This is a genomic window from Curtobacterium sp. MCLR17_054, from assembly GCF_003234335.2.
Lineage (GTDB): Bacteria > Actinomycetota > Actinomycetes > Actinomycetales > Microbacteriaceae > Curtobacterium > Curtobacterium flaccumfaciens.
The window spans coordinates 3,523,441-3,578,334 of record NZ_CP126263.1 but is presented as its reverse complement, the minus strand read 5'-3'; the positions used below and the strand labels follow the sequence as shown (position 1 = coordinate 3,578,334).

67 protein-coding genes (2 of these 67 cut by a window edge) are annotated in these 54,894 nt (G+C 69.4%); 60 read left to right on the top strand and 7 right to left on the bottom strand.

What is annotated here, in order from left to right:
* From fusA to rplE, 18 genes are all read left to right on the top strand, one after another.
* On the top strand, window positions 1-904 hold the final stretch of the coding sequence (gene fusA / locus DEJ08_RS17010) for an elongation factor G (RefSeq protein WP_027466735.1). The gene continues 1,214 nt to the left of window position 1, outside the view; the window shows 904 of its 2,118 coding nt (coding positions 1,215-2,118); the start codon falls outside the window, past its left edge; its stop codon occupies window positions 902-904.
* 147 nt (window positions 905-1,051) lie between these two features.
* On the top strand, window positions 1,052-2,239 hold the full coding sequence (tuf, locus tag DEJ08_RS17005; protein ID WP_027466734.1) for an elongation factor Tu: 1,188 nt from the start codon (window positions 1,052-1,054) through the stop codon (window positions 2,237-2,239).
* A 173-nt stretch (window positions 2,240-2,412) separates the two neighbouring features.
* Window positions 2,413-3,390 (top strand): DNA topoisomerase IB, encoded by a 978-nt coding sequence (locus tag DEJ08_RS17000; RefSeq protein WP_111053729.1) that lies wholly within the window; start codon window positions 2,413-2,415, stop codon window positions 3,388-3,390.
* An 80-nt stretch (window positions 3,391-3,470) separates the two neighbouring features.
* Window positions 3,471-4,298: a DarT ssDNA thymidine ADP-ribosyltransferase family protein gene (locus tag DEJ08_RS16995; protein WP_111053730.1), complete on the top strand. Its 828-nt coding sequence runs from the start codon at window positions 3,471-3,473 to the stop codon at window positions 4,296-4,298.
* A 521-nt stretch (window positions 4,299-4,819) separates the two neighbouring features.
* Entirely contained in the window at window positions 4,820-5,128 is a 309-nt protein-coding gene (rpsJ, locus tag DEJ08_RS16990; RefSeq protein ID WP_017885534.1) for a 30S ribosomal protein S10, read from the top strand.
* Window positions 5,129-5,140: 12 nt separating this feature from the next.
* Window positions 5,141-5,797, top strand: coding sequence for a 50S ribosomal protein L3 (gene rplC / locus DEJ08_RS16985; RefSeq protein ID WP_027466731.1), 657 nt, complete (start codon window positions 5,141-5,143; stop codon window positions 5,795-5,797).
* 2 nt (window positions 5,798-5,799) lie between these two features.
* The gene (gene rplD, locus DEJ08_RS16980) at window positions 5,800-6,459 is read left to right on the top strand and encodes a 50S ribosomal protein L4 (protein ID WP_027466730.1); all 660 of its coding nucleotides are present in this window, start codon (window positions 5,800-5,802) and stop codon (window positions 6,457-6,459) included.
* Window positions 6,456-6,755 carry a 50S ribosomal protein L23 gene (gene rplW, locus DEJ08_RS16975; protein WP_027466729.1) on the top strand — a complete coding sequence of 100 codons (300 nt, stop codon included), beginning with the start codon at window positions 6,456-6,458 and terminating at the stop codon, window positions 6,753-6,755. Before rplD ends, rplW begins: the two co-directional genes overlap by 4 nt.
* Before the next feature lie 18 nt (window positions 6,756-6,773).
* Window positions 6,774-7,613, top strand: coding sequence for a 50S ribosomal protein L2 (gene rplB / locus DEJ08_RS16970; protein WP_027466728.1), 840 nt, complete (start codon window positions 6,774-6,776; stop codon window positions 7,611-7,613).
* A gap of 11 nt (window positions 7,614-7,624) precedes the next feature.
* Complete coding sequence (gene rpsS, locus DEJ08_RS16965; protein WP_017885529.1) at window positions 7,625-7,906, top strand: 30S ribosomal protein S19; 282 nt, start codon at window positions 7,625-7,627, stop codon at window positions 7,904-7,906.
* 25 nt (window positions 7,907-7,931) lie between these two features.
* Complete coding sequence (gene rplV, locus DEJ08_RS16960) at window positions 7,932-8,324, top strand: 50S ribosomal protein L22 (protein WP_035809257.1); 393 nt, start codon at window positions 7,932-7,934, stop codon at window positions 8,322-8,324.
* Entirely contained in the window at window positions 8,324-9,136 is an 813-nt protein-coding gene (rpsC, locus tag DEJ08_RS16955) for a 30S ribosomal protein S3 (RefSeq protein WP_017885527.1), read from the top strand. Before rplV ends, rpsC begins: the two co-directional genes overlap by 1 nt.
* Before the next feature lie 2 nt (window positions 9,137-9,138).
* Window positions 9,139-9,558 (top strand): 50S ribosomal protein L16, encoded by a 420-nt coding sequence (gene rplP / locus DEJ08_RS16950; RefSeq protein ID WP_017885526.1) that lies wholly within the window; start codon window positions 9,139-9,141, stop codon window positions 9,556-9,558.
* Window positions 9,558-9,878 carry a 50S ribosomal protein L29 gene (gene rpmC, locus DEJ08_RS16945; protein WP_017885525.1) on the top strand — a complete coding sequence of 107 codons (321 nt, stop codon included), beginning with the start codon at window positions 9,558-9,560 and terminating at the stop codon, window positions 9,876-9,878. Before rplP ends, rpmC begins: the two co-directional genes overlap by 1 nt.
* Window positions 9,878-10,162: a 30S ribosomal protein S17 gene (gene rpsQ, locus DEJ08_RS16940; RefSeq protein WP_017885524.1), complete on the top strand. Its 285-nt coding sequence runs from the start codon at window positions 9,878-9,880 to the stop codon at window positions 10,160-10,162. The genes rpmC and rpsQ overlap by 1 nt, the downstream gene beginning before the upstream one ends.
* Window positions 10,163-10,193: 31 nt before the next feature.
* Complete coding sequence (gene rplN, locus DEJ08_RS16935; protein WP_017885523.1) at window positions 10,194-10,562, top strand: 50S ribosomal protein L14; 369 nt, start codon at window positions 10,194-10,196, stop codon at window positions 10,560-10,562.
* Window positions 10,563-10,565: 3 nt separating this feature from the next.
* Window positions 10,566-10,925 (top strand): 50S ribosomal protein L24, encoded by a 360-nt coding sequence (gene rplX / locus DEJ08_RS16930; protein ID WP_017885522.1) that lies wholly within the window; start codon window positions 10,566-10,568, stop codon window positions 10,923-10,925.
* A complete protein-coding gene (gene rplE, locus DEJ08_RS16925) occupies window positions 10,925-11,515 on the top strand; it encodes a 50S ribosomal protein L5 (RefSeq protein ID WP_042537502.1) in 591 nt (196 codons plus the stop codon). The genes rplX and rplE overlap by 1 nt, the downstream gene beginning before the upstream one ends.
* 29 nt (window positions 11,516-11,544) lie before the next feature.
* Here the strand turns inward: rplE and DEJ08_RS16920 are convergent, their stop codons facing one another.
* Window positions 11,545-11,697 carry a hypothetical protein gene (locus DEJ08_RS16920; RefSeq protein ID WP_194622743.1) on the bottom strand — a complete coding sequence of 51 codons (153 nt, stop codon included), beginning with the start codon at window positions 11,695-11,697 and terminating at the stop codon, window positions 11,545-11,547.
* Between DEJ08_RS16920 and rpsH the strand changes: the two genes are divergently transcribed.
* From rpsH to map, 9 genes are all read left to right on the top strand, one after another.
* Window positions 11,669-12,067, top strand: coding sequence for a 30S ribosomal protein S8 (gene rpsH / locus DEJ08_RS16915; protein ID WP_017885519.1), 399 nt, complete (start codon window positions 11,669-11,671; stop codon window positions 12,065-12,067). The genes DEJ08_RS16920 and rpsH overlap by 29 nt on opposite strands.
* Window positions 12,068-12,073: 6 nt before the next feature.
* The gene (gene rplF, locus DEJ08_RS16910; RefSeq protein ID WP_017885518.1) at window positions 12,074-12,610 is read left to right on the top strand and encodes a 50S ribosomal protein L6; all 537 of its coding nucleotides are present in this window, start codon (window positions 12,074-12,076) and stop codon (window positions 12,608-12,610) included.
* A 2-nt stretch (window positions 12,611-12,612) separates the two neighbouring features.
* Entirely contained in the window at window positions 12,613-12,987 is a 375-nt protein-coding gene (gene rplR / locus DEJ08_RS16905) for a 50S ribosomal protein L18 (protein WP_027466725.1), read from the top strand.
* Window positions 12,984-13,832: a 30S ribosomal protein S5 gene (rpsE, locus tag DEJ08_RS16900; RefSeq protein WP_071406161.1), complete on the top strand. Its 849-nt coding sequence runs from the start codon at window positions 12,984-12,986 to the stop codon at window positions 13,830-13,832. The genes rplR and rpsE overlap by 4 nt, the downstream gene beginning before the upstream one ends.
* The gene (gene rpmD / locus DEJ08_RS16895; protein ID WP_017885515.1) at window positions 13,832-14,017 is read left to right on the top strand and encodes a 50S ribosomal protein L30; all 186 of its coding nucleotides are present in this window, start codon (window positions 13,832-13,834) and stop codon (window positions 14,015-14,017) included. Before rpsE ends, rpmD begins: the two co-directional genes overlap by 1 nt.
* Window positions 14,014-14,478, top strand: a complete 465-nt coding sequence (gene rplO / locus DEJ08_RS16890) for a 50S ribosomal protein L15 (protein WP_027466723.1) — start codon at window positions 14,014-14,016, stop codon at window positions 14,476-14,478. Before rpmD ends, rplO begins: the two co-directional genes overlap by 4 nt.
* A 147-nt stretch (window positions 14,479-14,625) precedes the next feature.
* Window positions 14,626-15,948, top strand: a complete 1,323-nt coding sequence (secY, locus tag DEJ08_RS16885) for a preprotein translocase subunit SecY (protein ID WP_027466722.1) — start codon at window positions 14,626-14,628, stop codon at window positions 15,946-15,948.
* Window positions 15,945-16,535: an adenylate kinase gene (locus DEJ08_RS16880; protein ID WP_110863215.1), complete on the top strand. Its 591-nt coding sequence runs from the start codon at window positions 15,945-15,947 to the stop codon at window positions 16,533-16,535. The genes secY and DEJ08_RS16880 overlap by 4 nt, the downstream gene beginning before the upstream one ends.
* 59 nt (window positions 16,536-16,594) lie before the next feature.
* Entirely contained in the window at window positions 16,595-17,374 is a 780-nt protein-coding gene (map, locus tag DEJ08_RS16875; protein WP_375342374.1) for a type I methionyl aminopeptidase, read from the top strand.
* Window positions 17,375-17,519: 145 nt separating this feature from the next.
* On the opposite strand, the gene DEJ08_RS16870 is transcribed toward map, so the two are convergent.
* Entirely contained in the window at window positions 17,520-18,815 is a 1,296-nt protein-coding gene (locus DEJ08_RS16870) for an LCP family protein (protein WP_111053731.1), read from the bottom strand.
* Window positions 18,816-19,109: 294 nt separating this feature from the next.
* On the opposite strand from DEJ08_RS16870, the gene infA reads away from it, so the two are divergent.
* From infA to glmM, 13 genes are all read left to right on the top strand, one after another.
* Window positions 19,110-19,331: a translation initiation factor IF-1 gene (gene infA / locus DEJ08_RS16865; protein WP_017885509.1), complete on the top strand. Its 222-nt coding sequence runs from the start codon at window positions 19,110-19,112 to the stop codon at window positions 19,329-19,331.
* 70 nt (window positions 19,332-19,401) lie between these two features.
* Complete coding sequence (gene rpmJ, locus DEJ08_RS16860) at window positions 19,402-19,518, top strand: 50S ribosomal protein L36 (protein ID WP_022903266.1); 117 nt, start codon at window positions 19,402-19,404, stop codon at window positions 19,516-19,518.
* 186 nt (window positions 19,519-19,704) lie between these two features.
* Window positions 19,705-20,079 (top strand): 30S ribosomal protein S13, encoded by a 375-nt coding sequence (gene rpsM / locus DEJ08_RS16855; RefSeq protein WP_017885508.1) that lies wholly within the window; start codon window positions 19,705-19,707, stop codon window positions 20,077-20,079.
* Window positions 20,080-20,088: 9 nt separating this feature from the next.
* Window positions 20,089-20,487, top strand: coding sequence for a 30S ribosomal protein S11 (rpsK, locus tag DEJ08_RS16850; RefSeq protein ID WP_017885507.1), 399 nt, complete (start codon window positions 20,089-20,091; stop codon window positions 20,485-20,487).
* Window positions 20,488-20,692: 205 nt separating this feature from the next.
* On the top strand, window positions 20,693-21,688 hold the full coding sequence (locus DEJ08_RS16845; protein ID WP_017885506.1) for a DNA-directed RNA polymerase subunit alpha: 996 nt from the start codon (window positions 20,693-20,695) through the stop codon (window positions 21,686-21,688).
* A gap of 63 nt (window positions 21,689-21,751) precedes the next feature.
* Window positions 21,752-22,330 carry a 50S ribosomal protein L17 gene (rplQ, locus tag DEJ08_RS16840; protein ID WP_071245471.1) on the top strand — a complete coding sequence of 193 codons (579 nt, stop codon included), beginning with the start codon at window positions 21,752-21,754 and terminating at the stop codon, window positions 22,328-22,330.
* A 122-nt stretch (window positions 22,331-22,452) separates the two neighbouring features.
* Window positions 22,453-23,589 carry an FUSC family protein gene (locus DEJ08_RS16835; RefSeq protein ID WP_139196613.1) on the top strand — a complete coding sequence of 379 codons (1,137 nt, stop codon included), beginning with the start codon at window positions 22,453-22,455 and terminating at the stop codon, window positions 23,587-23,589.
* Window positions 23,590-23,665: 76 nt separating this feature from the next.
* Window positions 23,666-24,574 (top strand): tRNA pseudouridine(38-40) synthase TruA, encoded by a 909-nt coding sequence (gene truA, locus DEJ08_RS16830; RefSeq protein WP_258366979.1) that lies wholly within the window; start codon window positions 23,666-23,668, stop codon window positions 24,572-24,574.
* Window positions 24,571-25,314 carry an MBL fold metallo-hydrolase gene (locus DEJ08_RS16825; protein WP_111053732.1) on the top strand — a complete coding sequence of 248 codons (744 nt, stop codon included), beginning with the start codon at window positions 24,571-24,573 and terminating at the stop codon, window positions 25,312-25,314. Before truA ends, DEJ08_RS16825 begins: the two co-directional genes overlap by 4 nt.
* A gap of 84 nt (window positions 25,315-25,398) precedes the next feature.
* On the top strand, window positions 25,399-28,500 hold the full coding sequence (locus DEJ08_RS16820; protein ID WP_111053733.1) for an ExeM/NucH family extracellular endonuclease: 3,102 nt from the start codon (window positions 25,399-25,401) through the stop codon (window positions 28,498-28,500).
* Between the two features lie 330 nt (window positions 28,501-28,830).
* On the top strand, window positions 28,831-29,277 hold the full coding sequence (rplM, locus tag DEJ08_RS16815; protein WP_027466717.1) for a 50S ribosomal protein L13: 447 nt from the start codon (window positions 28,831-28,833) through the stop codon (window positions 29,275-29,277).
* Between the two features lie 36 nt (window positions 29,278-29,313).
* Window positions 29,314-29,799 carry a 30S ribosomal protein S9 gene (rpsI, locus tag DEJ08_RS16810; RefSeq protein ID WP_017885499.1) on the top strand — a complete coding sequence of 162 codons (486 nt, stop codon included), beginning with the start codon at window positions 29,314-29,316 and terminating at the stop codon, window positions 29,797-29,799.
* A 22-nt stretch (window positions 29,800-29,821) separates the two neighbouring features.
* Window positions 29,822-31,195 carry a phosphoglucosamine mutase gene (glmM, locus tag DEJ08_RS16805; RefSeq protein WP_071406153.1) on the top strand — a complete coding sequence of 458 codons (1,374 nt, stop codon included), beginning with the start codon at window positions 29,822-29,824 and terminating at the stop codon, window positions 31,193-31,195.
* Window positions 31,196-31,305: 110 nt separating this feature from the next.
* Here the strand turns inward: glmM and coaA are convergent, their stop codons facing one another.
* Window positions 31,306-32,250, bottom strand: coding sequence for a type I pantothenate kinase (gene coaA, locus DEJ08_RS16800; protein WP_111053734.1), 945 nt, complete (start codon window positions 32,248-32,250; stop codon window positions 31,306-31,308).
* Between the two features lie 105 nt (window positions 32,251-32,355).
* Window positions 32,356-32,841 (bottom strand): glutathione peroxidase, encoded by a 486-nt coding sequence (locus tag DEJ08_RS16795; protein WP_071245463.1) that lies wholly within the window; start codon window positions 32,839-32,841, stop codon window positions 32,356-32,358.
* 70 nt (window positions 32,842-32,911) lie between these two features.
* On the opposite strand from DEJ08_RS16795, the gene glmS reads away from it, so the two are divergent.
* The 13 genes from glmS (at window position 32,912) to DEJ08_RS16730 (ending at window position 44,047) form a co-directional block, all read left to right on the top strand.
* Window positions 32,912-34,759, top strand: a complete 1,848-nt coding sequence (gene glmS, locus DEJ08_RS16790; protein ID WP_111028979.1) for a glutamine--fructose-6-phosphate transaminase (isomerizing) — start codon at window positions 32,912-32,914, stop codon at window positions 34,757-34,759.
* An 8-nt stretch (window positions 34,760-34,767) separates the two neighbouring features.
* Window positions 34,768-35,163, top strand: coding sequence for a holo-ACP synthase (locus DEJ08_RS16785; protein ID WP_111038494.1), 396 nt, complete (start codon window positions 34,768-34,770; stop codon window positions 35,161-35,163).
* The gene (alr, locus tag DEJ08_RS16780) at window positions 35,160-36,263 is read left to right on the top strand and encodes an alanine racemase (RefSeq protein ID WP_071406148.1); all 1,104 of its coding nucleotides are present in this window, start codon (window positions 35,160-35,162) and stop codon (window positions 36,261-36,263) included. The genes DEJ08_RS16785 and alr (DEJ08_RS16780) overlap by 4 nt, the downstream gene beginning before the upstream one ends.
* The gene (gene alr, locus DEJ08_RS16775; RefSeq protein WP_181438903.1) at window positions 36,260-37,426 is read left to right on the top strand and encodes an alanine racemase; all 1,167 of its coding nucleotides are present in this window, start codon (window positions 36,260-36,262) and stop codon (window positions 37,424-37,426) included. The genes alr (DEJ08_RS16780) and alr (DEJ08_RS16775) overlap by 4 nt, the downstream gene beginning before the upstream one ends.
* Entirely contained in the window at window positions 37,423-37,941 is a 519-nt protein-coding gene (tsaE, locus tag DEJ08_RS16770) for a tRNA (adenosine(37)-N6)-threonylcarbamoyltransferase complex ATPase subunit type 1 TsaE (protein WP_181438904.1), read from the top strand. Before alr (DEJ08_RS16775) ends, tsaE begins: the two co-directional genes overlap by 4 nt.
* 11 nt (window positions 37,942-37,952) lie before the next feature.
* A complete protein-coding gene (locus DEJ08_RS16765; protein ID WP_111032258.1) occupies window positions 37,953-38,423 on the top strand; it encodes a GNAT family N-acetyltransferase in 471 nt (156 codons plus the stop codon).
* A 64-nt stretch (window positions 38,424-38,487) separates the two neighbouring features.
* Window positions 38,488-39,096, top strand: a complete 609-nt coding sequence (locus tag DEJ08_RS16760; RefSeq protein ID WP_071406146.1) for an NAD(P)H-dependent oxidoreductase — start codon at window positions 38,488-38,490, stop codon at window positions 39,094-39,096.
* A 37-nt stretch (window positions 39,097-39,133) separates the two neighbouring features.
* Window positions 39,134-39,628 (top strand): hypothetical protein, encoded by a 495-nt coding sequence (locus DEJ08_RS16755; RefSeq protein ID WP_111053736.1) that lies wholly within the window; start codon window positions 39,134-39,136, stop codon window positions 39,626-39,628.
* Window positions 39,629-39,742: 114 nt separating this feature from the next.
* Window positions 39,743-40,909 carry a Fic family protein gene (locus DEJ08_RS16750; protein WP_111053737.1) on the top strand — a complete coding sequence of 389 codons (1,167 nt, stop codon included), beginning with the start codon at window positions 39,743-39,745 and terminating at the stop codon, window positions 40,907-40,909.
* Between the two features lie 31 nt (window positions 40,910-40,940).
* Complete coding sequence (gene tsaB / locus DEJ08_RS16745) at window positions 40,941-41,576, top strand: tRNA (adenosine(37)-N6)-threonylcarbamoyltransferase complex dimerization subunit type 1 TsaB (protein WP_111053738.1); 636 nt, start codon at window positions 40,941-40,943, stop codon at window positions 41,574-41,576.
* On the top strand, window positions 41,573-42,118 hold the full coding sequence (rimI, locus tag DEJ08_RS16740; RefSeq protein ID WP_111046480.1) for a ribosomal protein S18-alanine N-acetyltransferase: 546 nt from the start codon (window positions 41,573-41,575) through the stop codon (window positions 42,116-42,118). The genes tsaB and rimI overlap by 4 nt, the downstream gene beginning before the upstream one ends.
* Window positions 42,105-43,160 (top strand): tRNA (adenosine(37)-N6)-threonylcarbamoyltransferase complex transferase subunit TsaD, encoded by a 1,056-nt coding sequence (gene tsaD / locus DEJ08_RS16735; protein WP_111053739.1) that lies wholly within the window; start codon window positions 42,105-42,107, stop codon window positions 43,158-43,160. Before rimI ends, tsaD begins: the two co-directional genes overlap by 14 nt.
* An 86-nt stretch (window positions 43,161-43,246) precedes the next feature.
* Window positions 43,247-44,047: a DUF4190 domain-containing protein gene (locus DEJ08_RS16730; protein ID WP_181438905.1), complete on the top strand. Its 801-nt coding sequence runs from the start codon at window positions 43,247-43,249 to the stop codon at window positions 44,045-44,047.
* A gap of 63 nt (window positions 44,048-44,110) precedes the next feature.
* Here the strand turns inward: DEJ08_RS16730 and DEJ08_RS16725 are convergent, their stop codons facing one another.
* Window positions 44,111-45,313: a class I SAM-dependent methyltransferase gene (locus DEJ08_RS16725; protein ID WP_111053741.1), complete on the bottom strand. Its 1,203-nt coding sequence runs from the start codon at window positions 45,311-45,313 to the stop codon at window positions 44,111-44,113.
* A 160-nt stretch (window positions 45,314-45,473) separates the two neighbouring features.
* Between DEJ08_RS16725 and groES the strand changes: the two genes are divergently transcribed.
* The gene (groES, locus tag DEJ08_RS16720; RefSeq protein WP_017885484.1) at window positions 45,474-45,770 is read left to right on the top strand and encodes a co-chaperone GroES; all 297 of its coding nucleotides are present in this window, start codon (window positions 45,474-45,476) and stop codon (window positions 45,768-45,770) included.
* Between the two features lie 163 nt (window positions 45,771-45,933).
* A complete protein-coding gene (gene rarD, locus DEJ08_RS16715) occupies window positions 45,934-46,896 on the top strand; it encodes an EamA family transporter RarD (RefSeq protein WP_111053742.1) in 963 nt (320 codons plus the stop codon).
* A 158-nt stretch (window positions 46,897-47,054) separates the two neighbouring features.
* On the opposite strand, the gene DEJ08_RS16710 is transcribed toward rarD, so the two are convergent.
* Window positions 47,055-48,383 carry an ABC transporter substrate-binding protein gene (locus DEJ08_RS16710; RefSeq protein WP_111053743.1) on the bottom strand — a complete coding sequence of 443 codons (1,329 nt, stop codon included), beginning with the start codon at window positions 48,381-48,383 and terminating at the stop codon, window positions 47,055-47,057.
* Between the two features lie 262 nt (window positions 48,384-48,645).
* Here DEJ08_RS16710 and DEJ08_RS16705 point away from each other — a divergent pair, with 262 nt between their 5' ends.
* The gene (locus DEJ08_RS16705) at window positions 48,646-49,446 is read left to right on the top strand and encodes an SDR family oxidoreductase (protein WP_111053771.1); all 801 of its coding nucleotides are present in this window, start codon (window positions 48,646-48,648) and stop codon (window positions 49,444-49,446) included.
* Between the two features lie 66 nt (window positions 49,447-49,512).
* Here the strand turns inward: DEJ08_RS16705 and guaB are convergent, their stop codons facing one another.
* Window positions 49,513-51,015: an IMP dehydrogenase gene (guaB, locus tag DEJ08_RS16700; protein WP_071404638.1), complete on the bottom strand. Its 1,503-nt coding sequence runs from the start codon at window positions 51,013-51,015 to the stop codon at window positions 49,513-49,515.
* Between the two features lie 242 nt (window positions 51,016-51,257).
* On the opposite strand from guaB, the gene DEJ08_RS16695 reads away from it, so the two are divergent.
* The 4 genes in view from DEJ08_RS16695 to DEJ08_RS16680 are tightly spaced (at most 12 nt apart) and all read left to right on the top strand, a layout consistent with a single transcriptional unit that may run on beyond the window.
* Window positions 51,258-52,652 (top strand): branched-chain amino acid ABC transporter permease, encoded by a 1,395-nt coding sequence (locus DEJ08_RS16695; protein ID WP_241660400.1) that lies wholly within the window; start codon window positions 51,258-51,260, stop codon window positions 52,650-52,652.
* A 12-nt stretch (window positions 52,653-52,664) separates the two neighbouring features.
* Window positions 52,665-53,651 (top strand): branched-chain amino acid ABC transporter permease, encoded by a 987-nt coding sequence (locus tag DEJ08_RS16690; RefSeq protein ID WP_027466698.1) that lies wholly within the window; start codon window positions 52,665-52,667, stop codon window positions 53,649-53,651.
* On the top strand, window positions 53,644-54,534 hold the full coding sequence (locus DEJ08_RS16685; protein ID WP_027466697.1) for an ABC transporter ATP-binding protein: 891 nt from the start codon (window positions 53,644-53,646) through the stop codon (window positions 54,532-54,534). The genes DEJ08_RS16690 and DEJ08_RS16685 overlap by 8 nt, the downstream gene beginning before the upstream one ends.
* On the top strand, window positions 54,531-54,894 hold the beginning of the coding sequence (locus DEJ08_RS16680; protein WP_027466696.1) for an ABC transporter ATP-binding protein. 443 nt of this gene lie beyond the right edge of the window; only the first 364 of its 807 coding nucleotides appear in the window; the start codon lies at window positions 54,531-54,533; its stop codon lies off the right edge, out of view. Before DEJ08_RS16685 ends, DEJ08_RS16680 begins: the two co-directional genes overlap by 4 nt.

The window sequence follows — 54,894 nt, the reverse complement described above, 5'->3', positions numbered from 1 at the left end:
CGTCCTCGAGTCGATGACGTTCCCGGAGCCGGTCATCGAGGTCGCCATCGAGCCGAACACGAAGGCCGACCAGGAGAAGCTCTCCACGGCCATCCAGAAGCTCGCCGAAGAGGACCCGACGTTCCGCGTCGAGCTCAACGCCGAGACCGGTCAGACGACGATCAAGGGCATGGGCGAGCTCCACCTCGACATCCTCGTCGACCGCATGAAGCGTGAGTTCCACGTCGAGGCGAGCGTCGGCAAGCCCCAGGTGGCTTACCGCGAGACGCTCACCAAGATCGTCGAGCGCTACGACTACACCCACAAGAAGCAGACCGGTGGTTCCGGCCAGTTCGCGAAGGTGCAGATCGCGCTCGAGCCGATGGAGGTCACGAGCGAGAAGGTCTACGAGTTCGTCAACGCGACCTCCGGTGGCCGTGTCCCGCGCGAGTACATCCCGTCGGTCGACGCCGGTATCCAGGACGCCATGCAGGTCGGCATCCTCGCGGGCTACCCGACGGTCGGCGTGAAGGCCATCCTCAAGGACGGCGCGGCGCACGACGTCGACTCGTCCGAGATGGCGTTCAAGATCGCCGGCTCGATCGCCTACAAGGAAGCGGCTCGCAAGGCCGGTCCGGCGATCCTCGAGCCGATCATGGCCGTCGAGGTCCGTACTCCTGAGGAGTACATGGGCGACGTCATCGGTGACCTGAACTCCCGTCGTGGCCAGATCGCCTCGATGGAGGACGCCTCGGGCGTCAAGGTGGTCCGCGCGAGCGTGCCGCTGTCCGAGATGTTCGGCTACGTCGGCGACCTGCGGTCGAAGACCTCTGGTCGTGCGGTCTACTCGATGACCTTCGAGACCTACAGCCAGGTCCCGGCCAAGGTCGCCGAGGAGATCATCGCGAAGAACGCGGGGGAGTAGCGCTCAGCGCTTCTCCACAGGCGGGGGCGCCCGGCGACGGGCCCCTCGCCACCAAGTAAAGTACAGACACACACCGCGCACCAACGGTCCCGAGCCCATCCAGGGCCGGCCGGGGGTGACGCTTCCGAGTCCTGAGGAGGACCCACAGTGGCCAAGGCCAAGTTCGAGCGCACCAAGCCGCACGTCAACATCGGAACCATCGGTCACGTCGACCACGGCAAGACCACGCTCACGGCGGCGATCACCAAGGTTCTGCACGACCAGTACCCGGACCTCAACGAGGCCCGCGACTTCGCGCAGATCGACAACGCTCCCGAGGAGCGCCAGCGCGGCATCACGATCAACATCTCGCACGTCGAGTACCAGACCGAGAAGCGTCACTACGCGCACGTCGACGCCCCCGGTCACGCCGACTACGTGAAGAACATGATCACGGGTGCGGCACAGATGGACGGCGCGATCCTCGTGGTCGCCGCCACCGACGGCCCGATGCCCCAGACGCGTGAGCACGTCCTGCTCGCCCGCCAGGTCGGCGTCCCCTACATCGTCGTCGCACTGAACAAGTCCGACATGGTGGACGACGAGGAGATCCTGGAGCTCGTCGAGCTCGAGGTCCGCGAGCTCCTCGGCTCGCAGCAGTTCGACGAGGACGCCCCCGTCGTGCAGGTCTCGGCGCTCAAGGCGCTCGAGGGCGACGAGAAGTGGGTCAAGTCGGTCCAGGACCTCATGGCCCAGGTCGACGAGCACGTGCCGGACCCGGTGCGCGCCACCGACCAGCCGTTCCTGATGCCGATCGAGGACGTCTTCACGATCACCGGTCGTGGCACGGTCGTCACCGGTCGCGTCGAGCGTGGCACGCTCAACCTGAACGCCGAGGTCGAGATCGTCGGCATCCGCGCGACGCAGAAGACCACGGTCACGGGCATCGAGATGTTCCGCAAGCTGCTCGACCAGGCGGTCGCCGGTGACAACACCGGTCTGCTCATCCGTGGCCTCAAGCGCGAGGACGTGGAGCGCGGCCAGGTCGTCGTGAAGCCGGGTTCGGTCACGCCGCACACCGAGTTCCAGGCGAACGCGTACATCCTGACCAAGGACGAGGGTGGGCGTCACAACCCGTTCTACGCGAACTACCGCCCGCAGTTCTACTTCCGCACCACGGACGTCACCGGCGTCATCACGCTGCCCGAGGGCACCGAGATGGTCATGCCCGGCGACACCGTCGCCATGACGGTCGAGCTGATCCAGCCGATCGCCATGGAAGAGGGCCTCCGTTTCGCCATCCGTGAGGGTGGTCGTACGGTCGGTGCCGGTACGGTCGAGAAGATCATCAAGTAACTCCGGTTCCTTGCGACAGCGGGGTCGGGCCTTCGGGTCCGGCCCCGCTTCGTCGTGTCCGGTCACTGACGGGCCGTAGAGGGCACCGGACAGGAGGCCCGGGGCGGCGCCCGCCACGGGCCTCCTGTCCGCCCCGTGACCCGTCACAGGCGTCACGGAGTTGGCTCGACCGCGTGACCCGCCTCCGCAGATCCGCGACCTCCGGTCGCGGCTACCACCGCGTCCGTTCCGGACGCGGTTTCTCGTTCCGTGACCCCGACGGCAACACCGTGACCGATCCGGAGGAGCGCCGTCGGCTCGAGGAGTTCGTGATCCCGCCGGCGTGGGACGACGTCTGGATCTCCCCGTACGCGAACGGCCACATCCTGGCTACGGGCACGGACGGTGCTGGGCGCCGCCAGTACATGTACCACCCGTCCTGGCGTGAACGGATGGACCGGATCAAGTACGACCGTGCGCTGGCACTGGCGGAGTCCCTGCCGGTCGCCCGCCGCGGTGTCACGCAGGACCTCCGTCGCCCCGAGCCGGACCGCCGCCGTGCGCTGGCCGCAGCGTTCCGCATGCTCGACCAGGGGTCCCTCCGGGTCGGGTCCGAGCGGTACGCCACCGAGCACGGCAGTCGGGGGCTGTCCACGCTGCTGTGCGCGCACGCCCACGTGTCGGGCGACGACATCGAGCTCGACTTCCCCGGCAAGAGCGGGCAAGAGTGGTCGTCGTCGATCCACGACCACGACCTGGCGCGGGTCATCGCCGGCATGAAGCGTCGCGGGCCCAACGCGCGGTTGCTCTCGTTCCGCGAGCGTCGCGGTGCGGAGTGGGAGCCGCTCTCCGCCGAGGACATCAACGCGTACGTGAAGGAACGCGCGGGCGACGAGTTCACCGCGAAGGACTTCCGGACCCTGCACGGCACGGTCGCGGCCGCGGTCGACCTGGCGAAGACCGGGCCGCAGTCGTCCCAGGCCAAGCGGAAGAAGGCCGTCTCGCACGCCGTGAAGGCCGCCAGCGACGAGCTCGGCAACACCCCGACGGTGTGCCGACAGAGCTACATCGACCCCCGGTTGCTCGACGCGTACGACCACGGGGAGACCATCGACCCGAACCGCCTGGCGTCCGCCGAGGCCGAGGTCCGGGCACTGCTCTACCGACAATGACCCGGGGGCCGTCCGGATGACGTAGCGTTGGTCGACGTGCCGGACCACCCCCACACGGCACGGAAGGACCCACAACAGTCGTGACCGACGAGTGCATCCACGGATTCCCCACCGAGCTCTGCGACATCTGCGCACCCCGGCAGCGCGAGGCGTCGGAGATCCCAGCCACCCCGGCCCCCCGCCGGACCCGCATCACCACCAACCTGCGCGTCGACCCGCCGGCCTCCGGGCCCGGGACGTCGCTCCGGTCGCCGACGTCGCTCCGTTCGTCGTCCGCCGACCTGCCCGAAGCACGTGAGTTCGCAGCGCTCCGCGCCCACCACGTCACCCACATCGACAACCTCGACGGCATCGTCGGTGCCGGCGCGATCCTGGCGTCCGACAAGGCCGAGCCGGTCGTGGACGTCAGTTCCGCCGACACCCGCGCCGCCCGCGCCGAGGCCGAGGCGCCCGACGGCTCCTCGATCGCCGGCCACGTGCCGTTCACGCTGTCACCCGACGCCACCCGCTGGGACGAGCTCCGTACGGGCGCCGAGGGCGAGCGCTGGTCGGACGCCGCCCGCCGCACCCGGGCGATCGACTACGTCGTGCTCGTCGTGCCGGTCTCCGCGTTCGGTGCCTCGGTGATCGTCGCCGACCAGGACGCCGACGCCGACGACGTCCGGTTCGCCGTCGGTCCCGACGCCGGCACGAACCTGATCCGTCGCACCGACTTCACGGACCCGGAGATGCACGGCCTCGAGCTGCTCGCCGGACCGAGCGTGCCGTTCACGTCGGTCGCGGTCATCGGCGTGCCGAACGACAAGGCTCGGCAGACCGTCCGCGCCGTGCTCGCCGACCACGGTGGACACGCTCCTCGAGTGGCCGTGTTCCCGCCGTGGTTCGTGCCCCCGGTGACCGCCGAGTGACGGTCTCCTGACCCGTGTCGACGCACCCTCCGGACCCCGTCCGGAGGGTGCGTCGCGTTGCGAGGCCGAGCCGGGCCTCCAGGCCGTCCGATCCGCGTGGATCCGGGCAAGCGAGCCGGCGGGACACGCCCGGTAATTCGCGACACGCCCGGGTTGCACGTGGGCCGGGGCTATGCGAGACTTGTCCGGTTCCGAATTCCCCGTGGGTGTACGCCCACAGGATCACTGCTCTGGCAGTGCACAACCCCCTTGTTCAGCAGGGCTGGGTTGGGCCGCAGGCAGCAGAACACGACTCCCCGAAGGGTGACGGACGCGGTGTACCACTGCTGCGCCCGGAGCACGAGGCAGTCGATTGCCCACGCTGGACGGCCACGGTCGCCCGCGAGGTTGACAGGTGAACAGCGGTCATCCCCAGTGGATGCGGCCGGTTGGTTCAGGAAAACAGCACGGTCCGCAGGAATGCGGAACCGAGCGGCGTCAGGCGGCCAGAGGGTGCGCGGCGCAGAGAGGACAAGAGACACATGGCGGGACAGAAGATCCGCATCCGGCTCAAGTCGTATGACCACGAGGTCATCGACACGTCGGCCCGGAAGATCGTCGACACGGTGACCCGTGCCGGTGCAACCGTGGTCGGCCCGGTGCCGCTCCCCACCGAGAAGAACGTGATCGCAGTGATCCGTTCCCCTCACAAGTACAAGGACTCGCGCGAGCACTTCGAGAAGCGCACGCACAAGCGGGTCATCGACATCGTCGACCCGACGCCGAAGGCCGTGGACTCGCTCATGCGACTCGACCTGCCGGCAGACGTCAACATCGAGATCAAGCTGTAAGGGGGCTGACCAATGGCGAACTCAACCAAGACCGTCAAGGGCCTCCTCGGCAAGAAGCTCGGGATGACCCAGGTGTGGGACGAGAACAACAAGTTCATCCCCGTCACCGTCATCGAGGTCGGCCCGAACGTGGTCACCCAGATCCGCAACGCTGAGCGCGACGGCTACGAGGCGATCCAGATCGCCGCCGGCGCCATCGACCCGCGCAAGGTCAACAAGCCGGCCGCTGGCCACTTCGAGGCCGCTGGCGTGACCCCGCGTCGCACCCTCACCGAGATCCGTACCAACGACTCCGCTGAGTACACGCTCGGCCAGGAGCTCACCGTGGACGGCACGTTCACGGCGGGCCAGAAGGTCGACGTCGTCGGTACCTCCAAGGGCAAGGGCTTCGCCGGTGTCATGAAGCGCCACGGCTTCCACGGCGTCGGCGCCTCGCACGGTGCGCACCGCAACCACCGCAAGCCCGGCTCGATCGGTGCTTCCTCGACCCCGTCGCGCGTCTTCAAGGGCATGCGCATGGCTGGTCGTATGGGTGGCGACCGCGTGACCGTCCTCAACCTCACGGTGCACGCCGTCGACGCCGAGAAGGGTCTGCTGCTCGTCAAGGGCGCCGTCCCCGGTGCTCGTGGCCGCTCCGTCTTCGTCCGCACCGCCGTGAAGGGTAAGTGATCATGGCCACCACGACCGCAACCACGATCGACGTCCTCGACGCATCGGGTGCCAAGTCCGGCACCGTCGAGCTCCCCGCAGCTCTCTTCGACGTCGAGACCAACGTCCCGCTGATCCACCAGGTCGTCACCGCGCAGCTCGCAGCCGCGCGTCAGGGCACCCACAAGACCAAGAACCGTGGCGAAGTCCGCGGTGCCGGTCGCAAGCCGTTCAAGCAGAAGGGCACCGGCCGCGCCCGTCAGGGTTCCGTCCGTGCTCCGGAGCACACCGGCGGTGGCGTCGTCCACGGACCGACCCCGCGCGACTACTCGCAGCGCACCCCGAAGAAGATGATCGCCGCTGCTCTGCTCGGCTCGCTCTCGGACCGCGCCCGCGGTGGCCGCATCTCCGCTGTGGAGGGCTTCGTCGCGGCTGAACTGCCGTCGACCAAGACCGCCCGCACGCTCCTCGAGAAGGTCGCGCCCGTCAAGAACGTGCTCGTCGTGCTCGAGACGGACGACGAGCTGACGCTCAAGTCGATCCGCAACCTGTCGAACGTCCACGCGCTCTCGTACGGCCAGCTCAACGCCTACGACGTGCTGCGTTCGGACGCCGTCGTCTTCAGCAAGAGCGCCCTCGACGCCTTCATCGCGTCGAAGACCGCGAAGGAGATCACCGCATGAGCGGCTTCAACAAGGACCCGCGCGACGTCATCATCTCGCCGGTCGTCTCGGAGAAGAGCTACGCGCTCATCGACCAGGGCAAGTACACGTTCATCGTGGACCCCCGCTCGAACAAGACCGAGATCAAGCTCGCCATCGAGAAGATCTTCGACGTCAAGGTCGCGAGCATCAACACGCTGAACCGCCCGGGCAAGACCCGTCGCACCAAGTTCGGTCTCGGCAAGCGCAAGGACACCAAGCGCGCCATCGTGACGCTCAAGTCCGGTTCGATCGACATCTTCACGGCTGTCGGCTGAGGACCAGAGGGATAAATCATGGCTATTCGTAACTACAAGCCGACGACCCCCGGTCGTCGCGGCTCGTCGGTCGCCGACTTCGCTGAGATCACCCGTTCGACTCCGGAGAAGTCACTGCTTCGTCCGCTGCCGAAGACCGGTGGTCGCAACAGCTCCGGCCGTATCACCACGCGTCACATCGGTGGTGGCCACAAGCGCCAGTACCGCGTGATCGACTTCCGTCGCTCCGACAAGGACGGCGTCGACGCCAAGGTCGCTCACATCGAGTACGACCCCAACCGCACTGCGCGCATCGCGCTCCTGCACTACGTGGACGGCACGAAGCGGTACATCATCGCGCCGAACAAGCTGAAGCAGGGCGACGTCATCGAGCAGGGCCCCGGCGCCGACATCAAGCCCGGCAACAACCTGCCGCTGCGCAACATCCCCGTGGGTACCGTCGTGCACGCCATCGAGCTCCGCCCCGGTGGCGGCGCCAAGATGGCCCGCTCCGCCGGCGCCTCGGTGCGTCTCGTCGCCAAGGACGGCCCCTACGCGCAGCTCCGTCTGCCGTCGGGCGAGGTCCGCAACGTCGACGCACGCTGCCGCGCCACGATCGGCGAGGTCGGCAACGCCGAGCAGTCGAACATCAACTGGGGCAAGGCCGGCCGCATGCGCTGGAAGGGCGTCCGCCCGACCGTCCGTGGTGTCGCCATGAACCCGGTCGACCACCCGCACGGTGGTGGTGAGGGCAAGACGTCCGGTGGTCGTCACCCGGTCAGCCCCTGGGGCCAGTCCGAGGGCCGTACGCGCAAGCCGAACAAGCCGAGCGACAAGCTCATCGTCCGTCGCCGTAACGCCGGCAAGAAGCGCAAGTAGGAGTTCAGAAGATGCCACGCAGTCTGAAGAAGGGCCCCTTCGTCGACGAGCACCTGCTCCGCAAGGTCGTCACGCAGAACGAGGCCAACACCAAGAACGTGATCCGTACGTGGTCGCGTCGGTCGATGATCGTCCCGAACATGCTCGGGCACACGATCGCCGTCCACGACGGCCGCAAGCACATCCCGGTGTTCGTCACCGAGTCGATGGTCGGTCACAAGCTCGGCGAGTTCGCGCCGACCCGCACCTTCCGTGGTCACGTGAAGGACGACAAGAAGGGCCGTCGCCGCTGAGGCGGCGACGCAGAGGAGGAACGAAATGGTGGAGTCGATCGCACGCGTGCGACACATCCGCGTCACGCCTCAGAAGGCCCGTCGCGTCATCGAGCTGATCCGCGGCAAGCAGGCCCACGAGGCCCTCGCCATCCTGAAGTTCGCCCCCCAGGGCGCTTCGGAGCCCGTGTACAAGCTGGTCGCCTCGGCGATCGCGAACGCACGGGTCAAGGCGGACTCGACGAACAGCTTCCTCGACGAGCGCGACCTCTACGTGAGCCGCGTCTTCGTCGACGAGGGCACGACCCTGAAGCGGTTCCAGCCGCGCGCCCAGGGCCGCGCCTTCCGCATCAACAAGCGCACCAGCCACATCACGGTCGTCCTCGCGACGCCCGACGAGGCCGAGGTTGCCGCGACGAGCAAGAAGGCGAGCAAGTAATGGGCCAGAAGGTCAACCCGTACGGCTTCCGTCTCGGGATCACGACGGACCACGTCTCGCACTGGTTCACCGACAGCAAGAAGGCCGGTCAGCGTTACGCCGACTACGTGGCCGAGGACATCAAGGTGCGCGAGTACCTGAAGAAGACCCTCGACCGCGCCGGCGTCGCACGCATCGAGCTCGAGCGCACCCGTGACCGTGTCCGCGTGGACATCCACACGGCTCGTCCGGGCATCGTCATCGGCCGCCGCGGCGCCGAGGCGGAGCGCGTTCGCGGTGAGCTCGAGAAGCTCACCAAGAAGCAGATCCAGCTGAACATCCTCGAGGTCAAGAACCCCGAGACCGAGGCCCAGCTCGTCGCGCAGGGCATCGCCGAGCAGCTCTCCGCTCGTGTCGCGTTCCGTCGCGCCATGCGCAAGGGCCTGCAGGGTGCACAGCGCGCCGGCGCCAAGGGTGTCCGCATCCAGGTGTCGGGTCGTCTCGGCGGCGCCGAGATGTCGCGTTCGGAGTTCTACCGCGAAGGCCGTGTGCCGCTGCACACCCTCCGCGCGAACATCGACTACGGCTTCTACGAGGCCCGGACCACGTTCGGCCGCATCGGCGTGAAGGTCTGGATCTACAAGGGCGACATCACGAACAAGGAGCTCGCTCGCGAGCAGGCGAACCAGCGTTCGTCGCGCCCGGAGCGTCGTGGCGGCCCGCGCGGTGAGCGTGGCGACCGTGGCGGCGACCGTCGTGGCGGCGACCGCGGTGACCGTCGTCCGCAGCAGGCCCCGCAGGACGCGCCTGCCGGCGCAGGAGTTGAGGCGTAACCATGCTTATTCCCCGTCGAGTCAAGCACCGCAAGCAGCACCACCCGAAGCGTTCGGGTCAGGCCACCGGTGGTACCAAGGTCAGCTTCGGCGACTACGGCATCCAGGCCCTCACCCCGGCGTACGTGACCAACCGTCAGATCGAGTCCGCTCGTATCGCCATGACGCGTCACATCAAGCGTGGTGGCAAGGTCTGGATCAACATCTACCCGGACCGTCCGCTGACCAAGAAGCCCGCCGAGACCCGCATGGGTTCCGGTAAGGGTTCGCCCGAGTGGTGGGTCGCGAACGTGAAGCCGGGCCGGGTGCTCTTCGAGCTCTCCGGCGTCAGCGAGGAGATCGCCCGTGAGGCGTTGACTCGTGCAATCCACAAGCTGCCCCTCAAGGCACGCATCATCAAGCGCGAGGAGGGCGACGCATAATGGCGATCGGTTCCAAGGAGCTCCGTCCGACGGAGCTCGACACGTTCGAGAACGAGCGTCTCGCTGACGAGCTGAAGAAGGCCAAGGAGGAACTCTTCAACCTCCGCTTCCAGTCGGCCACCGGCCAGCTGGAGAGCCACGGTCGTCTCCGTGCCGTCAAGCGCGACATCGCCCGCATCTACACCGTCCTCCGCGAGCGCGAGCTCGGCATCCGTGCCACTCCCGCGCCCGTCGAGACCGCCCCCAAGGCCAAGAAGACGACGAAGAAGGCTGACAAGCCGGCCGAGTCGACCGAGGCCGAGACCGCCGAGGAGAAGTAATGGCGAACGAAGAGAAGAACTCCGCCGCCCTCACTCGCGGCTACCGCAAGACGCGTCGCGGCTACGTGACGAGCGACAAGATGGACAAGACCATCGTGGTCGAGGTCGAGGACCGCGTGAAGCACGCGCTCTACGGCAAGATCATCCGTCGTACGTCCAAGGTGAAGGCCCACGACGAGCTCGGCACCGCTGGTGTCGGCGACCTCGTCGTGATCAGCGAGACCCGTCCCCTCAGCGCCTCCAAGCGCTGGCGCCTGGTCGAGATCCTCGAGAAGGCCAAGTAGGCCTCGGCCTGCTTCGGAATAGGAGACAGCAGTGATTCAGCAGGAATCCCGCCTGAAGGTCGCCGACAACACGGGTGCCAAGGAGATCTTGACCATCCGCGTGCTCGGTGGCTCGGGTCGTCGCTACGCCGGCCTCGGTGACGTCATCGTCGCCACGGTGAAGGACGCCATCCCCGGCGGCAACGTGAAGAAGGGTGACGTCGTCAAGGCAGTCATCGTTCGCACCAAGAAGGAGACCCGTCGTCAGGACGGCTCCTACATCAAGTTCGACGAGAACGCGGCAGTGATCCTCAAGGCCGACGGCGACCCGCGCGGTACGCGCATCTTCGGTCCGGTCGGTCGCGAGCTCCGTGACAAGAAGTTCATGAAGATCATCTCGCTCGCGCCGGAGGTGCTGTAAGCCATGGCGAACATCAAGAAGGGTGACCTCGTCCAGGTCATCACGGGCGCGACGCAGGAGCGTGGCGGCGACCGTGGCAAGCAGGGCAAGGTCATCGAGGTCCTCAAGGACAAGAACCGCGTCGTCGTCGAGGGCGTGAACTTCGTCACGAAGCACGTCCGCGTCGGTCAGACGCAGCGTGGTTCGAAGACCGGTGGCATCGAGCAGCACGAAGCCTCGATCCACGTCTCGAACGTCGCACTCGTCGACCCGAAGACGAAGAAGCCGACGCGTGTCGGCTTCCGCACCGAAGAGGTGGAGAAGGACGGCGTCAAGAAGACCGTCCGTGTCCGCTACGCGAAGAAGTCTGGTGAGAAGCTCTGATGACTGACACGACTGCTGCGCCCGCTGGCAAGATCCAGCCGCGCCTCAAGCAGAAGTACCTGGCCGAGATCAAGACGGCCCTCACCGAGCAGTTCGGTTACGCGAACGTCAACCAGGTCCCCGGCCTGGTCAAGGTCGTCGTGAACACCGGTGTCGGCGAGGCCGCTCGTGACTCCAAGATCATCGAGGGGGCCATCAAGGACCTCACGGCGATCACGGGTCAGAAGCCCCAGGTCAACATCGCCCGCAAGTCCATCGCACAGTTCAAGCTGCGCGAGGGTCAGGCCATCGGCGCGCACGTCACCCTCCGTGGTGACCGCGCGTGGGAGTTCCTGGACCGCCTGGTGACGCTCGCACTGCCCCGCATCCGCGACTTCCGCGGTCTCAGCGACAAGCAGTTCGACGGCAACGGCAACTACACGTTCGGTCTCACGGAGCAGTCCGTGTTCCACGAGATCGACCAGGACCGCATCGACCGTGTCCGCGGCTTCGACATCACTGTCGTCACCACCGCGAAGACGGACGACGAGGGACGCGCGCTGCTCCGCCAGCTCGGCTTCCCGTTCCGCTCCAACGAGCAGACGGTCTAAACTACTTCGGGCGGTGCGGGCCGGAGGATTCACGTCCTCCGGCCCGCACGCACGAACACACCGATCTCGGGGAACCGCCCCGGGATCACTCGATCGCTCAGGTCGGCATTCGTGGAACGGGTGTCGAAACCAGGCGAGAAATGGACGAACATCATGACGATGACCGATCCGGTCGCAGACATGCTGACCAGATTGCGGAACGCGAACTCCGCGCACCACGACGCAGTCGCGCTCCCGAGCTCCAAGCTCAAGAAGAACATCGCCGACATCCTCAAGCGTGAGGGCTACATCAGCGAGTGGAAGGTGGAGGACGCCCGAGTCGGGCAGACCCTCACCATCGACCTGAAGTACGGCCCCGAGCGCGAGCGTTCGATCGCCGGCATCAAGCGCGTCTCGAAGCCGGGCCTCCGGGTCTACGCGAAGTCGACGGAGATCCCCCAGGTCCTCGGTGGCCTCGGCGTGGCGATCCTCTCGACCTCCTCCGGCCTCCTGACCGACCGCGAAGCCGAGCAGAAGGGCGTGGGTGGGGAAGTCCTCGCCTACGTGTGGTGATCGACAATGTCACGAATCGGACGTCTCCCCATCGACATCCCCGCCGGCGTCACCGTCTCCGTTGACGGTCAGAACGTGGCGGTCAAGGGCCCGAAGGGCGAGCTCGCGCTCGTCATCGCTGAGCCCATCCAGGCCAAGGTCGAGGAGAACCAGGTCCTCGTCACCCGTCCGGACGACGAGCGCGAGTCGCGTTCGCTCCACGGACTGACCCGGACCCTCATCGCCAACAACATCATCGGCGTGACCCAGGGCTACACCAAGGGCCTCGAGGTGGTCGGTACGGGTTACCGTGTCGCGGCCAAGGGCTCGAACCTCGAGTTCGCCCTCGGGTACTCCCACTCGATCACGGTCGAGCCGCCGGCGGGCATCAGCTTCGCGGTGGAGGGCAACAACAAGGTCACCGTCGCCGGTATCGACAAGCAGGCTGTCGGCGAGGTCGCCGCGAACATCCGGAAGCTCCGGAAGCCCGAGCCCTACAAGGGCAAGGGTGTCCGTTACGCCGGCGAGAACGTGCGCCGCAAGGCCGGAAAGTCAGGTAAGTGATCATGGGACTCCTCAAGACACGAGGCAAGAGCAAGGCGGCCGCCAAGGCGCGTCGTCACAACCGTCTCCGCAAGAAGATCACCGGCACCGAGGCTCGTCCCCGTCTCGCCGTCACCCGCTCGTCGCGTCACGTGTTCGTGCAGGTCATCGACGACTCGAAGGGTCACACCCTCGCAAGCGCCTCGACGATGGAGGCAGACCTCCGCTCGTTCGACGGCGACAAGACCGCCAAGGCCCGTCGCGTCGGTGAGCTCCTCGCCGAGCGCGCGAAGTCGGCTGGCGTCGAGGCCGTGGTCTTCGACCGCGGTGGCAGCAAGTACGCCGGTCGCGTCGCCGCGATCGCCGATGGTGCCCGTGAAGGAGGGCTGAACCTGTGAGCGACAACGCGAACACCAACGAAGACGCCAAGACCGAGGCCGTCGAGGCCACGGAGACCGAGGCTGTCGAGACCACGGAGACCACCGAGGCGAGCACGGAGGCCACGGCCACCGACGCAACCGCCGAGGCGACCACCGAGGGCGCCAAGACCGGCAAGGAGGCGGAGGCACCTGCCGTCGCCGAGCGTCCGGTCGAGACCGCCGCGGGCTCCGCGTCGAACAACCGCGACTCCGCTGACAACCGTGGCCGTCGTGGTGGCGGTCGTGACCGTCAGCAGGGCCGCGACCGCAACAACCGCGGTGGCGACAGCCAGTTCCTCGAGCGCGTGGTGACCATCAACCGCGTCTCGAAGGTCGTCAAGGGTGGTCGTCGCTTCAGCTTCACGGCGCTCGTCGTCGTCGGTGACGGCAACGGCCTCGTGGGCGTCGGCTACGGCAAGGCCAAGGAGGTCCCCACGGCGATCTCCAAGGGTGTCGAAGAGGCGAAGAAGAACTTCTTCCGCGTCCCCCGCGTCGGCAACACGATCCCGCACCCGGTGCAGGGTGAAGCCGCCGCTGGCGTCGTCCTCCTGCGTCCGGCCGGCCCCGGTACCGGTGTCATCGCCGGTGGTCCGGTCCGCGCCGTGCTCGAGTGCGCCGGCATCCACGACGTCCTGAGCAAGTCGCTCGGCTCGTCGAACACCATCAACATCGTGCACGCGACCGTCGAGGCCCTGAAGCAGCTCGAGGAGCCCCGCGCCGTCGCGAGCCGTCGTGGCCTCGACGTCGAGCGGGTCGTCCCGGCCCGTCTGCTCCAGGCCGAGGCCGCAGCCCTGCGTGCCGCGACCGAGAAGGCAGGTGCGTGATGGCGATGCTGAAGATCACGCAGATCAAGTCCGTTATCAGCGAGAAGCAGTACCAGCGCGACACCCTGCGCAGCCTGGGCCTCAAGCGCATCGGCCGTTCGGTCGAGCGTGAGGACAACTCCCAGAACCGCGGGTACATCGCGACGGTGGCGCACCTCGTGAAGGTCGAGGAGGTCGACGCATGAGCGACGAGAAGAACGAGCGCGTGCAGGTGCTGAAGCTGCACCACCTCCGTCCTGCAGAGGGCGCCAAGAAGGACCGCACCCGTGTTGGTCGCGGTGAGGGCTCGAAGGGCAAGACCGCTGGGCGTGGTACCAAGGGCACGAAGGCCCGTTACCAGGTCCGGGTCGGCTTCGAGGGTGGGCAGATGCCGCTGCACATGCGCACCCCGAAGCTCCGCGGGTTCAAGAACCCGTTCCGGGTCGAGTACCAGGTCGTGAACCTGGACAAGATCTCGGAGCTCTACCCCGATGGTGGCGACGTCACCGTTGCGGGCCTGGTCGCCAAGGGCGCCGTCCGCAAGAACGAGAAGGTCAAGGTTCTCGGTCAGGGTGACATCACCGTGAAGATCACGGTCACGGTCGACAAGGTCTCGGCGTCCGCCGCCGAGAAGATCGTGGCTGCTGGCGGCACCGTCTCCCAGTAACCCCCGTCGGCGGCCCGTGCGTTTGCGCACGGGCCGCCGTTACGGTTTCCTTGACAGTGGCCGGCATCCGCCAGCCGGGTCGGCCCTGCCGACCGAAACCGGTCCGGCCGCGATCGACGGCCCCGGTCCCACAAGTTCGGAGTCATCGTGTTCAGAGCGGTCGCGCGCATCATGCGCACCCCTGATCTTCGCAAGAAGATCGGCTTCACCCTCGCGATCATCGCGCTGTTCCGTCTCGGGTCGTACATCCCGGCACCGTTCGTCGACTACGCCGCCGTGCAGAGCTGTCTCGCCAGCGCGTCGTCCTCCGGCGGTCTCTACGACCTCATCAACCTCTTCTCCGGCGGCGCGCTGCTGAAGCTCTCGGTCTTCGCGCTCGGCATCATGCCGTACATCACGTCGTCGATCATCGTGCAGCTGCTGCGTGTGGTCATCCCGCACTTCGACACCCTCTACAAGGAGGGCCAGTCGGGCCAGGCCAAGCTGACGCAGTACACGCGCTACCTCACGATCGCGCTCGGTGTCCTGCAGTCCACGACCCTGATCACGGTCGCCCGCTCCGGCGCCCTGTTCGGCACCAACGCCTCCGCGTCCTGCACGTCGATCATCTCGAACGACAGCTGGTACGCCATCATGCTGATGGTCGTCACGCTGACCGCCGGTACCGGCCTCATCATGTGGATGGGCGAGCTCGTCACCGAGCGCGGCATCGGCAACGGCATGTCGCTCCTGATCTTCACGTCGATCGCGGCGCAGTTCCCGTCGGCGCTCTGGGCGATCGAGCAGTCGCAGTCGTTCGAGCTCTTCCTGTTCGTGATCCTGGTCGGACTCGTGATCATGATGGCCGTCGTGTTCGTCGAGCAGTCACAGCGGCGGATCCCTGTGCAGTACGCCAAGCGCATGGTCGGGCGGCGGACGTACGGCGGCAACAACACCTACATCCCGATCAAGGTGAACATGGCCGGCGTCGTGCCCGTCATCTTCGCCTCGTCGCTGCTGTACCTGCCGGCCCTGATCGCGCAGTTCAACCAGCCCTCGGACGGTTCCGAGCCGGCCGCGTGGGTGACCTGGATCCAGAACAACCTGACCTCGGGTGACAACTGGTTCTACATGGTCCTGTACTTCCTGCTCATCGTCGGGTTCACGTACTTCTACGTGGCGATCACCTTCAACCCCGAAGAGGTCGCCGACAACATGAAGAAGTACGGCGGGTTCATCCCCGGCATCCGTGCCGGTCGTCCGACCGCCGAGTACCTCGACTACGTCCTCACCCGGGTGACGCTGCCCGGCTCGCTCTACCTCGGTCTCATCGCGCTCATCCCGCTGGCAGCACTGGCGCTGTTCGGCGCGAACCAGAACTTCCCGTTCGGTGGCGCGAGCATCCTCATCATCGTGGGTGTCGGTCTCGAGACCGTGAAGCAGATCGACTCGCAGCTGCAGCAGCGTCACTACGAAGGGCTTCTCCGTTGAGCGCACGTCTCATCATCGTCGGACCTCCCGGAGCCGGGAAGGGCACCCAGGCCGGCCGCATCGCCGACTCCTTCGGGATCCCCGCGATCTCGACCGGGGACATCTTCCGCAAGAACGTGGCAGAGGGCACGCCCCTCGGTGTGCAGGCGAAGGCGATCATGGACGCCGGCGACTACGTGCCGGACTCCCTGACGAACGAGCTCGTGAAGTCCCGCCTGCAGGAGCCCGATGCCGAGCACGGCTTCCTGCTGGACGGCTACCCGCGCACGGTCGGTCAGGTCGAGTACCTCGACGCACTGCTCGCTGAGCAGGGCACCGGGATCGACGCCGTCGTGCAGCTCGTCGCCGACCAGGACGAGCTCGTCGGTCGCCTGCTCAAGCGCGCCGAGGACCAGGGCCGCAGCGACGACAACGAGGAGACGATCCGTCGTCGCCAGCAGGTCTACGCCGAGCAGACGGCGCCCATCGTGGCGGCGTACGGCGAGCGTGGCCTCGTCGTCGACGTCGACGGCCTCGGCGCCATCGACGAGGTCGGCGACCGCATCCAGACGGCACTGGCGGGCCGCGGGCTCTCCGCGACCGTCTGACCAGCGTGGTGCGGTTCAAGAAGCCCTCGATCTACAAGACCCCGGACGAGCTCCGGGCGATGGTCCGGCCGGGTCTGCTGACCGCCGAGGCGCTCGACGCCGTCCGTGCAGCGATCCGCCCCGGGATCACCACCGGTGAACTCGATGCGATCGCCGAGCGCACCATCCGGGACGGCGGTGGAGTCCCGAACTTCCAGCTCGTGCCCGGCTACCGCCACACGCTGTGCGTGTCGGTGAACGACGAGATCGTGCACGGGATCCCCGGTGAGCGCGTGCTCGCGCCCGGCGACATCGTGTCGGTGGACGCCGGCGCCGAGGTCGACGGCTGGAACGGCGACAGCGCGTTCACGACCGTCGTGCCCGGCGGCGACGCTGCGGTCACCGCAGCCCGTCAGACGCTCTGCGACACGACCGAGCGGTCGCTCTGGCACGGCATCTCCGCGCTCGCCCACGCGAAGAACCTGCACGAGGTCGGCTCCGCCGTGGAGGACGCGATCGACGAGACCGGTGCGTGGGGCATCGTCGAGGACTACACCGGCCACGGCATCGGCCGGTCGATGCACGAGGAACCGCCGGTCTTCAACTACCGCGTCCGTGGCGCCGGCCCTGCCGTCAAGCCGGGGCTGGTGGTCGCCATCGAGCCGATGGTCACGGCCGGCGCCATCAACAGCTCGACGGACGACGACGAGTGGACGGTCCGGACGCTCGACGGCTCGGACGCCGCGCACTGGGAGCACAGCGTCGCGGTGCACGCGGCCGGCATCTGGGTGCTCACGGCCGCCGACGGCGGCGCTCGGGGCCTGGCCCCGCTGGGTGTGACGCCCGTCCCGATCCCGTAGGACGGGCCTCCAGTCCGCACGCGGTGCCCACGCTGGGTGTCTCCGTACGATGCGACGGCCGGGAGGCCCGGCTGGCGTCCGCCGCGTCGAAGACGTCGCGTGGACCCACCCGACCACCGCCGGGCGCACGCGCCGTGGCGTCGCGTCAGTTGCCGACGGAGCAGGTCTCCTCGGAGGCGCTCTGCCCGGTGATCGACGAGGGCAGCGGCGTCGCCGACGCGGTCGGCGTCCGCGTGGCGGTCGCGCTCGACGTCGCCGACGGTGTGCCGGCGGACGACGAGGTCCCGGACGAACCCGAGGTGCCGGACGACCCTGAGGAGCCGGACGACCCGGTGCTGCTCGACGTCCCGCCGCTCGACGGCGACTCCTCGGAGGCGCGACCGGTGCTCGAGTCGCTCAGCGACGACCGGACGTCGTTCTGCAGCGCCACGTTCAGTGTGTGGGCCGTCTCCTGGTCGACGATCACGCGGGCGCTGTCGGCGGGGTCGTCGGCCACCGGGTACTGCACGAAGAGCATGTTGGCCGTGCTCATCCCGCGCAGGGCTGCCGCGAGCTTGACGAGGGTGCCGGTCTGGGCCAGGCCGTCGGACAGCGTCATGTTGGACAGGGCGGCGCCGGCCAGCTTGTAGAGCGTGATCGGGTTCGAGAGCGTGCCGTCCGAGGTGACCTTGCGGAGGAGCGCCGACAGGAACACCTGCTGCGAGCTGATGCGGGCGAGGTCGCTGCCGTCGCCGACCCCGTGGCGGGTGCGCAGGAAGGCCAGGGCGTCCGAGCCCTCGAGGGAGTGCGAGCCCGTCGTGAGGTGCAGGCCGGTGAACGTGTCGTCGATCGGCTCGGCGACGCAGACGTCCACACCGCCGAGGGCGTTCGACATCTCGATCACGCCGTCGAACGTGATGAGCCCGGCGTAGGGGATGCTCAGGCCGGTCAGGTTCTCGACCGTGTCCACGACGCAGGAGACACCGCCGTTGCCGAGCGCGGTGTTGAACATCGCCGAGGTGGAAGCCGGGTAGGTCGTGCCGGTCGCGGGGTTCGTGCAGGCCGGGATGGGGACCATCAGGTCGCGGGGGAAGCTGACCGCGGTGAGCTGCTGGTGGTCCGCCGAGATGTGGATGAGCATCGTGACGTCGTTGCGGGCGCCCTCGACGTCCTCGTCGGAGTCGAACTGGCCGACCCGGGTGTCGCTCCCGATGAGCAGGATGTTCGCCCCGCCCTTGATCGCCGAGATGTCCGCCGTCTTCGCGGTGCTCTGGTCGTCGGTGCTCAGCGCGACGGTCTGCGGCGCGGTGGCGAGCTGTGCCCCGGCGATCGCGGCGACGCTCGTGCCGCTGACGAGCAGGACGGCGACGGCGGACGCGACGACGGTGACGAACGTGCCCCAACCCCGGCGACGGGCCTGCTTGCCGTGGCTGGCGAAGGGGCGTCGGATGGCGTCGGGCACGTGTTCTCCGTTCGGTGGTCCGGCGCGAGCTGCGGGTGCGACGGACGTGGCTGCGGAGCAAAACTACGGTTCGCGCGCATGTGTGCGCCCGGAGCGCGCCGTCAAACCACTGTGCAACGCTCAGGCACGGCCCCGGAAGCCCCAGACGTGGGGTGTTCCGCGTCCCCACTTGGCAATTGCGGGTTTACCACATAAGATCGATCTTTGGTGTGTCATGCCCTCTCGGGTGTGGCGACCGACCCGCAGACCGGTTCGGGGATCACACCTGTTCCACAACCAAGCGACAGTGAGGCTATGGCCAAGAAAGACGGCGTCATCGAGATCGAAGGCTCGGTGCTCGAAGCTCTGCCCAACGCGATGTTCCGCGTTGAGCTGACGAACGGACACAAGGTCCTCGCGCACATCTCCGGGAAGATGCGCCAGCACTACATCCGCATCCTCCCCGAGGACCGCGTGATCGTGGAGCTGAGCCCGTACGACCTGACCCGCGGCCGGATCGTCTACCGCTACAAGTGATCCGCGAGCTGGAAAGGAACGGCACGGCAATCCTGCCGAGCACGAAGCCAGCGAGCACGAGGAAAGAACCATGAAGGTCAACCCCAGCGTCAAGCCCATCTGCGAACACTGCCGTGTGATTCGCCGCAAGGGCCGCGTCATGGTGATCTGCAAGAGCAACCCGCGTCACAAGCAGCGCCAGGGCTAGTCCCGGGCGCGTGACCGGCGCCGACGGTGTCCATCGGACACCAGGCTGCTCGAGCACGACCCACAACTGAAGATCGACAACGCAGTACCAGAACCCGGTCGCACGACGACCGGGGGACACCTCGGGGCGGAGGCCCGAGCACCGGTACTGCGCCACACCTCCATCGACAACAGGAGCAGCCATCACATGGCACGTCTAGCAGGCGTCGACATCCCGCGCGAGAAGCGCGTGGAGATCGCACTCACGTACATCTACGGCGTCGGCCGTACCCGCGCCGTCCAGGCACTGACGGAGACCGGTATCTCCGGTGACATCCGCGTCAAGGACCTGACCGACGACCAGCTCGTCGCCCTCCGTGACTTCATCGAGGGCAACTTCAAGGTCGAGGGTGACCTCCGCCGTGAGGTCGCCGCCGACATCCGCCGCAAGGTCGAGATCGGCAGCTACGAGGGTCTTCGCCACCGTCGTGGTCTCCCGGTGCGCGGTCAGCGCACCAAGACCAACGCTCGTACCCGCAAGGGACCGAAGCGCACCGTGGCAGGCAAGAAGAAGGCTCGATAGGAGACCCCGATGGCTACCCCCAAGACTGCCGCGCGCAAGCCGCGCCGCAAGGAGAAGAAGAACGTCGCTGTGGGCCAGGCTCACATCAAGAGCACGTTCAACAACACGATCGTCAGCATCACCGACCCGTCGGGTGCCGTCCTCAGCTGGGCGTCCTCGGGTGCCGTGGGCTTCAAGGGTTCGCGCAAGTCGACGCCGTTCGCGGCGCAGCTCGCTGCCGAGTCCGCTGCGCGTCAGGCGCAGGAGCACGGCGTCAAGAAGGTCGACGTCTTCGTGAAGGGCCCGGGTTCGGGTCGCGAGACCGCGATCCGCTCCCTCCAGGCCGCTGGCCTCGAGGTCGGCTCGATCAACGACGTCACGCCGCAGGCGCACAACGGGTGCCGCCCGCCCAAGCGCCGTCGCGTCTGACGCGAGGAGCAACCGGCCGCGCCCTGCTCGTCCCCTGACCGGATCCGTTCCGGCGAGGGCGGGCAGGGCCCGCGGCCATTCCTGGTCGTTCGATCGCGCACGTGTGTGCGCGTGATCACAACTCAACAGACCCGTCGGGGCCCATGCGGCCCCGTCGTACCGCCAAGTGTCATATAGCGGACACTTCGCCGAAAGGAATCCCACAGTGCTCATTGCACAGCGCCCCACCCTGACCGAGGAGCCGATCTCCGAGCACCGCTCGCGCTTCGTCATCGAGCCGCTCGAGCCGGGCTTCGGTTACACCCTCGGCAACTCGCTGCGCCGCACGCTCCTCTCCTCGATCCCCGGCGCGGCTGTCACCAGCATCCGCATCGACGGCGTCCTCCACGAGTTCAGCACCGTTCCCGGTGTCAAGGAAGACGTCACCGAGATCATCCTCAACATCAAGAGCCTGGTCGTCTCCAGCGAGCACGACGAGCCCATCACGGCGTACCTGCGTAAGCAGGGTGCCGGTCAGGTCACCGCGGCGGACATCTCCGCTCCGGCCGGCGTCGAGATCCACAACCCGGAACTCGTCATCGCGACCCTGAACGACACCGCGCGCTTCGAGCTCGAGCTCACGATCGAGCGTGGCCGTGGCTACGTCTCGGCGACGCAGAACCGTTCCGAGTTCAGCGAAGCCGGTCAGATCCCGATCGACTCGATCTACTCGCCCGTCCTGAAGGTCACCTACCGCGTCGAGGCGACGCGTGCCGGTGAGCGCACGGACTTCGACCGCCTGGTCGTCGACGTCGAAGCGAAGCCGGCCATCACGCCGCGCGACGCCATCGCGTCGGCCGGTCGCACGCTGGTCGAGCTGTTCGGGCTCGCTCGCGAGCTCAACACGGCGGCAGAGGGCATCGAGATCGGCCCCGCGCCGGTCGACGCCGTGCTCTCGAACGAACTGCAGACCCCGATCGAGGACCTCGACCTGTCGGTCCGCAGCTACAACTGCCTGAAGCGGGAGGGCATCAACACGGTGTCCGAGCTCGTCGCCCTGTCGGAGACGCAGCTCATGAACATCCGCAACTTCGGTCAGAAGTCGGTGGACGAGGTCAAGGACAAGCTCACCGAGCTCGGCCTGTCCCTCAAGGACACCGTCCCCGGATTCGACGGCGCCCACTTCTACAGCGGGTACGACGAGGACGAGTCCAACAACTGACCTCGCGCTCACGCGCAAGCGCGCTGACACCGCGCGCACCACTTTCACCACTGGAGAACTGACATGCCGAAGCCCACCAAGGGCCCCCGCCTCGGTGGCGGTCCCGCCCACGAGCGCCTGCTCCTGAGCAACCTCGCCAACGCCCTCTTCACGCACGGTCGCATCACGACCACCGAGACGAAGGCCAAGCGCCTCCGTCCGGTCGCCGAGCGTCTCATCACGTTCGCGAAGCGCGGCGACCTGCACGCGCGTCGTCGTGTGATCAGCATCCTGCGCGACAAGTCCGTCGTGCACACGCTGTTCACCGAGATCGCCCCCCAGGTCGAGGACCGCCAGGGCGGTTACACCCGCATCACGAAGCTCGGCTTCCGCAAGGGCGACAACGCCCCGCTGGCGTCGATCGAGCTCGTCCTCGAGCCCGTCTCGAGCACGCCCGCTCCGGTCAAGCGCAACTCGGCTCCGGCCGCTGCTGCCGCCCCGGTCGACGAGCCCGCCGCCGACGAGACCACCGAGGAGGCCCCGGTCGAAGAGACCGAGACCACCGAGGAGTCCGCCCCGGTCGAGACCGAGTCCGAGACCGAGGCTGCTGCCGAGGTCGAGGCCGACGCCGCCGAGAAGTCGGACGACGCCGACACCAAGTAGTCCGGTGCCCTCCGGGGCGCTGCACCACCACGAGGAAGCCCCCGCGACCCAGGTCGCGGGGGCTTCCTCGCGTCCGAGGCTGGTCGTGCACACCGACTGCTCGGCGTACCGTCACGGGCCGGGTGCGACGGAAGGAAGTCATGGCGTTCCAGCACGTTGCGGGTCTGGGGACGAGGGTCTGGCGGTGGAGCCGGACCTCGGGCACACAGCCGCGCCTGCTGCACGCCGGCAAGGCCGCCGCTGCTGCAGTCATCGCCTGGCTCGTGGCGCAGCACATCCCGGGCGTCGCGGCCGAGTACCCGTACTACGCACCACTCGGCGCCGTCGTCGCGATGCAGACCACGGTGTTCGCGGGCATCCGGAGCGGCGTGCAGACCCTGGTCGGGATCGCCCTCGGCATCCTCATCGCCGCGTTCACGATGTGGGTCGGCGACCCCGGCTTCCTCGCGATCGCGCTGGCGGTCGGCGTCGGGGTGCTCGTCGGCGGGTTCCGCGTGCTGGGCGAGGGCAGCTCGTGGGTGTCCACCGCGGCGCTCTTCGTCCTGCTCGTCGGCGGCGCGCACGCCGAGGGCTACTCGCTCGGGTACCTGGTGCAGATGGCCGTGGGCGTCGTGGTCGGGCTGCTGGTCAACTTCCTGGTGTTCCCGCCGCTGCACTTCTGGGACGCCGAACACCGCATCGACGCGGTGAACGGCGTGCTGGCGGACCACCTCGACGGGCTGGCAGCCGTGCTCGAGGAGGGCAAGCGCGACGAGAAGGCGTGGGACCACCAGCAGGACCGCCTGGACCGTGCGATCGCGGACGTCCGGTCACGGGTGGCGATCGCGCACGAGAGCCGTCGGCTCAACCCCCGCGGTGCCCTGCGCGGGTCGCGAGCACGGCTCCAGAAGGACGGCGGACGTTTCCGCGCACTGGAGCGGGTCGCCTGGTACACGACCGACCTCACCGAGCTCGTCGCACGCTCCGGCCCGGTGTCCGAGGGCGTCGGGCGTCCCGACCCCGCGTTCGCCACCCCCATCGCCGAGGCACTGCGGAAGATCGCCAGCACGATCCGCGGCGACTCCCCGGAGGACCAGGCCGAAGAGGCCATCGCACGACTCGAGAGCGCGCTCGACGCATCGCGCGAGAACCCCTCGCACGTCGCGGTCACCTCGGCCGCGCTCGTCGCCCTGCGCGGGATCGTCGAGTCCGAGCGACGCGCCACCGACGACCTCGACACCCGGACCGGTCCGTCGGCGTTCGGCCGTCCGCGCGGCTGAGCGGGTACGGGCGGCCGCCGTCCGGCAGACCGAGCGCGGGCCGGGAGGCACGGATCACCCCCGCTACGGTGGTCACGTGGACGAGACGGTCGGCTTCCAGGACCCCGACAGCACGGGCGACGTGCGGCTCCGGCTGGACATCGCCTACGACGGGGCGGCGTTCTCCGGGTGGGCCCGGCAGCCCGGGCTCCGGACCGTCCAGGGCGCCCTCGAGGCCGCACTCGCCACCGTCTTCACCCGCTGGGGCGAACCGCCGTTGCTCACCGTCGCCGGACGCACCGACGCCGGGGTGCACGCCACCGGGCAGGTCGCGCACCTGGACCTGTCGGCGGAACAGTGGGCAGCGCTCACCGCCAAGCGCGGGACGGGCCGGTCACCGCTCGACGGGCTGCTCAAGCGGGTCAACGGCATCGCGGCACCCGAGGGGGACGTCGTCGTGACCGGTGCCTCGGTGGCGCCCGCGGGGTTCGACGCCCGGTTCTCCCCGCTCTGGCGCCGGTACGAGTACCGGATCGCGGACGCCGACGCCCCGCGCGATCCACGTCGTCGTGGGCACACGGTCTGGCACGCGGCGCGGCTCGATCCGGCAGCGATGGAGCGCGGTGCGCTGACGTTACTCGGGCTGCACGACTTCGCGACGTTCTGCAAGCCGCGCGAGGGGGCGACGACCATCCGGACGTTGCAGCAGTTCCGCTGGGACCGCGAGCCGGACGGCGTGCTGGTGGCGCGCCTCCAGGCCGACGCCTTCTGCCACTCGATGGTGCGGGCCATGGTCGGCGCGACCATCGCCGTCGGCGAGGGCCGCTTCGGCCCCGACCGCCTCGAGGAACTGCGCGCCGCCGAGGAACGCACGAGCGCCTTCAAGACGGCGCCGGCGAAGGGACTGACCCTGACCGAGGTGGGCTACCCGGCGGACGCGGAGCTCGCGGAGCGGGCGGAGCAGACCCGGGCCCGACGGTCGGTGGACGGTACCGTCGAGGGATGAGCCCGCGCGAACCCCGTTCCGTCGTGTCCGTCGCCCCCGGAGTCGTCTTCGTCGAGGGCCCCGTGTCCAACTGGGTGGTGCTGGCGGAGGAGGACGGCGTCGCGCTGATCGATGCCGGCTACCCGGCCGACACCGACCTCGTGTTCGACACCGTGCGAGCCGCCGGGCACGACCCGGCCGACCTCCGTCGCGTCTACGTGACGCACGGACACGTCGACCACATCGGGGGCATCCCCGGGATCCTCGAGCGGTACCCCGACGTCGAGGTGCTCGCCCACGCCGACGAGCTCGCCAACGTGCGCGGACCGGAGCGGCAGCAGGTCACCCCGGCGGAGATCGGCGGCCGGCTCGCCAGCCCCCGCGTGCTCGCCTGGCTGGCGCGGGCGATCCGCTCCGACGCCCTGCGACCCACGACCGTGCCGTCCGCTCGCGCGTTCACCGGTGCGGACTTCGCGGGTCGGGCGATCGCACCGTTCCCGGCCGTCGGCCACACCGACGGCTCGACGGCCTACCTGCTGCCCGCGGCGGACGCGATCGTCACGGGCGACGCGGTCGTCAGTCGGCACGACACCCAGCCGGGGTCGTGGGCCCCGCGGCCGCGGATGATCACGCCGTTCTTCACCGCCGACCAGGACCGCGCGCTCGAGTCGGCACGGGCGCTGCCGTTCCCGGCGCTCGTGCTGCCGGGACACGGACCGGCCGTCCGACGCGTGGGCGGGACCTGGCTGCCGATTGGCTGATGCCGCCGATCGGCTGATGTTGCCGAACGCAATCATTTACCTCGACGCAACCTGAACGACCCCGCAGGTCGGTAGCGTGCGGGCATGGCCAACACCCTCGGGCGCACTCTGCTGTGCGCCACGGCGGCCGCGACGCTCCTCGCGGCCCCACTCGTCACCGTCACCGCAGCGACCGCGAACCCCGAGGGGACCGACCTCGTCATCGAGGAGGCCTACCTGAAGGCGGGGAGCAAGGGCGCGTTCTACAACGAGAAGTTCGTCGAGATCGGCAACCCGACCGACGCCGCCGTGTCGCTCGACGGCTGGTCGCTGCAGTACCGGTCCGCCACGGGCACCGGCACGTTCTCGGCCAGTGCACTCCAGGGCACCGTGCCGGCGAAGGGCACGTTCCTGGTGTCGATGGCGGGCAACGGCGGGGCCACCCCGGCCGGCGAGGACCTGCCCGCCGCCGACGACACCGCGACGCTCAACCCCTCGGGCACCACGGGCACGCTCGTGCTGTCCGACGCCACGGCACCCCTGGCGCTCGCCGCCGGACCCGTCACCACCGGCACCGACGGCGTGGTCGACCTGCTCGGCTACGGCGCCTCGAACACGTTCGAGTCGGCCGTGCGCACCGTGACCGGGGACAACTCCGTCCCGAACGGTCTGGTCCGTCAGGGCACCACGGACACCGACGTCAACGGTGCGGACTTCTCCGTGACGACGACGCTCACCCCGCGGAACGCCGCGGGCGAGACGACGGCACCGACCGAGCCCACGGACCCGACCGACCCGGGTGACGGCGGGACCCCCGCGCCCGGCACCCCCGCCGAGACGGTGACCATCGCCCAGCTGCAGGGCACCACAAGCACCTCGCCGTACGCCGGCAAGAACGTCACGACCGACGGCGTCGTCACCGCGGTCTACGGCACCGGCGGCTTCAACGGCTACACGATCCAGACCCCCGGCACCGGCGGCGCCATCGACCTCGGCGCCCACACCGCGTCCGACGCGGTGTTCGTCTTCTCGTCCGCCACCGCCGGCCTGGTGCACGAGGGCGACCACGTCCGGGTCACCGGTGCCGTGTCCGAGTACTTCGGCCTGACCGAGCTCACGGTGTCAGGCGCCTCGTCGCTGCAGCAGCTCGACGACACCGTCGCGGCACCGCAGCCCGCCGCGGTCGCGTTCCCGTCGTCCGACGCCCAGCGCGAGTCGCTCGAGAGCATGCTCGTCGCTCCGCAGGGGGCGTACACCGTCGCCGACAACTACACGACGAACCAGTACGGCGAGGTCGTGCTCGCCAGCGGCACGAAGCGCCTGGTCCAGCCGACCGAGGTCGGCCGACCGGGCAGCGCCGAGGCGAAGGCCGTCGAGGCCGACAACGCCGCGCGCAAGGTCACGCTCGACGACGGTGCGAGCACCAACTTCCTGACCCAGGCGAACCAGGGCATCCCGGTGTCGTGGCTCACCCAGGGCCCGGTCACGGTCGGGGCCGCCGCCACCTTCACCGAGCCGGTCGTCCTCGACTACCGCAACAACGGGTGGAAGTTCCAGCCGACCGCGCCGATCACGGGTGCGACCCCGGCCGCCGACCTGCCGGCGTCGTTCTCGAAGGTGCGCCAGTCGGCACCGCAGGACGTCGGTGGCGACCTGAAGCTCGCCGGCTTCAACGTGCTCAACTACTTCCCGACCACGGGCGACGAGCTCACCGGCTGCAAGTACTACACGGACCGTGCCGGTGACCCCGTCACGGTGAACTCGGGCTGCGACGCCCGCGGTGCCGCCGAGCAGGAGGACTTCCTGCGCCAGCAGGTCAAGATCGTGAAGGCCATCAACGGCCTGGACGCCGACGTCGTCTCGCTCGAGGAGATCGAGAACTCCGTCCGCTTCGGTCAGGACCGCGACGCCGCCGTGGCCACCCTGGTCGACGCGCTCAACGCCGCCACCGGCCAGGACACCTGGGCCTACGCGAAGTCCCCGGCCGTCGTGCCCGCGAGCGAGGACGTCATCCGCCTCGCCCTCATCTACAAGAAGGACCGCGTCGAGCCCGTCGGCGAGTCGACGATCCTGCTCGACGACGCGTTCACGAACGCCCGCCAGCCCGTCGCGGACGCGTTCCGCCCGGTCGGCGGCACCGCGGACGACGACTTCCTGGTGATCGCGAACCACTTCAAGTCCAAGGGCTCCGGCACCGGCGAGAACGCCGACCAGGGCGACGGGCAGGGGGCCTCGAACGCCGACCGCGTCGAGCAGGCGAAGGCCCTCGTGACCTTCTCCACCGACATGCAGGAGCAGTACGGCACCGACAAGGTGTTCATGCTCGGCGACTTCAACGCCTACAGCAAGGAGGACCCGGTGGTCGTCCTCGACGAGGCCGGCTACACCGACCTCGGCCCGGCGCTCGACAGCACCGAGTACTCGTACGTGTTCTCCGGCCTGAGCGGCTCGCTCGACCACGTGTTCGCGTCGGAGGCCGCGCTCGAGACGGTCACGGGCGTGGACATCTGGAACATCAACTCGGTCGAGTCGGTGGGCCTGGAGTACAGCCGCTACAACTACAACGCGACGAACCTGTACACCGACGACGTGTACCGGGCGAGCGATCACGACCCGATCCTGGTCGGGTTCGACCTCGACGCCGCGGGCACCGACCCGGGCACGGACCCGACGCCGGTGCCGACCCCGACCCCGACTCCGACGCCGACCCCGGTGCCGAACCCGACGCCGACGCCGACCCCGACGCCGGTGCCGCCGGTCGACGGGATCACCCCGCCGGTTGTTCCGGTGGCGCCGTCGGAGTCGCTGTTGACGGAGGCGAACCGTGGCGGGGTGTCGGCTCCGGCGTCGGCTCGTGCGGGGGAGACGATCACGGTGACGGTCGGGACTGCTTCTGCCGGTGACACGGTGAACGTGTGGTTGTTCTCGGAGCCGACGCTGGTCGGCACGGCTGTGGTCGCTGCTGACGGGACGGTTCGGGTGACGATCCCGGCGGACACGGTGGCTGGTGCGCATCGTCTGGCGGTGACGGCTGCTGACGGGAGTCTGATCGGGTGGACCCCGATAACGATCACCACGGATGGGCAGCTCGCGTTCACGGGTGCTGCGGGCCTCGGTGCCGGTGCGCTGGTGGCGTTCCTGCTGCTCGCGGTGGGCGCGGGCGTGCTGATCGTGCGTCGCCGCAGGACCGCGGCCGCTGCGGAGTAGTCCCCACGCCCCACGGGCGCACTTGGTGAGCAGGAACGGTCGGGTTCGCACAGCGGACCCGACCGTTTCTGCTCACCATGCGCGGTGGGCGCGACCGCGCGGCGGACTGGAGGCGCGGTGCGGGGCCGCCCCGCGCCTCCAGGCCGCCAGTCGGCCGCGTTTGACCGACGTACCCCGCGTCGGCTAGGCTCTCACCTTGGTCTGTGCGCCCCGCGCGCGGACAGTCAGATGAGCCCTCCAACCGAGGTGTTCCCCGTGCTTCTGCCCGTGGAACTCCCGACCGGAGTGGGATTCACGGACTCCTCACCTCGACACGAAAGCAGCACTCCTGTGACTCGCACGTTCTCACCGAAGCCGGCAGACGTCCAGCACGACTGGATCGTCATCGACGCCACCGACGTCGTCCTCGGCCGTCTCGCCACCCACGCCGCGGCGCTCCTGCGCGGCAAGCACAAGGCCACCTTCGCCCAGCACATGGACATGGGTGACTTCGTCATCATCGTGAACGCCGACAAGGTCGCCCTGACCGGTTCGAAGCTCGCGAAGAAGGTCTACTACCGTCACTCGGGTTACCCGGGCGGCCTGACGGCGACCTCCTACCCGGAGATGCTCGAGAAGCACCCCACCCGCGCCGTCGAGAAGGCGATCCGCGGCATGCTGCCGAAGAACACCCTCGGCCGCGAGCAGCTCAAGAAGCTGAAGGTCTACGCCGGCGCGGAGCACCCGCACGCCGCGCAGCAGCCCAAGCCGTACATCTTCGACCAGGTCGCACAGTAGTTCCGGCCACGACGACTTCAAGGACACAGAAAACTCATGGCTCAGATCGCTGATTCCCTCGACCAGACCCCGGAGAGCTTCACCACGGAGAGCGCACCCGCCGCTGCCGAGGCCGCTCCCCGTCAGATCCTCAACGTCTCCGGCGGTGCCGTCGGGCGCCGCAAGGAGGCCATCGCGCGCGTCCGGCTCGTCCCGGGCTCCGGCACGTTCGTCGTGAACGGCCGCACGCTCGAGGACTACTTCCCGAACAAGCTGCACCAGCAGCTCATCAACGACCCCTTCAAGGTGCTCGAGCTCCTCGGCTCGTACGACGTCGTCGCCCGCATCACCGGTGGCGGCCCCTCGGGTCAGGCCGGCGCGCTCCGCCTCGCCATCGCCCGCACCCTGAACGAGATCGACCGCGAGAACAACCGCGCGGCCCTCAAGAAGGCCGGCTTCCTCACCCGTGACGCCCGCGTCATCGAGCGCAAGAAGGCCGGTCTCAAGAAGGCCCGCAAGGCTTCGCAGTTCTCGAAGCGCTAGTCGTCACCGGCTGAAGATCGCAATGCCGCGTCTGTTCGGTACCGACGGGGTTCGTGGTCTCGCCAACGGCGAGCTGACGGCCGCGCTCGCACTGGGTCTTGCCCAGGCGAGCGCGGCCGTCCTCACACACGGACACCATGCCGACGCCCGCCGGGCGTCGGGTCGACCGCGCCCGCGCGCGGTCCTCGCGCGTGACCCGCGCGTCTCCGGCGAGTTCCTCGGTGCCGCCGTCGCGGCCGGGCTCGCCTCGGCCGGCGTCGACGTGCTCGACGCCGGGGTCATCCCCACCCCCGCCGCGGCGTTCCTCGTCGCGGACATCGACGCCGACTTCGGCGTGATGATCTCCGCATCGCACAACCCCGCTCCCGACAACGGGATCAAGTTCTTCGCCACGGGTGGCCGCAAGCTGCCGGACGAGGTCGAGGACCGCATCGAAGCGGCCATGCACGACCACTCCGCACCCACCCCCACCGGCATCGACGTCGGGCGCATCTCGCGGTTCGCCGACGCCGAGGACCGCTACGTGGTGCACCTGCTCGGCACGCTGCCGCACCGGCTCGACGGCATCCACGTCGTGCTCGACTGCGCCAACGGTGCCGCCGCCGGCGTCTCGCCCGAGGTCTTCGTCAACGCGGGTGCCCGCGTGACGCTCATCGGCGCCGACCCCGACGGCTGGAACATCAACGACGGCGTCGGTTCGACCCACATCGACAACCTCGCCCGCGCGGTGCTCGAGCACGGTGCCGACGTCGGCATCGCGCACGACGGGGACGCGGACCGCTGCCTGGCGGTCGACGCCGCGGGCAACGCGATCGACGGTGACCAGATCATGGCGATCCTCGCGCTGTCCCTGCAGGAGCGCGGACGGCTGAAGGACGACACCCTCGTCGCGACGGTCATGTCGAACCTCGGGCTGAAGCGCGCCATGGCCGACGCGGGCATCACCGTGATCGAGGCCGGCGTGGGCGACCGCTACGTGCTCGAGAAGATGACCGAGGGCGATTACTCCATCGGTGGCGAGCAGTCCGGCCACATCATCTTCAACGAGTTCGCCACCACGGGTGACGGCATCCTGACCGGGCTGCACCTGGTCGCCGAGATGGCGCGCACGGGCAAGACCTTGCAGGAGCTCGCCTCGTGCATGACGGTGTTCCCGCAGGTGCTGCTCAACGTCCGGGGCGTCGATCGTCACGGGCTCGCCGACCAGGGCGTGCAGGACGCCATCGCCGCCGCCAGTGAGGCGCTCGGGGACAGCGGCCGTGTGCTGCTCCGTCCGTCGGGCACCGAGCCGGTCGTTCGCGTCATGGTCGAGGCCGCTTCGCAGGACGATGCCCAGCGCATCGCCGAGGAGCTCGCCGCCGTCGTGCAGGACCGCCTGGCGCTCGACGCCGCGTAGGGTCCCCTCCGCAAGACACCGGTGTTCGCCGGTTGAACACGCGCAGAACGCGGTTCAGCTCGCGAACACCGGTGTTTTGCGCTGCCCTGCTGGCTGCGCTGCCCCCCAGCTCAGATCTTGCGGAGCAGGACCGAGTTCACCTTGTGGTTCGCGCCCTTCTTCAGCACCAGCGTGGCGCGGGAGCGCGTGGGCAGCACGTTCTCGATCAGGTTCGGCTCGTTGATCGCCCGCCAGACCTCGGTCGCCGTGCGGACCGCGTCCTCACGCGAGAGCGAGGCGAACCGGTGGAAGAACGAGTCGGGGCTCGAGAACGCCTCTTCCTGCAGGGCGAGGAACCGGTCGACGTACCAGGACTCGATGTCCTTCGTCTTCGCGTCCACGTAGATCGTGAAGTCGAACAGGTCGGACAGCGCGAGCCGCCCGTGCACCGGGGGCGCCAACACGTTGAGGCCCTCGACGATGAGCACGTCGGGCTGCCGGACGACGATCTCGGCATCGGGCACGATGTCGTAGACCAGGTGCGAGTAGTACGGCGCGCGGACCTCGGTCGCCCCGCTCTTCACCTGGCTCACGAAGCGCAGCAGGGAACGGCGGTCGTACGACTCCGGGAAGCCCTTGCGGTCCATGATCCCGCGGCGCTCGAGCTCGGCGTTCGGGTACAGGAAGCCGTCGGTCGTCACGAGCTCGACCCGAGGGGTGTCCGGCCAGCGTTTCGTCAGCTCGCGCAGCAGGCGGGCGACGGTGGACTTGCCGACCGCGACGGAGCCCGCGACGCCGATGACGAACGGCGTACGTCCGGCGCGCTCCCCGAGGAACCGGCTCGTCTCGGCGTGCAGGTTGCGCGCACCTGCGGCGTAGAGCGTGAGCAGGCGGGACAGCGGCAGGTAGACCTCCTGCACCTCCTGCATGTCCAACCGGTCGCCGAGACCACGCAGCTGCACGACCTCGGTCTCGGTGAGCGACAGGTGCTCCTTCGGGGCGAGCTGGGACCACTCGTCACGCGGGATCTCCACGAACGGGGTCGGGTGCGCGACGGCGGTCTCCGAGAACGGCATGGGATCGAGCGTACAGACGGGAGGCCCGGGGCACGTGAGCCGACCGGCTCGCGCGCCCCGGGCCTCCAGTCCATTGCTCGGTGCGCGTCCGCAGGACGCGATGCGTCAGGCGGGGAGGGCCGCCTCGATGGCGGCGACGACCTCGGGGGCGTCCGGCTTCGTGGTGGGGCGGAAGCGCGTGACGGTGCCGTCGGGGGCGACGAGGAACTTCTCGAAGTTCCAGGCGACCCGGCCGGCCTTGCCGTCGGCGTCCGGGGTCTCCTTGAGGGCCTGGTAGAGCGGGTGGGCGCTCTTGCCGTTGACCTTGACCTTCTCGGACATCGGGAACGTGACGCCCCAGGTGGTGGAGCAGTACTCGTCGATCGCCTCGGACGAGCCGAGCTCCTGCAGGAACTGGTTGCTCGGGAAGCCCAGCACCGTGAACCCGCGGGGGCCGTACTGCTTCTGCAGGGCCTCGAGCTGCTCGTACTGCGGGGCGAGGCCGCACCGGGAGGCGACGTTCACGACCAGTACGGCCTTGTCGGCGTAGGCGCCGAACGTGGTGTCCTCGCCGTGCAGCGTGGTGATGGCGATGTCGTCGAAGCGTCCCATGGCCGAAACGTTATCCCCACCCCCGGGACTTCGCAGGGTGGGCGTCCAGGCAGACCGTAGGATCGGTTCCATGTGTGGAATCGTCGGCTACGTCGGCAGCAACAGCAGCCAGGACGTCCTCCTCGGTGGCCTCCGTCGCCTCGAGTACCGCGGCTACGACTCGGCGGGCATCGCCGTCGTCGACCCAGCCGGAGACCTCGTGTCGGCCAAGAAGGCCGGCAAGCTCCAGGCCCTGGTCGACGAGCTCGAGTCGTCGCCGATCCCGGACGGCACGACGGGCATCGGGCACACGCGCTGGGCGACCCACGGTGGCCCGACCGACGGCAACGCCCACCCGCACCTGGCCGACGGCGACAAGCTCGCCCTCATCCACAACGGCATCATCGAGAACTTCTCCGAGCTCCGCGCCGAACTGCAGGCCGAGGGCATCGAGTTCCGCAGCGAGACCGACTCCGAGGTCGCCGCGCACCTGGTCGGACGCGCCTTCCGCGACACCGGTGACCTGACCGCCGCCATGCAGCAGGCCGTGCAGCGGCTCGAAGGGGCCTTCACGCTCCTCGTCGTGCACGCCGACCAGCCCGGCGTCGTCGTCGGTGCCCGTCGCAACTCGCCCCTGGTGGTCGGGCTCGGCGACGGTGAGAACTTCATGGGCTCGGACGTCGCCGCCTTCGTCGCCTACACGCAGCGCGCGCTGTCGATCGGGCAGGACGAGATCGCCACGATCCGCCCCGACGGCGTCGACGTCATCCACTTCGACGGCACCCCGGCCACGCCGAGCGAGTTCGAGGTCAACTGGGACGCCTCCGCCGCCGACAAGGGCGGCTGGAGCTCGTTCATGGCGAAGGAGATCAGCGAGGAGCCCGAGGCCGTCGCGAAGACGATCCTCGGTCGCGTCCACGACGGCGCCGTCACGCTGACCGACCTCGACCCGATCGCCGAGCGCCTGGCGACCGTCGACCGCGTCATCGTGATCGCCTGCGGTACCGCCGCCTACGCCGGCATCCTCGGCAAGTACGCCATCGAGCAGTGGGCCCGCATCCCGGTCGAGGTCGAGCTCGCGCACGAGTTCCGCTACCGCGACCCGGTGCTGAACGAGCGCACCCTGGTCGTCTCGATCAGCCAGTCCGGCGAGACCATGGACACGCTCATGGCCGTCAAGTACGCCCGCGAGCAGGGCGCGCAGGTCCTGTCGATCTGCAACACCCAGGGCGCCACGATCCCGCGTGAGTCCGACGCCGTGATCTACACGCACGCCGGGCCCGAGGTCGCCGTCGCGTCGACCAAGGCCTTCATCGCCCAGGGCGTCGCGCTCTACCTGCTCGGGCTGCACCTGGCGACGCTGCGCGGCACGCTCACCACCGAGCAGATCGCCGAGCAGGTGGCCGAGCTCGAGGGGCTCGCCCCGAAGCTGCAGCAGACCATCGAGGACGCCGCCGGCATCAAGGATCTGGCGCGCTGGATGGCGGACACCCGGAGCGTGCTGTTCCTCGGTCGCCACGTCGGCTACCCGATCGCGCTCGAGGGGGCCCTCAAGCTCAAGGAGCTCGCGTACATCCACGCCGAGGGCTTCGCCGCCGGTGAGCTCAAGCACGGCCCGATCGCCCTGATCGAGCCGGGCCAGATCGTCTTCGTCATCGTGCCCTCGCCGCGCGACCCCCGATCGCTGCACCCGAAGGTCGTCTCGAACATCCAGGAGATCCGCGCCCGCGGTGCCCGGGTGATCGCGATCGCCGAAGAGGGCGACGCAGCGGTGCTGCCGTTCGCCGACGAGGTCCTGCGGATCCCGCTGGCGACCCCGCTGTTCGAGCCGCTGCTCGCCGTGGCACCGCTGCACATGTTCGGCATGGAGCTCGCCGCGGCCAAGGGCCTCGACGTCGACCAGCCACGCAACCTCGCGAAGTCGGTCACCGTCGAGTAGTCGCGACGGTGATCATCGGGATCGGGGTCGACGTGGTCGACCTGGAGCGGTTCGAACGGGTGCTGGAGCGCACACCGGCGATGCGGGCGCGGCTGTTCACGCCGTCCGAGCAGGTCCGTGACGGCGAACCCCGGCCGATCGCGTCCCTCGCTGCGCGGTTCGCGGCGAAGGAAGCCCTGATCAAGGCCTTCGGGTCGAGTGCCGGGCTCAGCTGGCAGGACCTCGAGGTCGTGTCCGACGACCAGCGGAACCCGTCGCTCACCCTGCACCAGGGCGCCCGGCAGGTGGCGGACGCGCGTGGCGTGACGAGCGTGCACCTGTCGCTCTCGCATGATGGAGGGATCGCGACCGCGTTCGTGGTCCTGGAAGGAACAGACGTGGTCCTGGAAGGAACGGTCCGGTGAGTGCGTTCACCGGCATCACCGTCGATCGCGGAGCCCTGATCGAGAACTACGCGACGATCGCCGACCGGGTCGCACCGGCCGGGGTCATCGCCGTCGTCAAGGCGAACGCCTACGGCCACGGGGCCCTCGACGCCGCGCAGGCCTTCGTGGACGCCGGAGCCGAGTGGCTTGGGGTCGCCGACATCGACGAGGCCGTCGCGCTCCGTCAGGGCGGCATCGACGAGGGGGTCCGGATCCTCGCGTGGCTGCACGCCCCCGACGAGGACTTCCGTCGCGCCGCGCAGTTCGACGTCACGCCCGCGGTGTCGAGCGTCGAGCAGCTCTCCGCAGCAGCCGACTCCGACGTCCGCGCCGTGCACCTGTGCGTCGACACCGGCCTCAGCCGCAACGGTGCGGTCGAATCCGAGTGGGCCGAGCTCTTCGCGACCGCCGGCGCCCTGGCCCGCGGCGGCAACCGCACCCGGGTCGAGGGGCTCATGTCCCACCTGTCGAACGCGTCGCGCACCGACGACCTCGACCAGGACGCCGCACTGCAGCGGGCGCTGGACGGCCTCGCCGCGAACGGCATCGTGCCGGACGTGGTGCACCTCGCCGCGAGCGCCGCGAGCATCGCCGTGCCGGAGACCCGCCACGACCTGTCCCGCGTCGGGCTCGCCCTGTACGGGCTGAGCCCCTTCGACGGTCGCACCTCGGCCGACCTGGGGCTGCGCCCCGCGATGCGCGTCACCGCCGCCGTGCTCCGCACCGTGCCGGTCGCCGCGGGCGACGGCGTCTCCTACGGCTACACGTGGCGCGCCGAGACGGACACCCGTCTCGCCGTGATCGGCCTCGGCTACGCGGACGGCTTCGACCGCGACTTCGGCAACCGGGTCTCGGTGCGGATCGGCGACCGGACGTTCCCGGTGGTCGGACGTGTCGCGATGAACGCCATGCACGTCGACATCGGCGATGCCGACGTCCAGGTCGGTGACGAGGCGGTGCTGTGGGGCGACCCCGCGAACGGCGACCCCGCCGTCGAGGACTGGGCCGACGCCATCGGCACGATCAACTACGAGGTGGTCGCCCGGATCGGCCGCAGCGTGGAACGGAGGACGACGTGAGCTCCGCACCGCTGCGTCAGGCGCGCATCGACCTCGACGCCTACCGGGCCAACCTCGACCGTGTCCGCGAGTGGATGGACCCGGTCGCCGTGATGGCGATCATGAAGGCCGACGCCTACGGGCACGGCCTCGAGCCGATCGCGCTCGCCGCCGTCGACGCCGGCATCCGCTGGATCGGCGTGCTGACGGTGCCCGCGGCCCTGCGGCTGCGCTCGATCGGCGTCGGCGAGGACGTCCACCTGTTCACCTGGCAGCACGACCCCGACCTGGACTTCCGTGACGCCATCGACTCGGCCGTCGACCTCGGCGTCTCGAACGTCGCCGAGCTGCAGCGCATCATTGACGCCGTCGACCAGCGCCCGGCCCGGGTGCACCTCGGCGTCGACTCCGGCCTGCACCGCGACGGCGCGACCCCGGCGGACTGGCCGGCGCTCGTCGAGCTCGCCCGGGACGCCCAGCGGAACGGCCGCATCGAGGTCGTCGCCGCGTACACGCACCTGGCCGAGGCGTCCGACCACGAGGACAGCGCCGCGGTCGCCGTGTTCGACGCCGCGATCGAGATCGCCGAGGACCTCGGGCTCGACGTCCCGATGGAGCACGTCGCCGCGTCGCTCGCGGGGCTGGAGCGCAAGGAGTTCCGCAAGGACATGGTCCGGATGGGCGCGAACCTGTTCGGCATCCCCGGAGCCGACGGGGTCTCGGCGGCCGACCTCGGACTCGAGCCGGTGATGACCCTGACCGCGTCGGTCGCGAAGACGAAGCGCGTCCCCGTCGACACCGGCGTCTCCTACGACTACACGTACCGCACGGCGACCGAGACGACCCTGGCGCTCGTGCCCGTCGGGTACGCCGACGGCGTCCCGCGTCTGGCGCAGGGCCGCATCGAGGTCGCGATCCGCGGAAAGCACTACCCGATCGCCGGCCGCGTCGCGATGGACCAGTTCCTGGTGGACGTCGGCGAGGACGACGTGCAGACCGGCGACACCGTCGTGCTGTTCGGCACCGGCGAGCACGACGAGATGACCGTGCTCGAGTGGGGCGCAGCGCTCGAGACCATCGGCGAGGAGATCGTCTGCCGGATCGGCAGCCGTGTGCCCCGGTTCTACGAGGGCCACGACATCGAGGGACGGGTCGGGGAGTACCTGCGGGGCGAGCGGCCGTGACCGAGTTGCCGCACGTCCTGCTCGACACCACCGTCGGCGGCACCGAGGCGATGGGGGAGCTCGGGGCCCGGTTGGCCGCGGTGCTGCGCGCGGGGGACCTCGTCGTGCTGACCGGGCCGCTCGGTGCCGGCAAGACGACCCTGACGCGCGGGCTCGGCGCTGCACTCGGCGCGCGCGGCCAGGTGTCGAGCCCGACCTTCGTCCTCGCCCGGACGCACCCGACGACCGCCGGCCCCGACCTGGTGCACGTCGACGCCTACCGTCTGTCCGACCCGGTCGAGCTGGACGACCTCGACCTCGACTGGGACGCCGCCATCGTCGTCGTCGAGTGGGGTCGCGGCATGGTCGACGGCATCAGCGACAGCGTGCTCGACGTCGAGATCACCCGGGCCACCGGCGCCGACGCGGCCGACCACGGTGTCGACGACGACCTCGATCCGGACGACGTGCCCGACGAGCCGCGCCGGGTCGTCGTCACCGCGACGGGGCCGCGCTGGACGGGCGTCGACCTCTGACCCTGCAGCGCGTGGACACCGGTGCGGTCGACGACCTCCGCACCTTCCTCGTCGGTGCCGACCTGACCGTCGCCGGGCTCGACCGTGCTGGCCACGACCGTGCCGGTCTCGAGCCGACCGTCCGGCTGTGGGTCGACCGTGCCGAGGACGGCCGTGTGGTCGGCAGCACCGGGTACGAGACGAGCGCCGACGGCGTCCACGTGCTCGTCCGCAGCGTGGCGGTCGCGCCGCAGCTCCGGGGGCTCGGCCACGGCACCCGGCTCGCGCGCTTCGCCGTCGACCACGCCGCGGTCACGGGCGCGCGACGGGCGTGGCTGTTCTCGCGGCGCTCCGGTCCGTTCTGGCAGTCGCTCGGGTTCACCCTCGCCGACCGCGACGACCTGGCGGCCGCCCTGGCCGCCACCCACCAGGTTCGGTCGTTCCGGCGGACCGGGCAGCTCGCGCGCGAGGTCGCCTGGTCCCTCGACCTGACCGCGGTGTGAGCCGGCGCGGCCGGGCGACAGCGGGTGTCCCGGTACCACCCAGCCGGCTCCGGGAGGATGCGGTGTGCCGACGCTCATCGTGACCGCCCACCCGGACCCCGACTCCCTCACCCACCACCTCGCGGCTCGCCTGCGGGACGCCCTGCCCGCGGGGACGGTGGAGACCGCCGACCTGGCGGCCGAGGGGTTCGACCCGCGCTTCACCCTCGCCGACCGGCAGACCTACCGGACCGGCACGGACGCGCTGGCCGACGTCGTCGCGGAGCAGCAGCGCATCGACCGCGCCACCGACCTCGTCCTCGTGTTCCCGGTCTGGTGGTGGTCCGTGCCCGCGGTGCTCAAGGGGTGGATCGACCGCGTGTTCGTGAACGGCTGGGCGTTCGACGTCGACCCGGACGGCGGCATCCGTCGGGCGCTCGAACGGCTCACTGTCCACCTGGTGCCGATCGCGGGCGACGACGCCGGCGTGTACGAACGGCACGGGTACGCCGAGGCGCTCCGGACGCAGGTCGAGCACGGCATTGTCGACTTCTGCGGTGCCCGGCGGGGCGCCACCGTGTTCGTGCACGACTCCGAGACCGAGGACGCCGAGGCCCGCGAGCGCGCGGTCGCCGCGGCGGTGGAGGGTGTCCGTCGGGCGGTCGTCGACCGTGCCCCGGCCGGCGACCGGTAGCCTCGCAGCAGATTTGGTCAGCGCGAACGGGGGAACCATGCGCATCGTCCTCGACACCGGCGGCTTCAGCGACGTGGAGGTCGGCACGGTGGACCGTGACGACACCGAGTTGGTGTTCCGGTCGCCCGCAGGAGCGGTCGTGGCACGCCATCCGGTGACCGCCGTCGTCTGCCTGGAGGTCCGGGCGACCGGCCCGCGGTCAGCGTCGGCGCCGGTGCCAGCCGTCGCCACGACGTCCGGAGCGGACGACCCGTCGTCCCCGCTGGTGGTCCGGGCTGCACCGACCGGCAACCCGCAGGTCGACGCTGCTCGGCTCGACCGGCCCGCCGCCTACGCGCCGTGGACGCAGCAGGAGGACACCGGGCTCGAGGCAATGACGGCCGCGGGGATGTCCGTGGCGGACGTTGCGATCGTCCTGCGTCGCCAGGACGGCGGTGTGCGGTCCCGGCTGCGGCACCTTCGAGGAGCAGCGGACGAGGCCGCGACGGGTACGGGCGCGACGTCGCCCACCAGCACGGTCCGTTTCGACTAGCCGCGGCCCCCTGACTTGCATGACGGATCGAACGTCCCCGCGTCCCGACGTGCAGGTGCTTGGAAGTTCGATCTGAAGTTATAGGGCAGAGGGCACTTTGCTTATGATGAGGAGATGCGCCGAGAAGACTTCCGATCAGAACGCTTCGGCACACTCGCCACGCGTCCGTTGTCCGAGTGGCCGCACGCCTACTTCTTGCCCGCGCCGTTACCACGTGAGCTCGTCCTCGAGCCGATGACGAACGCCGCAGTGTCCCGCGCGGACATCGCGATCGGTCGGCTCGCCGGGCTCGGGCAGCTCATCCAGGAACCAGAACTCCTGCTCGGCCCGTCCATGGCGCAGGAGGCGCTGGCGAGTTCGCGCATCGAGGGGACCCAGGCGTCACTGAGCGATGTGCTCAGCGTCGAGAACGACGACGAGATCCTCGACGAGGATCTCCGCGAGGTGGACAACTACCTCCGGGCCGCCCGCGAGGGAGTGGCGCTCCTCGCAGATCTCCCCATCACCCAACGGTTCATCTGTTCGCTCCACGAGACCCTGATGCGGGAGGTCCGTGGAGACGAGAAGTCGCCCGGTGAGCTTCGTCGCTCACCAGTGTGGATCGGATCTCCGAACGCTCGACCGGAGACTGCCCGGTTCATCCCGCCGCACCAGGACCACCTTCCCGAGACCCTTGACGACTGGGAGCGTTTCGTCAATGCACCACTGGACTCGATGTCGGTCACGGTGAAGTGCGCCCTGATGCACTACCAGTTCGAGACGATCCACCCGTTCCTCGACGGCAATGGTCGGATCGGGCGCCTCCTGATCGGGTTCTCGCTGATCGCAGACGGCATCCTGCCAGCGCCGATCTTGCACATCTCGGGGTACTTCGAACAACACCGAACCGAGTACTACGAGCGGTTGCAGGCCGTTCGGGAGCGCGGAGAGGTCAACGAGTGGATCCAGTTCTTCGCCGAGGCGGTGACCGTCCGAGCGAATGACAGCGCCGAGCGGATCCGGAAGCTCGTGGAGATCCGCGAGCGATACCGCCTCGCTGCGCGGACGGAGCGTTCGGCGCTCCCCGGGCTCGTCGACGTGATCTTCAAGAACCCCGTCCTCACGGTGGCGTCGGTCCGGAGGGCGCTCGGCGTCTCACAGCCGACGGCATCCGCGTTGCTCCGTCGAGCCGAGGAGTACGGCTGGCTCCGGTCGCTCGGGCGAGCGGGCAGAGGCGGTCGCGAGCGCTGGCGTGCCGACGAGATCTGGAACGCGGTCGCTGGCAGCCTCGACGAGGACTGACTCCTTGCCCCGCCCCGCCTACGATGGACGGGTGCTGCTCGCGATCGACACCTCCGCCGGGACCTCCGTCGCCGTCGTCGACCCGGCCACCGGCCGGGCCCTCGCGACCCGCGACACCGAGGACAGCCGCCGGCACGCCGAGGTGATCGGCCCGTTCCTCGCCGAGACCCTCGCCGAGGCCGGCATCACCGGAGCCGACGTCACCGGCGTCGTCGCCGGCATGGGACCCGGCCCCTTCACCGGCCTGCGGGTCGGCATCGCTGCCGCCCGCACCTTCGCCGCAGCCCGCGGCGTCCCCGTCCTGCCCCTCGTCAGCCACGACGCCGTCGCCCTCGACCAGCGCGATTCGGGCGCCGCCGGTCCGTTCGTCGTCCTCACGGACGCCCGCCGCCGCGAGGTCTACTGGAGCGCCTACGACGCCGACGGCGTCCGCGTGGCCGGCCCCGGACTCGCCAAGCCCGCCGATCTCGACGACGCGATCCGCGCCTCCCGGCCCGCAGCGGTGGGCTGGGACCGCGTGACGGTCGCGTCCATCCCGGCCTGGAGGCTCGGCTCGCTCGCCGCGGACCGGATCGCGTCCGGTGCGGCGTTCGACCAGGACACGCCCCTGTACCTGCGCGACCCCGACGTCACGGTGCCGGGTGCGCCGAAGCGGGTGAAGCAGTGACCCTGCCGGACGGGCTCCGCCTGCGGCGAGCACACCCGCAGGACCTCGACGACATCATGTGGCTCGAGCACGTCTCGTTCCCGACGGACGCCTGGTCAGCGTCGCAGATGTCCGGCGAGCTGTACTCACCGCACGGGTACTACGTCGTGATCGAGACGGCCGACGACACGTCCGCGCCGGTGGTCGTCGGGTACGCCGGGCTCTCGTCGCTCGCGGGCAACCCGGTCGCCGACGTGCAGACCATCGCCGTCGCCGCGGACCAGCGCGGCAAGGGGCTCGGGCGGGTCCTGTTCACGGAGCTGCTCGACGAGGCGCGGCGCCGCGGTGTGCGCGAGGTGTTCCTCGAGGTGCGCGCGGACAACCCCGTCGCGCAGGCGATGTACACGGCGTTCGGGTTCGAGCACATCGCGACCCGGCCGCGCTACTACCAACCGGACGGCGTCGACGCGTGGGTGATGCGGGCGGAACTGCCCGGCCCGGACGCCGAGCGGTCTTCCGACGTCGGACCCATCGGACAGGAGGCCCTCGGTGAGCGCGACTGAACCACTGGTGCTCGGCATCGAGACGAGCTGCGACGAGACGGGCGTCGGCATCGTGCGGGGGAGCACCCTGCTGGCGAACGTGATCGCCTCGAGCATGGACGAGCACGCGCGCTACGGCGGGGTCGTGCCCGAGGTCGCCGCACGGGCCCACCTCGAGGCGATGACCCCGACGCTGCACGAGGCGCTCGAGCGTGCCGGCGTCACCCTCGACGAACTCGACGCCGTCGCGGTGACCGCCGGGCCGGGCCTGGCGGGGGCGCTCATGGTCGGGGTGGGCGCGGCGAAGGCGCTCGCCGTGGCCACGGGCAAGCCCCTGTACGGCGTGAACCACCTGGTCGGGCACGTCGGCGCCGACGTGCTGCGCGAGGACGGCAGCGAGATCGAGCTGCCGACGATCGCGCTGCTGGTCTCCGGTGGCCACACGTCACTGCTGCTGGTTCGGGACCTGGTCGGCGACGTCGAACTGCTCGGCGAGACGATCGACGACGCGGCGGGCGAGGCGTTCGACAAGGTCGCGCGGCTGCTCGGGCTGCCCTACCCCGGCGGCCCGCAGATCGACCGTGCGGCGGCCGACGGCGACCCGACGGCGATCCGGTTCCCCCGGGGACTGACGCTGCCGAAGGACATGGCCGCGCACCGCTACGACTTCTCGTTCTCGGGGCTCAAGACCGCCGTCGCACGGTGGGTCGAGCGCTGCCGTGACGAGGGCCGCGAGGTGCCGGTGGCCGACGTCGCCGCGAGCTTCCGCGAAGCCGTCGTCGACGTCCTGCTGACCAAGGCCCTGAACGCGTGCCGTGACACCGGCGTCGACCGGCTGCTGCTCGGTGGCGGGGTCGTCGCGAACGCCCGACTGCGACAGGTCGCCGAGGAGCGCTGCGCGGCCGCGGGCGTGCGGCTCCGGATCCCGCCGTTCGACCTGTGCACGGACAACGGCGCGATGATCGCCGCCGTCGGTGCCCGACTCGTGGCCGAGGGGCACGCGCCGAGCGACCTCGGCATCGCGGCGGACTCGACCCTGCCGGTGACGACCGTCCAGGTCTGACCAGTTCGGCCCCGGTCCTTCTTCGGGAGCCTGTGGGAGGATTCACACGGGCGTCGGAGAGACCGGACGCCCGAGAGGGGTGGACGGTGTCCGATCAGAACGAGTGGCCGAAGCCGGGCGAGACGCCGAACGGCCCGGCGAACGGACAGCCCGACGGCACGCCCGCCCCGGATGCCCCGCAGGCTCCTGACGCACCGCAGGCGCCGTCGGCCCCGGAGGCACCCCAGAACCCGTACGGCCAGCAGCAGGACCCGTACGCGGCGCCGCAGCAGCAGAACCCGTACGGCGCTCCGCAGCAGCCGCAGAACCCGTACGGTCAGCAGCAGCAGCAGTCGAACCCGTACGGGCAGCAGCAGCAGCAGTCAAACCCGTACGGTCAGCAGCAGAATCCGTACGCGGCACCGCAGGCCTCGTCGAACCCGTACGCGGCCCCGCAGCAGCAGAACCCCTACGCGGCACAGCAGCAGCATGCGTACGGCGCCCCGCAGAACCCGTACGGCCAGCAGCAGAACCCGTACGCGCAGCAGCAGCAGCAGCAGCAGCCCTACGCGTCGAACCCGTACACGTACCAGCCCTACGCGCAGCGCCCGAAGACGAACGTCTTGTCGATCCTGTCGATCGTCTTCGCGTTCGGCGGCATCATCATCTGGCCGATCATCATCCTGACGAGCCCGGCCGGCGCGATCATGGGTCACATCGCCCTCGGCAAGATCAAGCAGACCGGTGAGGGTGGCCGCGGCCTGGCGCTCGCCGGCATCATCGGTGGCTGGATCCTGACGGGCCTGTTCATCCTGATCGTCGCCCTGGTGTGGATCTCGATCGCGAACGCGTCGGACTACTCCGACTACTCCGACTACAGCTCGAACTCCGGCGCCTTCGTCAGCTGACGCAGCCGCTGACGCTGACGCTGCCGCTGGCGCGCTCGCAGCACCGCACGCGGCCCCCGGCCGTCAGCCGACCGTGTCGGTGAGCCGCTCGCACAGGATCGCCGTGTGGCGTCCCTCCAGGCGGGTGAGCACGAGCGTGACGCGACCCGATCCGCGCAACCGCAGCCGCTTGCGGAACTGCGCCGGGTCGACGTCGACGCCGCGCTTCTTGATCTCGACGGTGCCGATGCCGTCGGCGGCGAGCCGTGCGGCCAGTCGCTTGACGTCGAGCGGCATCGTGTCGAGCACCCGGAAACCCTGCGCGAAGGGGGTCGTGACGGCGCGGTCGGACGTGACGTAGGCGATGCCCTCGGACAGCATGTGCCCGTCGAGGCCTCGTGCCAGGTCGCCGATCAGCCGTGCGCGGATCACGGCTCCGTCGGGCTCGTACAGGTAGGCGCCGAGCGGTCCGACCTCGGCGTCGTCGGCGTCGGCCGCTCCGGTCATCTCGGAGATGCCGTGCGCGCCGATGACGGTCGCAGCGCGGCGGATCCCGGGGCGCGCGAGGGGGCCGAACCACAGGGCGAGCTCCACGACCTCGCGGTCGACGGAGGTCCACTGCGCCTCGGCGGTGTCCGGGATCAGGTCGCGGTCGATGCCCGGTCCGAGCTTCACGCCGGTCGGCGTCGTCGTCGCCGCGGCGAACACGGTGTCGAGCGAGGGGGACCAGTCGTCGGGGTCGGCGAGGCGGCGGGTGTCCGAGTGCCCGGAGGTGCGGCGTGCGGGGTCCATCCACACGCCGTCCACCGCGGACAGGTCGAAGGACGCGGCATCGCCGAGCTCCACCCGCGCGTTCGGCCACACCGCGAGGTTGTGGGTCGCGACGGCCGCCGTCACCTCGTCACGGTCGACGGCGGTGACGTCGAGGTCGAGTGCCGCCATCGCCATGGCGTCCCCGCCGATGCCGCAGCCGAGGTCCGCGACACGGGTCAGCCCGGCCGCGGCGAAGCGTCCGGCGTGCTGGGCCGCGACCTGCAGCCGGGTGGCCTGCTCGAGTCCGGCCTCGGTGAAGAGCATGCGGGAGGCGAAGTCGCCGAACTTGCCGCGGGCCTTCAGCCGCAGTTTCGCCTGGGTCAGCACCGCGGCGACCAGTCGGGGATCGTGTCCCTCGGCGCGCAGCCGGGACACCACGCGGACGATCTCGCCGCCGTCGGAGACGCCCGGGGTACGGTCGAGCAGGGCCATCCCGTCGGGGGTCAGCAGTGCGGTGAGTTCGGCGGCGTCCATGCGTCGATCCTCGCAGGTGCTGCGTGTTCTCCGGATGTGCTGGCACTCGGATTGACCGAGTGCCAGAGGCCCCCTAGAGTTGGCGTTGGCACTCTCCTGTGCGAAGTGCCAACCCGGTTTTCATCTGTACCGAGTCCGTACCGAGAAAGAAGAGGTCACCGTGGCCGTCAGCATCAAGCCGCTCGAGGATCGCATCGTCATCCGCCAGGTCGAGGCGGAGCAGACCACCGCTTCCGGTCTGGTCATCCCCGACACCGCGAAGGAGAAGCCCCAGGAGGGCGAGGTCGTCGCCGTGGGTCCGGGTCGGATCGACGACAACGGCAACCGCGTCCCGCTCGACGTCGCCGTGGGTGACAAGGTCATCTACTCCAAGTACGGCGGAACCGAGGTCAAGTACTCGGGCGAGGACCTGCTGGTCCTGTCGGCCCGCGATGTCCTCGCGGTCATCGTTCACTGAGTCGAGTACTCACCGCGGACGCCCCGTCCGGCCTTCGGGCCGACGGGGCGTTCGTGCGTCCGGGGCCGGTCACCCGGGTGCGCCGGTCCTGATCAGCCCGCGCACCCCGCCTGGAGGCCCGGTGCGCGTCCCACGCGTCGGCGGTCGTTCCTAGGATGGTTCCGTGAGTGAACCGAGTCCGGCGCGACCCGTCCGCAGCGAGGCATCCGTCGGCGTGGTGCAGGCGATCGTGGCGTACGGGCTCTGGGGACTGATGCCCCTGCTCTTCGCGGCCATGGCCCCCGCGGCGGCGTTCGAGATCGTGTCGTGGCGGATCGTCTTCGGCCTGGTGTTCTGCGCGGTGGCGATCGCGGTGACCCGGTCGTGGCTCCGCACCCGGACCCTGATGGCCCAGCGCCGGGTGATGCTCGTCATGGGGCTCGCCGCCGTCCTGATCCTGGTCAACTGGACCGTCTACGTCCTCGCGACGACCTCCGGCCACACCGTCGAGGCCGCGCTCGGCTACTTCATCAACCCGCTCGTCACCATCGCGCTCGGCGTCGTGGTCCTGCGCGAACGCCTGCGTCCGGCGCAGTGGGCGGCCGTCGGGCTGAGCGTCGTGGCGGTCGTCGTCATCGCGATCGGCTACGGGCAGATGCCGTGGATCTCGCTGGCCCTGGCGTTCTCGTTCGGACTGTACGGCCTGGTGAAGAAGCGGGTCGGCGGCACCGTGGACGCCCTGAGCGGCCTGACGATCGAGACCGTGTGGCTGCTGCCGATCGCCGTCGTGGCGCTGGTGGTGCTCGGTGTGACCGGGCTCGGTGGCGGTGTGACGTTCACGAGCGAGGGCTGGGGGCACGCGGTGATCACGGTGCTGACCGGGCCGGCGACCGCGGTGCCGCTGCTGCTCTTCGCGTCGTCGGCACGCCGGGTGAGCCTGTCGACGCTCGGGCTGACCCAGTACCTGGCGCCCGTGATGCAGCTGCTCGTCGGGGTGCTCGTGCAGCACGAGGAGATGTCGGCCGGACGCTGGTTCGGCTTCGGCATCGTGTGGCTCGCGCTCGTGGTGCTGACGGCGGACTCGTTCGCCGCCGCGCGGGCGTCCCGTCGCCGGGCGCTCGCACCCACCCCGGCCGAACCGGTCTGACGGACGCGCCACGGGCCTCCAGGCCGCGCGTCGGTCCGTCCTGCTGCGGCGACGGACCCTGCCCTGCCGCGCATCCCGGTCACCGACGCGAAAGCGACAGGCCCCCACGGAAGTTCCGTGGGGGCCTGTCGCTTTCGCGAGCGGTGCTGGGCTGAGCCCTACTTCTTCACCGCACCCTGGATGGCGCTCTGGTAGACGGGCTTGTTGTCGCCGTCGAACTTGTAGATGCCGATGTAGGCGGCCGACGGGTCGTTGTTCTCGTCGAACGGACCGATGCCGGACGGGCCGGTGTAGTGGATGTCCTTGCCGTCGTCCAGGAGCGTCTTGCACTCCTTGAACGTCGCGCACTCGGTGCCGCCGTCAGCACCCGACACCGCAGCCATGTTGGCCTGGATCGTGCCGGAGTCGGTGCCCTTGCCCTTCACCGCGGCGAGGGCGGCGAGGATGGTGGCGTCGTAGGACTCCGCCGCGTACGAGTAGTCGGCGAGCGTCTTGCCCGACGAGTCCTTGTAGAACGCAGCGAGCTGCTTCTTGAAGTCGTCCTTCGGCGAGGCACCGGGGATGGTGCCCTGGGCGCCGGTCAGGGTGCCCTTGTCGAAGTCCTTCGAGTAGTCCGCCGTGTTGCCGTCGGACATGTAGATCTTCGCCTCGTTGCCCTGCGAGACGAGCTCCGGGATGATCGACTTCGTCTCGTCGAAGGCGAGGACGACGATCGCGTCGGGCTTCGCGGCCAGGGCCGCGGTCACCTCGGACGAGAACGTGGTCTGGCCGGGTGGGAACTCCTGGCCCTCACCCTTGCCGCCGTAGACGACCTGGCCACCCGACGCCTCGACCGCAGCCTGCACCGAGTTGCGCAGGCCGGTGCCGTACGTGTCGTTGAAGACCAGGAAGGCGACCTTCGCGTTGCCGTCACCGGTCACGAGCTGGCCGAGCGCGGAACCCTGCACCGAGTCCGGCGGTGCGGTCCGGTAGTAGTACGACGAGTAGCCGGAGAGGTCGGTCGCGGTGTTCGCGGGCGAGATCTCGACGATGCAGTTGCTCGTCAGCTGGTCGATGACGTTCAGCGTCACGGACGAGGACTCGGCACCGATCGCGACCGGCACCTTCGCGTTGACGAGCTTCGTCGCGGCGGAGCTCGACACGGTCATGTCGTTGCTGTCACCGGAGTCGGTCGCCGGGTCGATCGTGACGTCCTTGTCGAGGACGCCGCCCGCGGCGTTGATGTCCTTGACGGCCAGGCCGACACCGGACTCCGCCGGCGGGTTGAGGTAGGCCAGCGAACCGGTCAGGGGCAGGATCGTGCCGATCTTCAGCGCGTCCGTGCCGGGGGTGTCCGGGGCCTTGCAGCTGGCGGCGGGATCCTTCTTCGCATCGCTCGACGCCGAGCTCGAGGGGGAAGCACTGCCGGTGGTGGAACACGCGGCGAGGAGGACGGCTGCTGCGCCCGCCAACGCCAGTGCCGCGGTGGCACGGGTGGTTCTGATCATCCGTGGAGCCCTTTCTCTGCGCGGAGGCTGTGCCGCTTCGGGTGAATGCGACGCCTCCACTGGATGTCGAGAAAGGTAGGGTCCGTGTGTTTCGCCCGTGTGACGGGGCGGTACGCAAAGGTGTTTCGTTACCGAGCCGTGACGTTCCTGTGCGCAGGGACAGGGATCGGCGCAGGAGCGACGGTGCCGTCGTGGCGACCCGACCTGCGCCAGGCGGATGGTCCGGCAGGGCGCCCGGGAGGCCCGGCGTACGTTCCGCCGCATGAGCGACTTCCAGCCCACCACAGCCATCGTCACCGGCTCCGAATCCGGGATCGGCCGTGCGACCGCCGTCGCACTCGCCGAAGCCGGCATGGACGTCGGCATCACCTACCTGTCCGAACCCGACCGTGCCGAGGAGACCGCGGAGGAGGTCCGGAAGACCGGCCGTCGTGCCTTCGTCGAGCAGATCGACGTCTCCGACCTCGCCGGGGCGGCAGCCGTCGTCGACCGCCTCGTCTCGCAGCTGGGCGGCGTCGACGTCTTCGTGGCCGACGCCGGCACCGGCGACAACGCCCCGTTCCTCGAGATGACCCTCGACCAGTGGCGCCACACCGTGTCGACCGACCTCGACGGGGCCTTCGTCACGATGCAGGCCGCCGCGAAGCACATGGTGCAGGCCGGCGCCGGCGGCCGGATCATCGGCATCACGAGCGTGCACGAACACCAGCCCCGCTACGGCTCGAGCGCCTACGACGCCGCGAAGCACGGGCTCGGCGGCCTGCTGAAGACCATGGCGATCGAGCTCGCCGAACACGGCATCACCGTGAACGCCGTCGCCCCCGGCGAGATCGCCACCCGGATGACCGGCGCCGAGGACGAGGACCCGCACACCATCGACCGCCCCGGTGTGCCGCTCGGCCGTCCGGGCAACGCGTGGGAGATCGCGGCCGCCGTGGCGTTCCTGGCCTCGCGTGCGTCGTCCTACATCACCGGGGTGTCCCTGCCGGTGGACGGCGGGATGCTGCAGATGGGCCCGCACGGCGGCTCGCACATCACGTCGAACGACTGGCGTTCGGCCTGACGCGTCCGCGTACGAACGCCAGACGCCCCCGCTCCGTCCGGAGCGGGGGCGTCTGGTCGAGTGCTGCTAGCTGCGGTAGTTCGGCGCCTCGACGACCATCTGGACGTCGTGCGGGTGGGACTCCTTGAGCCCCGCCGCCGTGATGCGGACGAACTTGCCACGGGCCTTCAGCTCGGGGATCGTGCGACCGCCGACGTAGAACATCGACTGCCGCAGCCCACCGGTGAGCTGGTAGACGACGTTGCCGACCGAGCCGCGGTAGGGCACCTGGCCCTCGATGCCCTCGGGGATGAGCTTGTCGTCGTTCGGCACGTCCGCCTGGAAGTAGCGGTCCTTCGAGTACGAGGTCTTCTTGCCACGGGTCTGCAGGGCCCCGAGGGACCCCATGCCGCGGTAGGCCTTGAACTGCTTGCCGCCCACGAACACCAGGTCACCGGGGGACTCGTCGGTGCCGGCGAGCAGCGAGCCGAGCATGACGGTGTCGGCACCGGCCACCAGGGCCTTCGCGATGTCGCCCGAGTACTGCAGGCCACCGTCGGCGATGATCGGCACACCGGCTTCACGTGCGGCGAGGGAGGCCTCGTACACGGCGGTCACCTGCGGCACACCGACACCGGCGACGACGCGCGTGGTGCAGATGGAGCCCGGTCCGACACCGACCTTGACGGCGTCCACACCGGCGTCGATGAGCGCCTGGGCGCCCGCGCGGGTGGCGACGTTGCCGCCGATGACGTCGATCGCGTCGAACGTCGGGTCGGCCTTGAGGCGGCGGACCATGTCGAGCACACCTTCGCTCTCGCCGTTGGCGGTGTCGACGACGAGCACGTCGACGCCGGCGTCACGCAGGGCCTCGGCACGCTGCCAGGCGTCGCCGAAGAAGCCGATCGCGGCACCGACGCGGAGCCGGCCCTCGTCGTCCTTCGTGGCGTCCGGGTACTGCTCGCTCTTGTCGAAGTCCTTGACGGTGATGAGGCCGCGGAGCTTGCCGTCGGCGTCGACCAGCGGCAGCTTCTCGATCTTGTGCTGCGCGAAGATGGCGATCGCCTCTTCGGGGTCGATGCCCTCCATCGCGGTGATCAGCGGGGCCTTCGTCATCACGTCGCGCACGTACGTGGTGGCCTGCTCGAACGTGGCCACGAAGCGCATGTCGCGGTTCGTGATGATGCCGACGAGGGTGCCGTCCTGCTCGACGACCGGCAGGCCGGAGACGCGGAACTGGCCGCAGAGCGCGTCGACCTCGGCCACGGTGGCGTCCGGGGTGGTCGTCACCGGGTTGGTGATCATGCCCGACTCGGAGCGCTTGACCTTGTCGACATAGGCAGCCTGGTCCTCGATGGACAGGTTGCGGTGCAGGATCCCGATGCCGCCCTGGCGCGCCATGGCGATGGCCATGCGGGCTTCGGTGACGGTGTCCATCGCGGCGGAGAGCAGCGGGACGTTGACGGAGATCCGCTTGGTGAGCCGTGACGCCGTGGACGCCTCGCTCGGGATGACGTCGGTGTGCCCGGGCAGCAGCATGACGTCGTCGTACGTGAGTCCGATGAATCCGAACGGATCCGGCTGGTCCATGGGTCCCCTTCGTGGGCGAGTGAAGTGTCGAGACACCGGGAACACGACGACGGGTTCCGGATAGGACATGGTAACGCGAGCGGCTGTCGCCGCATTCCGCCTGGAGGCACGGATCGCGCCCGCCTCGGAGCATTCCTCCACAACGTCACAGTTCGGGTACGAATCACACAGGGAACGTGTTGGAAACACGGGTGTCACAAAATCCCCATAGGTTCCTCGTCATCCGAACGAGAGGCTCTTCCGTGGGATCCATCACTCCTCCGGGACGGGCGCAGCCGCGCCTGTTCCGCCTCCGCCACGCACGACGACGACCGGTCCTGGCGGCCGTGCTCGTCGCCGCGTTCCTGGCGACCTTCCTGATCGACTGGGCGGTCACCCTGCCGGCCTTCAGTGCCACCTCGGCACCGGCCACCAGCCAGGCGTGCACCGTCAGCCCCGACAACGGGTGCATCCAGGGCACGATCACCGACTCCGAGCGTGAACCGGCCGAGGGCGTCGACGTCGACGTGACCGGCCCGAGCGGCTTCGACCAGACGGCCACGACCAACGGCGACGGCCGCTGGTCCGTCAGCGTCGACACGGCCGGCGAGTACACGGTGAGCGTCGACCAGGGCACCCTGCCGAAGGGTCAGTACCTGACGAACGCCGCCGACGCCGATCGCAAGGTGCAGGCCACCCTGAACGCCAACGTCGGGCAGATCTTCCAGCTGTCCGACCAGAAGGGCGCCACGACCTCGACGGACTCGTCGGGCGTGAGCATCCAGCGGGCCTGGCAGCAGTTCGCCTCGGGTCTCCGGCTCGGGCTGCTCATCGCACTGGCGTCGATCGGGCTCTCGCTCATCTACGGCACGACGGGGCTGTCGAGCTTCTCGCACGGTGAGCAGGTCACCCTCGGCGGTCTGCTGGCGTACGTGTTCGCCAACCAGCTCGGCTGGAACATCTGGGTCACCGGGATCGTCGTCACGCTGTTGTGCGCCGCGACCGGGTACCTGCAGGACGCCGCGATCTGGCGCCCACTCCGGCGACGGCGCATCAGCCTCACGCAGCTCATGATCGTGACGATCGGTCTGTCGATCGCCGCCCAGTACGCGTTCCAGTACTTCTTCGGTGCCTCGACGGTCCGCATCCAGCAGGGCAACCCGGAGACCGTGCGGTTCGCCGGCGTCACCCTGACGGTGCAGTCCTACGTCGCCATGGGGATCGCGCTCGTGGTCCTCGTCGCGACCGGGCTCTTCCTGGCGAAGACCCGCTTCGGCCGGGCGACCCGCGCCGTGTCGGACAACCCGGCGCTCGCCGCGGCCTCCGGCATCGACGTCGACCGGGTGATCCGCTTCGTGTGGACGCTCGCCGCCGGCCTCGCGGGACTCTCCGGTGTGATGCTCGGACTCGTCCTGAACGGCGTGAACTGGCAGACCGGGCTCCAGCTGCTCCTGCTCATGTTCGCCTCGGTCACGCTCGGTGGCCTCGGCACCGCGTACGGCGCCCTGGTCGGCTCGATGATCATCGGCGTCGTCGTGGAGCTCACGAACCTGGTGCTCCCCGGTGACTTCAAGTACGCCACCGCCCTCGTCATCCTCATCCTCATCCTGCTGTTCCGGCCGCAGGGCATCTTCGGCCGCGCCGAGCGGATCGGCTAAGGGAGCACGCGCATGGACTACATCCTCAACCTGCTGTCCTCGCTCACCCAGGAGGCACTCGCCCCGACCACGGCGGCGTTCGCGCTGGCCGCGATCGGCCTGAACGTGCACTTCGGGCTCACCGGCCTCGTGAACATGGGCCAGGCGGCGTTCCTGCTGCTCGGCGCCTACGGCTTCGCGATCTCGATCACCAACGGACTGCCGTTCGTGATGGCGGTCCTCATCGCCCTGCTCGTCGCGATCGTGTTCGCGATCATCCTCGGCATCCCGACCCTGCGGTTGCGCGGCGACTACCTGGCGATCGTCACGATCTCCGGCGCCGAGATCATCCGCATGGTGGGCCGCTCGAGCCTGCTCACCTCGACCACGGGTGGCTCGAACGGCATCACCGGGTCGAGCTACCGCGACCCGTTCACCGCCCTCAGCCCGCTGCCCGACGGCACCACCACGATCCTGTGGTTCACGTACGCGAACAACGGCGTCAACGGCTGGTGGATCCGCATCGCGGCGTGGGCCATGGTCGCCCTGTTCACCCTGGTGCTCTTCCTGCTCATGCGCAGCCCGTGGGGCCGCGTGGTGAAGGCCATCCGCGAGGACGAGGACGCCGTCCGCTCGCTCGGCAAGAACGTCTACTCGTACAAGATGCAGGCGCTCGTGTTCGGTGGGGCGCTCGGTGCGATCGCGGGCATCATCTACGTGCTGCCGAGTTCGGTGCAACCGGACGCCATGGGCCGCTCGATGACGTTCTTCATCTGGACGGCGCTCATCCTCGGTGGTGCGGCGACGGTGTTCGGACCGGTGCTCGGAGCCGTGCTCTTCTTCGTCGTCCGGCTCTTCATCCGCACGCTGGCCGGCGACTTCATCCCCGACTCGATCATGAACGCGCAGCAGGCCGAGCAGTTCTCGTACGTGCTCGTCGGCGTCGCGCTCATGCTGCTCATCGTGTTCCGTCCACAGGGGTTGCTCGGCAACAAGAAGGAGCTGACGTTCAGTGTCTGAGACCTACGGCCACCCCAAGGCCGACCCGATCCTCACCGTCGACGACGTCACCCGCCGCTTCGGGGGCATGACCGCCGTGGACGTCGACCACCTCGAGGTCCAGCGCGGCTCCATCACGGCTCTCATCGGCCCGAACGGCGCCGGCAAGACCACGTTCTTCAACCTGCTCACCGGGTTCGACAAGCCGAGCCCGGGTGCGAAGACGCAGTTCAACGGCGCCACGCTGCAGAAGACGAGCGCGACGCACATCGCGAACAAGGGCATGGTCCGCACCTTCCAGCTGACCAAGGCGCTGTCGCGGCTCACCGTGATGCAGAACATGCTCCTCGGTGCCCGCGACCAGCCCGGCGAGAACTTCTTCGCCGCCCTGGTCAAGCCGGTGTGGGCGAAGCGGGAGCGCGAGATCACGGCCAAGGCCGAGGACCTCCTCGCCCGGTTCAAGCTCGACACCAAGGCAGACGACTACGCCGGTTCGTTGTCCGGCGGGCAGCGCAAGCTGCTCGAGATGGCGCGGGCGCTGATGTCCGACCCGACGATGATCATGCTCGACGAGCCGATGGCCGGCGTGAACCCCGCGCTCACCCAGTCGCTCCTCGGGCACATCCAGTCCCTGCGCGACGACGGCATGACCGTGCTGTTCGTCGAGCACGACATGCACATGGTCCGGCACATCTCGGACTGGGTGGTCGTGATGGCCGAGGGCAAGGTCGTGGCCGAGGGCCCGGCGGACACGGTGATGGACGACCAGGCCGTGATCGACGCCTACCTCGGTGCGCACCACGACACCGACCTGGGTGACGACTCGCTCCTCACCGAGGAGACCTTCGAGGAACTGGCGGAGGAAGTCGCCGAAGAGGACGCAGCAGAGGAGACGACCCGATGACGGACGCAACGGACCCCACGAACGCGAGCAGTGCCTCCAGTCCGTCTCCGGCGGCCACGCTGGAACGCGAGCCGGTGCTCAGCGCGAAGAACCTCGTCGCCGGCTACCTGCCGGGCGTGAACATCCTGAACGGCTGCGACCTGGACTGCTACCCGGGCGAGCTCATCGGCATCATCGGGCCGAACGGTGCGGGCAAGTCGACGCTCCTGAAGGCGCTGTTCGGGCTCGTGTCCATCCGCGAGGGATCGGTGACCCTGCAGGGGGACGACATCACGAACCTCAAGGCGAACAAGCTCGTGCAGGCCGGTGTCGGCTTCGTGCCGCAGACGAACAACGTGTTCCCCTCGCTGTCCATCGAGG

Bases quoted from the DNA above. Each gene is read 5' to 3' on its own strand.
- rpsJ (WP_017885534.1), top strand. From the start codon at position 4,820: ATGGCGGGACAGAAGATCCGCATCCGGCTCAAGTCGTATGACCACGAG.
- rplC (WP_027466731.1), top strand. From the start codon at position 5,141: ATGGCGAACTCAACCAAGACCGTCAAGGGCCTCCTCGGCAAGAAGCTC.
- rplD (WP_027466730.1), top strand. From the start codon at position 5,800: ATGGCCACCACGACCGCAACCACGATCGACGTCCTCGACGCATCGGGT.
- rplW (WP_027466729.1), top strand. From the start codon at position 6,456: ATGAGCGGCTTCAACAAGGACCCGCGCGACGTCATCATCTCGCCGGTC.
- rplB (WP_027466728.1), top strand. From the start codon at position 6,774: ATGGCTATTCGTAACTACAAGCCGACGACCCCCGGTCGTCGCGGCTCG.
- rpsS (WP_017885529.1), top strand. From the start codon at position 7,625: ATGCCACGCAGTCTGAAGAAGGGCCCCTTCGTCGACGAGCACCTGCTC.
- rplV (WP_035809257.1), top strand. From the start codon at position 7,932: ATGGTGGAGTCGATCGCACGCGTGCGACACATCCGCGTCACGCCTCAG.
- rpsC (WP_017885527.1), top strand. From the start codon at position 8,324: ATGGGCCAGAAGGTCAACCCGTACGGCTTCCGTCTCGGGATCACGACG.
- rplP (WP_017885526.1), top strand. From the start codon at position 9,139: ATGCTTATTCCCCGTCGAGTCAAGCACCGCAAGCAGCACCACCCGAAG.
- rpmC (WP_017885525.1), top strand. From the start codon at position 9,558: ATGGCGATCGGTTCCAAGGAGCTCCGTCCGACGGAGCTCGACACGTTC.
- rpsQ (WP_017885524.1), top strand. From the start codon at position 9,878: ATGGCGAACGAAGAGAAGAACTCCGCCGCCCTCACTCGCGGCTACCGC.
- rplX (WP_017885522.1), top strand. From the start codon at position 10,566: ATGGCGAACATCAAGAAGGGTGACCTCGTCCAGGTCATCACGGGCGCG.
- rplE (WP_042537502.1), top strand. From the start codon at position 10,925: ATGACTGACACGACTGCTGCGCCCGCTGGCAAGATCCAGCCGCGCCTC.
- rpsH (WP_017885519.1), top strand. From the start codon at position 11,669: ATGACGATGACCGATCCGGTCGCAGACATGCTGACCAGATTGCGGAAC.
- DEJ08_RS16920 (WP_194622743.1), bottom strand. From the start codon at position 11,697: ATGTCTGCGACCGGATCGGTCATCGTCATGATGTTCGTCCATTTCTCG.
- rplF (WP_017885518.1), top strand. From the start codon at position 12,074: ATGTCACGAATCGGACGTCTCCCCATCGACATCCCCGCCGGCGTCACC.
- rplR (WP_027466725.1), top strand. From the start codon at position 12,613: ATGGGACTCCTCAAGACACGAGGCAAGAGCAAGGCGGCCGCCAAGGCG.
- rpmD (WP_017885515.1), top strand. From the start codon at position 13,832: ATGGCGATGCTGAAGATCACGCAGATCAAGTCCGTTATCAGCGAGAAG.
- rplO (WP_027466723.1), top strand. From the start codon at position 14,014: ATGAGCGACGAGAAGAACGAGCGCGTGCAGGTGCTGAAGCTGCACCAC.
- map (WP_375342374.1), top strand. From the start codon at position 16,595: ATGGTCCGGCCGGGTCTGCTGACCGCCGAGGCGCTCGACGCCGTCCGT.
- infA (WP_017885509.1), top strand. From the start codon at position 19,110: ATGGCCAAGAAAGACGGCGTCATCGAGATCGAAGGCTCGGTGCTCGAA.
- rpmJ (WP_022903266.1), top strand. From the start codon at position 19,402: ATGAAGGTCAACCCCAGCGTCAAGCCCATCTGCGAACACTGCCGTGTG.
- rpsM (WP_017885508.1), top strand. From the start codon at position 19,705: ATGGCACGTCTAGCAGGCGTCGACATCCCGCGCGAGAAGCGCGTGGAG.
- rpsK (WP_017885507.1), top strand. From the start codon at position 20,089: ATGGCTACCCCCAAGACTGCCGCGCGCAAGCCGCGCCGCAAGGAGAAG.
- rplQ (WP_071245471.1), top strand. From the start codon at position 21,752: ATGCCGAAGCCCACCAAGGGCCCCCGCCTCGGTGGCGGTCCCGCCCAC.
- DEJ08_RS16825 (WP_111053732.1), top strand. From the start codon at position 24,571: ATGAGCCCGCGCGAACCCCGTTCCGTCGTGTCCGTCGCCCCCGGAGTC.
- DEJ08_RS16820 (WP_111053733.1), top strand. From the start codon at position 25,399: ATGGCCAACACCCTCGGGCGCACTCTGCTGTGCGCCACGGCGGCCGCG.
- rpsI (WP_017885499.1), top strand. From the start codon at position 29,314: ATGGCTCAGATCGCTGATTCCCTCGACCAGACCCCGGAGAGCTTCACC.
- glmM (WP_071406153.1), top strand. From the start codon at position 29,822: ATGCCGCGTCTGTTCGGTACCGACGGGGTTCGTGGTCTCGCCAACGGC.
- coaA (WP_111053734.1), bottom strand. From the start codon at position 32,250: ATGCCGTTCTCGGAGACCGCCGTCGCGCACCCGACCCCGTTCGTGGAG.
- DEJ08_RS16795 (WP_071245463.1), bottom strand. From the start codon at position 32,841: ATGGGACGCTTCGACGACATCGCCATCACCACGCTGCACGGCGAGGAC.
- glmS (WP_111028979.1), top strand. From the start codon at position 32,912: ATGTGTGGAATCGTCGGCTACGTCGGCAGCAACAGCAGCCAGGACGTC.
- DEJ08_RS16755 (WP_111053736.1), top strand. From the start codon at position 39,134: ATGCGCATCGTCCTCGACACCGGCGGCTTCAGCGACGTGGAGGTCGGC.
- DEJ08_RS16750 (WP_111053737.1), top strand. From the start codon at position 39,743: ATGCGCCGAGAAGACTTCCGATCAGAACGCTTCGGCACACTCGCCACG.
- DEJ08_RS16725 (WP_111053741.1), bottom strand. From the start codon at position 45,313: ATGGACGCCGCCGAACTCACCGCACTGCTGACCCCCGACGGGATGGCC.
- DEJ08_RS16710 (WP_111053743.1), bottom strand. From the start codon at position 48,383: ATGATCAGAACCACCCGTGCCACCGCGGCACTGGCGTTGGCGGGCGCA.
- DEJ08_RS16705 (WP_111053771.1), top strand. From the start codon at position 48,646: ATGAGCGACTTCCAGCCCACCACAGCCATCGTCACCGGCTCCGAATCC.
- guaB (WP_071404638.1), bottom strand. From the start codon at position 51,015: ATGGACCAGCCGGATCCGTTCGGATTCATCGGACTCACGTACGACGAC.
- DEJ08_RS16690 (WP_027466698.1), top strand. From the start codon at position 52,665: ATGGACTACATCCTCAACCTGCTGTCCTCGCTCACCCAGGAGGCACTC.